The sequence below is a fragment of the Zavarzinella formosa DSM 19928 genome (assembly GCF_000255705.1).
Lineage (GTDB): Bacteria > Planctomycetota > Planctomycetia > Gemmatales > Gemmataceae > Zavarzinella > Zavarzinella formosa.
Genome location: NZ_JH636443.1, coordinates 750371 through 801233, shown reverse-complemented (window position 1 = coordinate 801233; position 50863 = coordinate 750371). Strand labels below are relative to the sequence as shown.

38 protein-coding genes are annotated in these 50863 nt (G+C 59.5%); 24 read left to right on the top strand and 14 right to left on the bottom strand.

The features are described 5' to 3' along the window. The first annotated feature begins 86 nt into the window (after positions 1-86). Both BGIM_RS0128840 and BGIM_RS52975 read left to right on the top strand, forming a co-directional pair. Entirely contained in the window at positions 87-1100 is a 1014-nt protein-coding gene (locus tag BGIM_RS0128840; RefSeq protein WP_020473162.1) for a type II secretion system F family protein, read from the top strand. Between the two features lie 181 nt (positions 1101-1281). Further along, positions 1282-1869 carry a YbjN domain-containing protein gene (locus tag BGIM_RS52975; protein ID WP_020473161.1) on the top strand — a complete coding sequence of 196 codons (588 nt, stop codon included), beginning with the start codon at positions 1282-1284 and terminating at the stop codon, positions 1867-1869. A gap of 403 nt (positions 1870-2272) precedes the next feature. Here the strand turns inward: BGIM_RS52975 and clpX are convergent, their stop codons facing one another. From clpX to BGIM_RS0128795, 6 genes are all read right to left on the bottom strand, one after another. Further along, positions 2273-3622 (bottom strand): ATP-dependent Clp protease ATP-binding subunit ClpX, encoded by a 1350-nt coding sequence (gene clpX, locus BGIM_RS0128825; protein WP_020473160.1) that lies wholly within the window; start codon positions 3620-3622, stop codon positions 2273-2275. Between the two features lie 175 nt (positions 3623-3797). Then, positions 3798-4163: an SHOCT domain-containing protein gene (locus tag BGIM_RS0128820; protein ID WP_157369488.1), complete on the bottom strand. Its 366-nt coding sequence runs from the start codon at positions 4161-4163 to the stop codon at positions 3798-3800. Positions 4164-4442: 279 nt separating this feature from the next. Then, positions 4443-4571 carry a hypothetical protein gene (locus BGIM_RS67870; protein WP_261339986.1) on the bottom strand — a complete coding sequence of 43 codons (129 nt, stop codon included), beginning with the start codon at positions 4569-4571 and terminating at the stop codon, positions 4443-4445. A 143-nt stretch (positions 4572-4714) separates the two neighbouring features. Continuing rightward, entirely contained in the window at positions 4715-5260 is a 546-nt protein-coding gene (locus BGIM_RS52970) for an HYExAFE family protein (protein WP_020473157.1), read from the bottom strand. Positions 5261-5429: 169 nt separating this feature from the next. Continuing rightward, positions 5430-6758 carry a histidine--tRNA ligase gene (gene hisS, locus BGIM_RS0128805; RefSeq protein ID WP_020473156.1) on the bottom strand — a complete coding sequence of 443 codons (1329 nt, stop codon included), beginning with the start codon at positions 6756-6758 and terminating at the stop codon, positions 5430-5432. Positions 6759-7135: 377 nt separating this feature from the next. Continuing rightward, positions 7136-8326 (bottom strand): site-2 protease family protein, encoded by a 1191-nt coding sequence (locus BGIM_RS0128795; RefSeq protein WP_020473154.1) that lies wholly within the window; start codon positions 8324-8326, stop codon positions 7136-7138. A 458-nt stretch (positions 8327-8784) separates the two neighbouring features. On the opposite strand from BGIM_RS0128795, the gene BGIM_RS62240 reads away from it, so the two are divergent. Then, entirely contained in the window at positions 8785-9354 is a 570-nt protein-coding gene (locus BGIM_RS62240) for a hypothetical protein (RefSeq protein ID WP_020473152.1), read from the top strand. Between the two features lie 130 nt (positions 9355-9484). Continuing rightward, positions 9485-9976 (top strand): hypothetical protein, encoded by a 492-nt coding sequence (locus BGIM_RS0128780; RefSeq protein WP_020473151.1) that lies wholly within the window; start codon positions 9485-9487, stop codon positions 9974-9976. A gap of 23 nt (positions 9977-9999) precedes the next feature. On the opposite strand, the gene BGIM_RS0128775 is transcribed toward BGIM_RS0128780, so the two are convergent. The 3 genes from BGIM_RS0128775 to BGIM_RS63400 are packed head-to-tail and all read right to left on the bottom strand — an operon-like array spanning position 10000 to position 12765. Beyond that, entirely contained in the window at positions 10000-11952 is a 1953-nt protein-coding gene (locus BGIM_RS0128775; protein ID WP_020473150.1) for a hypothetical protein, read from the bottom strand. Positions 11953-12007: 55 nt separating this feature from the next. After that, positions 12008-12454 (bottom strand): PIN domain-containing protein, encoded by a 447-nt coding sequence (locus tag BGIM_RS0128770; RefSeq protein WP_020473149.1) that lies wholly within the window; start codon positions 12452-12454, stop codon positions 12008-12010. After that, positions 12451-12765, bottom strand: a complete 315-nt coding sequence (locus BGIM_RS63400; RefSeq protein ID WP_202947320.1) for an antitoxin family protein — start codon at positions 12763-12765, stop codon at positions 12451-12453. Before BGIM_RS63400 ends, BGIM_RS0128770 begins: the two co-directional genes overlap by 4 nt. Positions 12766-12904: 139 nt before the next feature. Here BGIM_RS63400 and BGIM_RS0128760 point away from each other — a divergent pair, with 139 nt between their 5' ends. From BGIM_RS0128760 to BGIM_RS0128705, 10 genes are all read left to right on the top strand, one after another. Then, the gene (locus BGIM_RS0128760; RefSeq protein ID WP_020473147.1) at positions 12905-14335 is read left to right on the top strand and encodes a DUF1501 domain-containing protein; all 1431 of its coding nucleotides are present in this window, start codon (positions 12905-12907) and stop codon (positions 14333-14335) included. A 369-nt stretch (positions 14336-14704) separates the two neighbouring features. Then, entirely contained in the window at positions 14705-15601 is an 897-nt protein-coding gene (locus BGIM_RS52960; protein ID WP_020473146.1) for a DUF1559 family PulG-like putative transporter, read from the top strand. Between the two features lie 33 nt (positions 15602-15634). Next, complete coding sequence (locus BGIM_RS0128750) at positions 15635-16087, top strand: hypothetical protein (protein ID WP_020473145.1); 453 nt, start codon at positions 15635-15637, stop codon at positions 16085-16087. 56 nt (positions 16088-16143) lie between these two features. Then, positions 16144-17418, top strand: a complete 1275-nt coding sequence (locus BGIM_RS52955) for a DUF3299 domain-containing protein (protein ID WP_020473144.1) — start codon at positions 16144-16146, stop codon at positions 17416-17418. A gap of 223 nt (positions 17419-17641) precedes the next feature. Then, positions 17642-19585: a serine/threonine protein kinase gene (locus tag BGIM_RS58475; protein WP_020473143.1), complete on the top strand. Its 1944-nt coding sequence runs from the start codon at positions 17642-17644 to the stop codon at positions 19583-19585. 217 nt (positions 19586-19802) lie between these two features. Then, positions 19803-20792 (top strand): formylglycine-generating enzyme family protein, encoded by a 990-nt coding sequence (locus BGIM_RS0128730; protein WP_020473142.1) that lies wholly within the window; start codon positions 19803-19805, stop codon positions 20790-20792. 2 nt (positions 20793-20794) lie between these two features. Then, positions 20795-21685, top strand: coding sequence for a UbiA-like polyprenyltransferase (locus BGIM_RS0128725; protein ID WP_029630739.1), 891 nt, complete (start codon positions 20795-20797; stop codon positions 21683-21685). Between the two features lie 153 nt (positions 21686-21838). Next, positions 21839-23899 carry a HEAT repeat domain-containing protein gene (locus BGIM_RS0128720; protein WP_020473140.1) on the top strand — a complete coding sequence of 687 codons (2061 nt, stop codon included), beginning with the start codon at positions 21839-21841 and terminating at the stop codon, positions 23897-23899. Positions 23900-24186: 287 nt separating this feature from the next. Then, a complete protein-coding gene (locus tag BGIM_RS0128715) occupies positions 24187-25677 on the top strand; it encodes a hypothetical protein (protein ID WP_020473139.1) in 1491 nt (496 codons plus the stop codon). A 538-nt stretch (positions 25678-26215) separates the two neighbouring features. Beyond that, positions 26216-28789, top strand: coding sequence for a Calx-beta domain-containing protein (locus BGIM_RS0128705; protein ID WP_020473137.1), 2574 nt, complete (start codon positions 26216-26218; stop codon positions 28787-28789). 545 nt (positions 28790-29334) lie between these two features. Here the strand turns inward: BGIM_RS0128705 and BGIM_RS0128700 are convergent. Together BGIM_RS0128700 and BGIM_RS0128695 are read right to left on the bottom strand one after the other, a co-directional pair. Further along, positions 29335-30735: a hypothetical protein gene (locus tag BGIM_RS0128700; RefSeq protein WP_020473136.1), complete on the bottom strand. Its 1401-nt coding sequence runs from the start codon at positions 30733-30735 to the stop codon at positions 29335-29337. A gap of 118 nt (positions 30736-30853) precedes the next feature. Then, entirely contained in the window at positions 30854-32650 is a 1797-nt protein-coding gene (locus BGIM_RS0128695; protein WP_020473135.1) for a sigma-70 family RNA polymerase sigma factor, read from the bottom strand. 391 nt (positions 32651-33041) lie between these two features. Here BGIM_RS0128695 and BGIM_RS0128685 point away from each other — a divergent pair, with 391 nt between their 5' ends. Further along, entirely contained in the window at positions 33042-33314 is a 273-nt protein-coding gene (locus tag BGIM_RS0128685) for a hypothetical protein (protein ID WP_020473133.1), read from the top strand. A gap of 329 nt (positions 33315-33643) precedes the next feature. On the opposite strand, the gene BGIM_RS0128680 is transcribed toward BGIM_RS0128685, so the two are convergent. Then, the gene (locus tag BGIM_RS0128680; RefSeq protein WP_029630730.1) at positions 33644-34240 is read right to left on the bottom strand and encodes a hypothetical protein; all 597 of its coding nucleotides are present in this window, start codon (positions 34238-34240) and stop codon (positions 33644-33646) included. Between the two features lie 218 nt (positions 34241-34458). On the opposite strand from BGIM_RS0128680, the gene BGIM_RS0128675 reads away from it, so the two are divergent. Next, positions 34459-35148 carry a hypothetical protein gene (locus BGIM_RS0128675; protein WP_020473131.1) on the top strand — a complete coding sequence of 230 codons (690 nt, stop codon included), beginning with the start codon at positions 34459-34461 and terminating at the stop codon, positions 35146-35148. Positions 35149-35248: 100 nt separating this feature from the next. Then, positions 35249-35941 (top strand): hypothetical protein, encoded by a 693-nt coding sequence (locus BGIM_RS0128670; protein WP_020473130.1) that lies wholly within the window; start codon positions 35249-35251, stop codon positions 35939-35941. Between the two features lie 5 nt (positions 35942-35946). Here BGIM_RS0128670 and BGIM_RS52940 read toward each other — a convergent pair whose 3' ends face one another. Then, positions 35947-37230 carry a putative sugar nucleotidyl transferase gene (locus tag BGIM_RS52940; RefSeq protein ID WP_020473129.1) on the bottom strand — a complete coding sequence of 428 codons (1284 nt, stop codon included), beginning with the start codon at positions 37228-37230 and terminating at the stop codon, positions 35947-35949. A 78-nt stretch (positions 37231-37308) separates the two neighbouring features. On the opposite strand from BGIM_RS52940, the gene BGIM_RS52935 reads away from it, so the two are divergent. The 6 genes from BGIM_RS52935 to BGIM_RS52920 all read left to right on the top strand — a co-directional run bounded on the left by BGIM_RS52935 (position 37309) and on the right by BGIM_RS52920 (position 49065). Beyond that, entirely contained in the window at positions 37309-38466 is a 1158-nt protein-coding gene (locus BGIM_RS52935; protein ID WP_157369487.1) for a glycoside hydrolase family 18 protein, read from the top strand. A 1-nt stretch (position 38467) separates the two neighbouring features. Further along, complete coding sequence (locus BGIM_RS0128655; protein ID WP_020473127.1) at positions 38468-39847, top strand: alkaline phosphatase family protein; 1380 nt, start codon at positions 38468-38470, stop codon at positions 39845-39847. Between the two features lie 387 nt (positions 39848-40234). Further along, a complete protein-coding gene (locus BGIM_RS52930) occupies positions 40235-41254 on the top strand; it encodes a phosphorylase family protein (protein ID WP_202947319.1) in 1020 nt (339 codons plus the stop codon). Positions 41255-41699: 445 nt separating this feature from the next. Continuing rightward, a complete protein-coding gene (locus BGIM_RS58470) occupies positions 41700-43991 on the top strand; it encodes a M6 family metalloprotease domain-containing protein (protein ID WP_162136298.1) in 2292 nt (763 codons plus the stop codon). A gap of 1218 nt (positions 43992-45209) precedes the next feature. Then, complete coding sequence (locus BGIM_RS0128635) at positions 45210-46748, top strand: hypothetical protein (protein ID WP_157369486.1); 1539 nt, start codon at positions 45210-45212, stop codon at positions 46746-46748. 76 nt (positions 46749-46824) lie between these two features. Then, entirely contained in the window at positions 46825-49065 is a 2241-nt protein-coding gene (locus tag BGIM_RS52920; RefSeq protein ID WP_157369485.1) for a calcium-binding protein, read from the top strand. A gap of 326 nt (positions 49066-49391) precedes the next feature. Here the strand turns inward: BGIM_RS52920 and BGIM_RS63395 are convergent, their stop codons facing one another. Further along, entirely contained in the window at positions 49392-49556 is a 165-nt protein-coding gene (locus BGIM_RS63395) for a hypothetical protein (protein ID WP_157369484.1), read from the bottom strand. Here BGIM_RS63395 and BGIM_RS0128620 point away from each other — a divergent pair. Then, positions 49555-50826, top strand: a complete 1272-nt coding sequence (locus BGIM_RS0128620) for a lactonase family protein (RefSeq protein ID WP_040890470.1) — start codon at positions 49555-49557, stop codon at positions 50824-50826. The genes BGIM_RS63395 and BGIM_RS0128620 overlap by 2 nt on opposite strands. Positions 50827-50863: the final 37 nt, after the last annotated feature.

The window sequence follows — 50863 nt, the reverse complement described above, 5'->3', positions numbered from 1 at the left end:
CTGGCCTTCCCGCAACTAGCATAACGCCCCATTGGTCATTGGTCATTCCGGGTTCCGGGTTCCCCAAATGCCGCAGAAAGTTGAGCATGTTCACCCCCTACTCTCCGGCCGCGCTGGGCGCGTGGTGTGTCGCCATCAAGCACGGACATGGGGCGGGGCTGCCGTTGGCGCGGGTGTTTGAGACACTGGCCCGCAGCGGGCCGAGGCCGTTGCGGGCGGCGGCGGGGGACATTCAGGAAGCATTGAAACGAGGCTCGTCGTTCGACGATGCGGTGAAAAGGTTCGTGCCCGGCGCGCCGCCGGTGTTTCTGGCAATGGCGGTCGTCGCGGATCGCACCGGGCATGTTCCCGAAGTGTTTGGCGAACTGGAAACCTACTTCCGCGAACAGGAAAAACTGGAGCGGCAGTTTCGCGCCCAGGCGGCGTGGCCGGTGATTCAATTTGTATCGGCCATCGTGGTTCTCACGCTGGTGGTCATCGTCCTCGGGTTCATCGGCCCGCAGGCCGAGGCGATTTTTGGCGGCGGCCCAAAGCGAATGGTGTTCGCCATGCTAACCATCGGAGCGCTGGCGGCCGCGGGCTTTGGGGTGTTCAAATACCTGAAATCCTCGGCCGAACGGCAGGCGAAACTCGGGGCATTTCTGCTTCGGGTTCCCTCGCTGGGCGGCTGTCTCTCGGCGCTGGCGATGAGCCGGTTTTGTCTGGCGTTGAAACTGACGACGGACTCGACCATCCCCGTGGGGCAGGCGGTCAAACTTAGTTTGCAGGCAACCGGCTTTGAGGCATTCGCCTCGCAATCGAAGCGCATCGCCAAGATGATCACGGACGGCGCCGACCTGTCAACCGCCATCGGCTCCAATCCGATGTTCCCGAACGAATTTTTGGGATACCTCTCCATCGCCGAGGCCAGCGGGCAGATTCCGGAGGTGATGGCCCGGCAGGCCGAGCATTACCGGGAAGAAGCCTCCCGCCGGTTCACCCGGTTGACGAAGCAAATGAATTTTGGTTTGGCCGTGCTGGTGGGCTTGTGCCTGATCGCGGCCATCTTCATGGTGTTCGGCGCGTATGTGAACGCCTTGAACACGAACCTCGACGGGTGAACGGCCCCTCTTATCTATTGCAAGCGGCAAATGCGTGGCTCACACGCAGGTACAATCTTGACGGTAACTTTTTGGCGATTTTTGGAATGTTTTCAGCCAACGTTGCTGGAGGGGTTTGTGATCGCAAGGTAAAATACCATAAAGGATTGGCGTCGGCTCCCCCCTTACACGAGAACAACCCATGACCGGTCTCTTCTCGACCCTCATCGATTACATGGAAGAGGAAAACTGGAAGTACGAAATCCTGGAGGGGGAAACGATTCTTCGCTTCCACTTCAAGGGAACGTCCGGCCGGTTGCTCTGTTATGCCGAGGTGGATGAGGAAAAATTCTGGGTGATTTTTTATGCCTACATGCCGGTGAACACCCCCGGCGAAAAGATGGATGAGATGGCCGAGTTCATCTGCCGGGCCAACCGGGGGATGCGAATCGGCAACTTTGAACTGGATTACGACGACGGGGAAATTCGCTACAAGACGAGCATCGACGCCGAGGGGGGCGAGATGACTCACACGATGATCGACAACCTGTTGCGGGCGAACCTGTCGACGATCAACCGCTACTTCCCCGGCATCATGTCCGTGATCTACAGCGACCGCGAGGTGCTGGACCTGATCCGGGATATCGAAGTTCCCCCGGCCTCCAGCGACGCTCTGGACGAGGACGAAGACCAGACCGACGAGGATGACGACGAGGAAATTCCCTTCCTCCCCGATGCCGACGACGAAGAAGATGAGGACGATGGCGACGACCGGACGAAGCCCTCTTAAGTTTTTCGATTCGTTGGTTTTTCAGAAAAAAGAAAGAGCCCGGCAGGTCCGCCAATTGGCGAACCTGCCGGGCTCTTTGCGTTCAACTTGAGCAATGCCAGAGACAAATTCTTTTCGGTCCAACGGACCGATTAACATAGCCCAACCCGAAAGGGTTGGGTTTAAAAACCGCCAAGGTTTTTCGGTCTGAAGGACCGATTATCGGCTGGTGTTTGTCTTCGCGGCCCTCACGGACCTTGGGTGGATAATCGGTCCTTCAGACCGAGGTCTCTTCATGGCCATTGACCCAGCCCTTTCGGGCTGGGCCATGTTAATCGGTCCGTTGGACCGAAAAAACAAACCCCTCTGGCATCAACGCCACAGGGGTTTGAACACCGCTCTCATTCCTGACAGAAAACTCAACTCAGGCGCTTTTCTTTTCTTGCAACGCCAGCGCCGGGCCGGGGTTGGCGGGAACCGGGCCGGGGACGGTGGCCGGTTGGGGCTTGCGGTCAAACAGGGTCGAAAGCCCAAGGACCACTTCTTCAGTGACGATGTGTTTGCCCTTCGATTCCATGTCGGGCAGATCGAACATCACGTCGAGCATGATCTCTTCGACAATGCTTCGCAAGCCGCGGGCCCCGGTGTCGCGGGACAGGGCTTTGCGGGCGATCTCGCGGAGGGCGCCCGGCTCGAATTCCAGTTCGGCCCCTTCAATCTCGAACAACTTTTGGAACTGGCGAACCAAGGCGTTGCGCGGTTCCGTCAGGATGCTGATCATCGCCTCTTCGTTCAGCGGATCAAGCGGGGCCAGCACCGGCAGACGGCCGATGAATTCGGGGATCATGCCGAATTCCACCAAGTCGTCGCTGACCACGCGGGGCAGCAAGGCCGTGGTGTCTTCTTCAACAGTGGTGTTGGCGGTAAAGCCAATCGACTTCTTGCCCACCCGGCGGGAGATGGCTTCTTCCAGGCCAACGAACGTTCCCCCGCAGATGAAGAGGATGTTCGAGGTGTCCAGTTGGATGTACTGTTGTTCCGGGTGCTTGCGGCCCCCTTGCGGCGGCACATTGGCGACGGTGCCTTCGAGCATCTTCAAGAGGGCTTGCTGGACGCCCTCGCCGGACACGTCCCGCGTGATGCTGACGTTCTGGCTGGTCTTGGCGATCTTGTCGATTTCGTCGATGTAAATGATGCCCCGTTGGGCGGCTTCCACGTCGAAGTCGGCGGCGTGCAAGAGTTTCAGCAGGAGGTTTTCGACGTCCTCGCCGACGTAGCCCGCTTCGGTCAGCGTGGTGGCGTCGCCGATGGCGAAGGGAACATCCAGCACCTTGGCGAGCGTCTTGGCCAGCAGCGTTTTGCCGCTGCCGGTCGGCCCGATCAGGAGGATGTTGCTCTTTTCCACATCCACGTCGCCCCGGCCGTTGTCGTGCAACGCCAGGCGCTTGTAGTGGTTGTGGACGGCGACCGCGAGGACCTTTTTGGCCCGTTGCTGGCCGACGACATAGCCATCCAGTTTTTCCTTGATGGCCCGCGGGCTCAGGATTTCCTTGGTGGCTGATTTGCCCGTGTGCCGGCGCTTCTTCTCCTGATCGATGATCGAGGAGCAAAGCTCGATGCATTCGCCGCAAATGTAGACGTCGCCCGGTCCTTCGACCAAGGGGCCAACGTCGCGGTGGCTTTTGCGACAAAAGGAGCAATAAGCGTTTCGACTGCGGTTCGAGGTATTGGTCGGCTTGCGGCCGCCGGTCTCGCCCGTGCTATTCGTTGCCATTCCGTTGTTCCCCGGTTCGGTGGGGACCCGCTGGGACGGGTCCGGCTCCGCCGTGCAATCACCCCGTTGAATCAGGCGTCAGTCCATGACCCGGTGGAAAAACCGGGTGGCCCGATGGGGTTTTCGAGTGATTGTACGGCGGTCTGATCGTTTCGGCAAAACCCTTCCAACCAAATTAATCCGTTGGCCCGGAAGGGGGCTTCGGTTCGTCTTCAACCGGAATTGGCGTCGGCCCCGGTGTCGGCTCTGCGGTTTTGACGGTCTTCGTTTTTCCGGCGGCCCTCTCGGCCATCCGGCGAAGCACGCGATCGTATTCCTCCTTGCTCAGTTCACCCCGGTCGTACATCTCCCGGAACGAACCCAAATGACCCGTCGAATCGTCCGGGTCTTCCATCTGGCGTTTCCGCCACCGGTCAACCCGAGCCATGATAATCCCGCCAACCAGCAACACCCCGACCAAGGCCGCGGTGGCCATGATCAGGTTCTCTTCTTTCGTGAGCGCCCCGAACAAAAGGGCGTGCGACTGATGCAGCGTTGTCATCCGGTCACCCGTGATCTGACGGCCGAAGCGGTTTGGGCTATTGTGGGGAATTGCCCGAACGATCCGACCGTCCATCCGCAATCGATTATACCGTGCGGGATTTTTGTTGAAGTAAAAAGCGATCTGAACCGACAGCCCTTCAGAAGAGTTTTGTCCGCACAAGCGTCAACTCTTCGCCCGTATGCCCAAGACTCACACCCAACCCCGTCGATTTCCCCGGTTTTTGTAGATATTACAAGGAAAATGTCCCGGTTTTGGCAATGACGGCCTTTGCCTCGCTCAACCCTTTTTCGCCTCCGGCGGCACCGGCATATCCTTGTCCCTGTTCTTTCCCTTTTCGCCGCCGCCCCCGCACCCGGAGAGGAACAAACCCAACGCCGCCGCCGTCATCAGAATGGTACGCTTCAACGGATGTCTCCCGCCAACTTGATCTGTAGGGGAGATGATATGCGTCGGAAAGGATGAAGGATGAGGGATGAAGGATGAAAGGAAAACCAATAGCCGATTGTGAAATATCTTCGGCCAGCAGTAATTGGTTTTCCTTTCATCCCTCATCCTTCATCCTTCATCCTTTCTGCTTCTGGGTGTGTGAAACTCCGAAACGGCTGAACAAGCTCGCTGAATATGGCTGTCGGCAGGCCCACCGTCCGCCATCTCGGCGAACGGACGCGCATGTGTTGGCGATAGTCACCGGCCAGAACGGCCCGCACGAGATATCGGCTTCCCTTCCAGACCCACAGATCGGCCGTGTCATCGGCGAGTTCGACCGCTTCGGAGAGTTGATAGAGGAAAACGATCATCCCCCGGTAACCGGAGCCGAAACTGGTCTCCCAGCGTTCGAGGCAAGTGATGTCGTCTTGAGAAACCCAGTTTTGCCACACCTTGCGGGGTTTCTCGGGAGTCCCGCCGGGGAATTTGCGCCCCTTGATGTCGATCAGAAAACGCGGCCCCTCGGGGGAATAGACAATGAAATCAAGGCTTTTGATGGGATCGTCATCAATGGAAGTGCGACGGCTTTCATCGACCGCCACATAGCCAATCCGGCGATCCCGCAGATACGCCTCGAAGGCCGATTCGTAGTGGTTGGCTCTATCCATGCGAGGGAACTCGGAAAAGGCAACTTCACCCCCTAACCCCCTCTCCTGACAGAGAGGGGGGACCAAACCAACACAACAGGCTTCGACTTCTTCTCTCTTGCTCCCTCTCTCCGCTCCGGAGAGGGGGCCGGGGGGTGAGGTTGTTTTGGAACAACCCGGCACAGCCCGGTCATTCCGCAAGCATCTTCCGCACCACCGAAACCAACTCCCCCTCGGGAACCGTCAGCTCTTCCCGCTTCGCCAGATTCTTGATCTTCCAGACACCCTTGGCGAATTCGTCTCTACCCGCGATCAGGCCGACCTTGAAGCCACGGCGTTCGGCGTATTGGAATTGTTGGCCGAGCTTTTTGGCTTCGGGGTAAACTTCTGTGCCGATGCCGGCTTGCCGGAGGAGTTTGGCGATGCGTTGATAGTCGCCAAGGCGGGCCATGTCGAACATCAGCACCAGAACGGGGGCGGCTGTCGCTGATTTCGGCAGCAGGTTCATCACTTCCATCGCGGCCAGCAAACGGTCGAGGCCAAGCGAAGCGCCGACGCCGGGGAGCGATTGTTTCGTGTAACATCCGGCGAGGTTGTCGTACCGGCCGCCGGAGCAGACGCTGCCGAACTCCGGTTTGTCGAGCAGGAAGGTTTCGTACACCGTTCCGGTGTAGTAATCGAGGCCCCGGCAGATGGAGAGATCGACGCGCAATCGGCCTTCGGGAACGCCGGTCGTCGTGAACACGTCGACCATTTGCCGGAGGTTGGCGATGCCGGTTTTGGCCGAGGGGTTGTCCGCGAAACGCTTGTCCAGTTGGTCGAGAATCTCGGCGTTCGAGCCGGTGGTTTCCGCGAGGGCGATCACCTCGGCCGCCTGTTCCGCCGTCACGCCCGCCTCGGCGATCATCTCGGCGACCACCTTTTCCCGGCCAATCTTGGCCAGTTTGTCCAGCGACCGCAACAACACGGAGGTTTTGTCCGCGAGGTTGAGTTGCGTCAGCAGGCCGTTGAGAATGTTCCGGTTGTTGACGCGGATTTCAAACCGCTCGAAGCCGATGGCGGTCAGCAGGTCGTTGATGACCACGGCAATCTCGATGTCGGCGGCATTGGAAAGTGTGCCGATGGTGTCGAAATCACACTGCATGAACTCGCGGAATCGCCCCGCCTGCGGCGCCTCCCCCCGCCAGACCGTCCCCAAGTGGTAACGTTTGAACGGCAAGCCCAATTCGTTGGCGTGCTGGGCGACAAAACGGGCCAATGGCACCGTCAGGTCGAACCGCAGGGCCACATCGCGATCCCCGGCGTCCTTGAAGCGGTAAAGCTGCTTGTTGATCTCGGCCCCAGCTTCCACCTTGGCAAGCAGCACCTCGGTGAGTTCGATGGCCGGCGTGTCAATCGGGGCGAACCCGTGCGAGCGATACACCCGCCGGGCCGTCTCCATGAGGCTCTCGCGGGGAATCATCAACTCCGGCGGGTAATCACGAAACCCCCGCAACACTCTGGGCTCGACAATAGCCATGCTTGAAACTCGATCAATTCGGTGAGAAGGAAGACAAAAAGCGCTAACCACAAAGACGCAAAGATCACACAAAGTTTCGCAAAGAAAACCAAGACGGCAAGCAAAGTTCAATCAAGAAATCAAAAGACCAAAGTGAACACGAAAGACGAAAACCAACCACAAAGACGCGAAGATCACACAAAGTTTCACAAAGAAAGCCAAAACGACAAACCAAGTTCGATGAAGAAATCAGAAGACAAATCAAAGAGATTGAATGTTCGCTTCCGGCCGGTTTTCTTCTGTCTTCTTGATTGAACTTGGCTTCGTGTTTTGGTTTTCTTTGTGAAACTTTGTGTGATCTTCGCGTCTTTGTGGTTAGTGCTTTAAGTCTTCTCTTCTCACGGCCGGTTACGATACCGCGTGCTGACCCGTTCCATGAACCGGCGTTCCTCGGCCGTCAGGGAGTCTTTGCCCATGCGGCTGATTTTGTCCAGCAGGTCGTCGAGGCGGGTTTCGTCGGCGATTCGTTGTTCCGTCTCGCGTTGTTCCTTGCGGACCTTGCGGGCGAGCAGCCAGCGCTTGATCGGGCCGACTCGCTTCGGCTTCGGCGGGGCGTCTTCATCCGGGCCGAAGCCACCGTAGCCTTTGGAGAAGTCGTAGCCGAAGGCGCCGCGTTCTTCCATGCCGCTGGCGAGGATCATCAGTTGCTGGTAACAACTGAACACAATGAACACCGCCAGGGCGAACAGCATCGAATCATTGAACACAAACGCGAGGATCGTCAGCAACATGGCGGTCGCCATCCCGACGTAACAGGCCGTCTGGGTGGCCCGGTTGTAATCGTCGCTGCGATGCCAGAGGTAGCATTGCAGCATCCGCCCGGCGTCCATCGGGAAGGCCGGGAGCGCCATGTTGAACGCGATTAACAACAAATTCACCCAGAAGATCCGGGACAGCCACAACACCCACGCCGGGTAAGCCTCAAACTTCGGGTCTTCGATCTCGTAAAGTTTGTTGTCGTCGGAGACGGCATAACGAGCGCCGGCGGGGGTCTTGATGATCTTCAGGGCGAAGACAATCTCGTTGGTCCCTTTTTTCAGGTGGTAGGGAGGTTCTTCGTAGCCTGGCAGGCCCGACCCGCCGGTGCGGTAGTTGGTCAGTTCGGGGTAGTAAAGCTGCCGGCTCTGGAAGATGTTGACCGGCGGCAGGTAACTGGCGGCCATGATCGCCGCCCCGCTGACGAGACAAATCAGCACGTTGACCAGTGGCCCCCCCGCCACGGTGATGAAATTCGCCCGGACGGTGTGCGGCACGTTGCAATACGCCAGCCCGCCGAGGGGCCACATCAGGATTTCGTCGGCCTCGCCGTCAACGGACCGGGCCGCGAAGCAGTGGCCGAATTCGTGCAGCAGAATGCTCGCGAACAGAATCACGACCCAGATCAGCGCGAACTCGCCGATGTGCGAAGGATCTTGGTAATACGTCCGGCCGAGGATGCCGAGCGTGATGACGATGTACAGGATGTGCAGCTTGACCTGAATCCCGAACGCCCGGAAGAGCGGAATCGACCAATTGAACGGATCACGCATGGGCATCCACCCCAAGCCGAACTCGGGAAGCAAAACAAGTTGAGAGCAATGTTATGTTACCATGAAGAGCCAACGGGCGACAGTGGATGATCGGGGGAGAAAGAATTTCACCCCTCCCGGACAGGCCGAGCTTCCCAATAGCCCATCTGCTTGACATCTGTCAACACACGGTTAGGATGTTTTTGATGGGAAGACCAAGACACCCCAATCCGCATATCGAGCAAGCCATCCAGCACGCGGAGTCCATGAATTGGACCGTCGTTCTTTCCAATGGACACGCTTAGGGGCGTCTGTTTTGCCCGTGCAACAATCGTGGCGGTTGTGTCATCAGCGTTTGGTCAACGCCGAGAGTTCCTGAAAATCACGCCCGTCATATCCGCAAGAAAGTCGATTCTTGTCCGCAAAGTCGATTCTTGTCCGCACACCGGCGGGAATGGCGATGCCGGGGAGGCCGATCAATGAGCAGCACATCAACAAACGAACGCGAACACGATTTCGCCCTGATACTCACCGGGGTGCATGAACTGACCTCCGAGATTGAAAACGCCTTGTTTGAGGCGGGATGCGATGACGCCACCCTGAGTCTTCAATACGGCCTGATTTACATGGAATTTTCCCGGTCGGCCCCCTCTCTGAAGGACGCGATCCTGAGTGCGATCCGCGATGTGCGTCAGGCGGGAATCGGCGCGGACATTCTGCGGGTGGACGAGTGTGACTTAGTGACTCCTTCCGAGATTGCCCGGCGGATTGACAGAAGCCGTCAACTCATTCATCAATACATGACCGGCCAACGGGGTCCCGGCGGTTTTCCGGCGCCGGAATGTCATTTGATTGATGGCGCCCCGCTTTGGGGATGGTGCGCCGTCAGCGAATGGCTTGGCCAAAATGACATGATTCGGCCGGAGGAAACTCTCAAGGCCGAGATCGTCGCCACGATCAACAATGCGCTGGAGAACGCCCGGCAACGGGGTCGAAATCCGGAACTGGTTGCCGAGGTTTCAAAAGCAGTTGGCACCGGAATTTCGTGAGCGGGCAGACCTCTTTCACTTCCGTCCGCCCCGAGCATCTTGCCCACGGCCGGCGATTCGCCGGGCTTCCGCCTCTCGCCAAGAAAACAGGCTGACTCAACAAGAAACGCTCGCTTGAAAGGGAATCAGGATGCGCCGTTTCATTTCCGCCACATGGCTGCCAACGCTGGCATTCTCTTTGGCCGTTGGCGTCTTTTTCGTCATGGCTGCCCTGTATTCAAGTCAACTCGGCGAAAGAGGTCAATGGTGGCTGACAGGCATTTTCATGATGGTAACCGGAACACTGACACCGCCGATTTGGTGGCGAATTATTTACCATCGAAGGAAGACTCCCGGCCCCAAGGATGCGCCGTTTGCGGGCGCCACCATCGGGGGATTGCTTGGGCTTCTTTACACTCTGGGGGTCATGGCGGATGAAATCTGGGGGCCTTTTTTTGATGGCGAGGATCCAAGCCAGGAAATTCGCTTTGGGTTGCTCGTCATGCTTGCATTGGCCGGAATGACGATGAGCGTTTTCTTGGGATTTGGCGGGGCGGTTCTGGGGGCTGTCATCGGACGGACCATTCGGTTGCCACAACAACCCAACAAAAAGAAAGATCGGCCGACTCAATCCGCTCCTTGAACAAAGGTCGGCTTGAAAGAACCTCACTTCCCGTCTGCCCCGAGCATCTTGCCCACGTCGGTCAGCAGCTTTTGATATTCTTCGCCGATCATGGGATAGACCCGCAGGGCGGCCTTGTCTTCGTCCTCAGTGGCGGCGTCCACGAGTTTCATCAGATTCTCGTAGAAGCGTTCCAACACTTGTGGGCCGGTGGTGTAGAACTTTCGCAGGGTCACCAAGTCGTTGACGGCCTGACATTTGGCGATTGCTCTTTTGGCCTCGGCCAAGCCTTCCCGCATTTCCTTGGGTTGCTCCCATCTGGCCCACACGTCGTACACGAACTTGCGGGCGGCGGCGTGGTCGGCATCTTTCACCTCCCACTCCTTTTGGAGTTGGGCCAGCGCCTTTTCCAAGTCGGGTTTTGCGGTCGGTTCTTCGTCGCACAGTTTGATCGCCTCCTGATATTTGGCGATGGCCTGTTCGTAATCGGCCTTTTGAACCGCGAGTTTGGCGTCGAGCAGCAACCCTTCGATGGCCTTCCGCTTCGCCAGGGCGGCCGGGTTGTTTTCGACGCGGATCACATCTTTTAATCTCGCCAGATGGGCCGCCAGTTCTTTGCTCTTGGCTGTCAACGCCCGCAGGTCGGCCTCCCCGGCGTCGAACGCCCCGGCCGGGGCGTCTTTGCCGAGGCGTTCCCTCAACCGGGTCAGGTCGGCCCGCAGGGCGGCGGCTTCCTTCTCCGTCGCGGCGAAGGCCGCTTCGCCGTATTCGAGGGCCTTGGGCTTGTCCTTCTTTTGAAGGTCGGCCAGTTCATCAAAGGCGCGGGCCTGCACCACGCGGGCGCTGCGAATGCGGTCGGCCATGTCGCGGGAGCGGTCGAAGGCGTCGTTTTGGGCGTCGGCCCGCGGATCGAGGTTCACCTTCCGGGAGGCGACATGATTCGCATACACCTCCAGCGGAATGCGGGCGACCGGGGCGTCGTTGTAAGTGACCACCACAAAGGCCAGATTCTTTCGCGGTTCTTTGGAAACAAACACCCCGTCAACTAGCGGCATCTCTTCGCGGTCGCGGGAATTGTCAACCGGGAAGTCGATCTCGCCGATGCGCGCGCGGAGGGAATCTCCCCGCAATGGGTTTCCGGCCGCGTCCGTCAATTGAAGTTTCACCGTGGTTTCCGTCGTCCCGAGTTTCACGACCCGGTAGCCCACGGTCGAGCCATCTCGGGGCAGGCCGCCACGAAAACGGGCGTGCAGTTTGCAAATCACCGTGCCGCTTTTGGGCGTCTCCTGAACTTGCAGGAACATGCCTTCCACGCGCTGGCCCGTCAGGCCGGGGGCCGCTGGTTTGCCGTCCTTCCCCTTGGCCGGTTTCGTCGCCCGGCGACTTTCTCGCAGTTGGACGACGGCGAAGACATCTCCCTTTTTCACCCACGCATCGACCGGGGCCAGATCGCCGGCCTTGAGCGTCACCGGGATATTGCCAGCCGCCGCCGGATCGAAGGTGCCGACGAAGCCAAAATCCTCCCCGATGGCCCGCGCCGCCACCCGGCCGACAGATTGCCGATCCCCCTGAAGAATCGTGCGAATCAACGGTGTGGCCGTGCCGGTGTAACCGTCATGCTGTCGGAGGCCAAGCTCGTATTGGCCGTCCTTGATGTCGATGGCCACGAAATGCGTCTTCACGCCGTTGACCGTGTTGACTCCATCGAGGGCTTCCAACCCCTTGTCAAAAACAAGCTGCCAAAGCGGCTCTCGCTTCTCGACGGGCATCCCCGCCAGATCAACCACCTCAACGGTCGCCAACGGCCCAAGGGCGTTTTGCATCGTCTGCCGAAACTGCTTGGAAAGATCGGCCCGAAAGGCTGGCGTCAACGACGGATGATCGGCCGTGCGAATGACAATACGCAGGGCATAAGGCGTCTTGCCCTCGGGATCGACGGCGGCAAAGAGAGGAGTGGTTGCGAAAAAGGCCAACAGAAGGCCGATGGCTCGACGCATGGGTTCAATCCTTGAAGACGACGGGTATGGGCATCGTATCAGATCACCGCATGGCTCAGGGGGTGATGTTTTGCCAAAGGCCGGCGGGCACAAACCGGGAAATGTGCGAAAGATTCCCGGTGGCGACAATCAACGGCGATCCGAGTGTCAACGCCTGCGCCGCGAGAATCACATCACCGTCCAAAGCCTGTTGATGAGCCGTCGCCAATCCGGCATTACGAACTTGTGCCCAAAGTTCGGCCGCCAGACGCATCGCGGCGGTCGTGAGAGGCAGGTATTCGATTTGCTTCCCGAAAGTATCCAGATTCTTCAAGGCTGCCTGGCTTTGATTGCGAAGAAACTCCCGGCGAACCTCGTAGTCGGCAATTTCCGGGATGATGACCCGGCGACCCGATGCCAATATGGCGGCCAGCCAAGTTCGGATCGCCAATGGCTGCGCGGAACGATTGGGGTTGCAGAGGACTCCGAGCGGCCCGCTGTCCAGAACGACGTCATCACTCATCGTGCCGCCTCGTTCTCCGGCTTGGGATCAGGCATTCGGAAGCCGCTCAATCGGCGGGTTTCATTGATCGCCTCGACGATATCAAATTCCGGTTCCTGCGGGGCCGTGTCCATCACGGCCAACATCTCTTCTGGCGTTTTGCATGCGTCCAGCCGACGGGCATAGTCTTCTTCCTCCGGAGTGGGGGGACGCATTTTGAAGGGGGGCAATCTTGGGTAAACTTGCAATTGCACGGTTTGCCCTTCCGTCAGATCAAGCGGTACGGTGGGGCGAAGAACTCCGCCCTCGTACACGGCGAGAATCGTGGCCATGATGGAATTCTCCGGCGGGGATGATGATTGCGTCATGCTTATTGTACTCGGATGACACCGCTTCACCGCTGTGCGGTTGCCTTCCCGTCGGGTATAATTCAACTTCCCGCCGGTCGCCGGTTTTTCGGAGTATCCACGCATGAATCCGCTGTTCGATCCCTCACCCGTCACCCGGCGGGAAATGCTTCGCAAATCCGGCGTCGGCTTTGGCATGCTCGGGCTGGCGGCCGTCATGAATCAGGACGCTCGGGGGGCCGAGCCGTCGTTGAATCCGTTGCTGCCGAAGAAGCCGCATTTTCCGGCGAAGGCCAAGCGGGTGATCCACATCTTCGCCAACGGCGGGCCGAGCCATGTGGATACGTGGGACCACAAACCGGGTCTTGCCAAGTATGCCGGGAAAGCCCTTCCCAACCCGAACTTGCGGACCGAACGCAAGACCGGGGCGGCGTTGCCGACGTTTTACAAGTTTGAGAAGCGCGGCCAGTGCGGCCTCGAAGTCAGCGAACTGTTTGAACACACGGCCAAGCACATCGACGATATTTGCGTGATCCGCTCGATGCACGCGGATGTGCCGAACCATGAGCCGTCCCTGTTGTTGATGAACTGCGGCGACGCCCGGTTGATCCGGCCCAGCATGGGGTCGTGGCTCACCTACGGCCTCGGCAGCGAGAATCAAAACCTGCCGGGCTTCATCGCCATGTGCCCCGGCGGGTATCCGATTCAGGAAAGCCAGAACTGGCAGGCGGGCTTTTTGCCGGGTGTGTATCAGGGAACGTACATCGATACCCAGCACACGGCCGTCGAGAAGTTGGTCGAGAACGTCAAGAACAACTCCCTTGGCCACGCGGCCCAACGGAAGCAGCTTGATTTGTTGATGAAGCTCAACCAGAAGCATCAGGCCGAACGGCCCAACGATCCGCAATTGGAAGCCCGCATTCAGTCGTTTGAACTGGCCTACCGGATGCAGACGGAGGCGACCGACGCCTTCGACGTGTCCCGCGAGCCGAAGCACATTCTCGACGCCTACGGCCCCGGCACGCAGGCCCGGCAACTGCTCATCACCCGGCGGTTGATCGAACGCGGCGTGCGTTTCGTGCAGGTCTGGCACGGCGAAGGCCAGCCGTGGGACAATCACGACGACTTGGAAGTGAATCACCGCCGACTGGCTGGCCAGTGCGACAAAGCCATCGGAGCGCTCATCAGCGACCTGAAGCGGCTCGGGATGTTCGAGGAAACGCTCATCATCTGGGGGGGCGAATTCGGCCGCACCCCGGTGGTCGAGTTGCCGACCCCCGGTTCCAACGCGGGCAAGGTCAACGGCCGCGACCACAACCACCACGGCTTCTCCGTCTGGCTGGCGGGCGGCGGCGTGAAGGGGGGCCAGGCGGTCGGGGCCACGGATGAATTCGGCTTTCAGGCGGTGGAAAACAAAGTTCACGTCTACGATCTGCAAGCCACGATCCTGCGGCTCATGGGCTTCGACCACGAGAAATTCACCTACCGCTACGCCGGGCGGGATTTCCGGCTGACCGATGTGCATGGACAGGTGGTCAAGCAAGTGCTGGCATAAGAGAAGACACTTTTTGGCCGCGGATTCGGGCAAGAAGAAAACCGGATCAATTACCAAATCGAGATGAAAACAAGGCGGGATAGACAGACGCTCTAATTGATAATCCCGCTTTGTGTCTTGTTATCAACCATTTCAATGTCTTGTTATCAACCACTTTTTCTGCTTCTCCGAAGCCGTGTTCGATCTGTGTTCGATCCGCGCTAAAAAGGTCTTTTTCGTCCTTTCCCGGCCCTTGTTTTCCCGATCACGGGACACGTAGGATGCCGATGGGGAGAACGATCAGGGCAACGTCCTTAACACCCATCTTTCGTTCTGATTGTCATTCACTTTCTCCCCGTTGTTCACATCACATGTCCGGGGGTTCCACGAATGTCTTCGCATCGTCTCACGGCCCGCACGGGTCGCCGGGGTTTTACGCTTATTGAGTTGCTCGTTGTCATGGCCATCATCTCGATTCTCATCGGGATGTTGTTGCCGGCGGTTCAAAAGATCCGCGAGACGGCCAACCGCTTGTCCAGCGCCAACAACCTGAAACAACAAGGGCTGGCGCTGCATAACTTCAACGACACCAACGACCGGCTCCCGAGCAACGGAACCTACGGTTATTACGCCGTGCCGCAACCGCCGCCGAACACCAGCGCGTCGTGGTGCTACAAGATCCTCCCGTATCTGGAACAAGACAATCGATACGCGAACTACATGTCAAACATCAATTCGCCGATCAAGATGTTCCAAGATCCGGGCCGGGGAACCATCGGCTACGCCACCACCGGCAGCAGCGGCGGCCTTTCCGGCACTTACAACACTTACACGGGTCTCCCCGGCACGGCCATCGGGGCGACATCAGACTACGCGGGTAACTGGAATGTGCTGCCCGACAGCACCGACCGGCTTTCCCCTTATTCGGTGGCCACCATCCCCGACGGCACCTCCAACACGATCATGGCCGGGACCAAGTCCCTCAGCACGGACCAATACACCCCGCGCACCGGATCAAACTGGGATGAATCAATCGCCTTCGGCGGCTCCGGCGGCACGGGACGCGGCATCTTCTGGAGCGCCGGGTATTGGAACAACCAAGCCTGCACGATTCAAAAGGACGGCCCCGGCATCGACCGCTCGAACGCTTGGGGATCACCGTATGCGGGCGGTGCCCTGTTCCTGTTCTGCGACGGGTCCGTGCGGGTGATCCGGCACGGGGCCGACATGATTCAGTTCAGCTATCTGCTCACCCCCAACGGCGGCGAAGTCAACGGCAGCCTTTAACCCTTCCAACCGGACAAACCACGGACATCATCCATGCGAACAATATCAGCAAAGACTTTTGGTTTCGGCGTGTTGATCGGTTTGGGGTTGATGGCCCTCACCGGCTGCTCCGGCGGCGGCCGGACGGTGAAGGGGCAACTTCAGACCGGCGGGCAGCCCTATCGGGTGGCCGAGCGGGAACAGGCGTCGATTCTTCTTGTGAAAGAGGGCAACTCGACAACGGAAGGGATCACCGGCAAGATCGAGCCGGATGGCTCGTTTCACTTTCCCAAACCCGTCCCGGACGGACCATACAAGGTACTGGTTACCCACACCGGGGACTACACGGAATTCTTGAAGCAAAAGCCGGGTGCCCGGAAAGCCACCGGCCCGCCCGACAAACTCAAAGGGGCGTTCACCGAGCAAAAATCCCCCCTGCGAATCGACATCACCCGCTCGACTTCGTTAGTGGTCGATTTGCAGGCGAAGACGATCACGAAGAAGTGAGCATGCGGGGCGATCCGGTATAATATCCCCGTCACCCCGGCGGGGATTGTCTTGTCATGCGTCTTGCAACCGTCATCACTTTCGTCCTGTTCCTCCTTCCGGCCACCACTCGGGCCGGGGTTCATTATTCCGGTGAGAAGTTCAACGAACTCCCGGCAAACTGGCGGGGTTTTTTGCTCGATCATCGCAGCCTGCGGATGATCGGGGCGACGCCCGGCGCCGGGATTCCGATTCACATCCTCCGCGAACAATATCTGGCATTGGCCGAGAAACTGGAAACGCAAGCGAAGACCAAGCCGCTGACGGCCGATCAACTCGCCGATCTCGGGGCGATTTATCTCCGACTGAATCTTCCGGCGAAAGCCATCGACATCCTGCGACCGGCGGCCCGTCAGTACCCGGATCACTTCCGCATTCTCTCCAATCTCGGGACCGCCTGGCAAATGTCCGGCGACTTGGCCGGGGCCGACCGCTCGCTGGTGGAAGCCATCCGCGTCGCGCCGCCGGTGTGGAAGAAGTTTGAGGAAGCCCAGTTGAAACTCGTCCGGCTCCGGGTCCGCGAGGCGAAGAACCCGAATGCGGTTGACGACCTCTTCGGCGTGAAGTTCGCCGAGAAGATGCCGCCGGAGGAACGCAAGAAACTTCCGACCGATGATGTGGCACTTGTTCAACAATTGGCCCTCTGGCTTCCCGCCGATGGGCGGCTTCTCTGGCAACTCGGCGAACTGGCTAACGCGCATGGCGATGTCCGCACGACCGCGAGCATTCTGGAAGGTTGCGTCAGCGAGTTCGCCCTCGCGGCCCCGGAAGTGCGACTTCACCGCAAGCAGTACCGGGAAGCGGCCGACGCCATCGGCAAACTACCGGACGCCGAGCATGCCAAATTCCGGGGGGACATCGCCTTCAAGTCGACCCGCGCGTTACAGCGGGAATTCGACCTCACCACTCTGCCCGAGATTCGGCCCGACGGAACCAATTTGCTGCCGTGGCCGGTGCTAAACGAAACAACGATTGAAAAACCGTTCAAGCCAAACTTCTTGAAACACCTGCGCCAACTCGACGGCAAAAAGGTGGCCATCACCGGCTACATGCAACCCGTGAGCATGGACTTCGAGGTGAGCGGCTTCATGCTGGTGGAATACCCGGTTGGCTGCTGGTTCTGCGAAACCCCGGAACCATCGGGCATCGTCTTCGCCGACTTGGGCGAGGGGAAATCGACCACTGTGCGTCGAAACCGCGTGAAGATCACCGGGGTTCTGAAGCTGAATTCCTCTGACCCGGAAGATTTCCTGTACACAATTGTCGGAGCGAAGGTGAGCGACCCGGACTGAGGGAATGACGCAATGAGCGAAGGCGAGCCGGGTCGCGTGAGCGCCCGGAGATTGTCACACATCAAAAACTTGAGCAATTGAAGTGTGGCTGTCTCCGGGCGCTCACGCGACCCGGCTCGCCTTCGCTCATTGGTCATTCCCAAGCCGCCTCATTCCCCTCTCATCTTCTCCATTACGTTCCTGTCAAGTATCATGGCCGTAATCAACACGGAGGGGTGTCGCCATGCACGCCGGCAAGACGTTCGGCCCGTTTACCATCGAAAAGGAACTTGGTTCCGGGGCGATGGGGACGGTCTTTCGCGCCCGGCTGACGCAAGATGGCAAAGAGCAAAAGGTTGTCGCCCTCAAGGTGATCGCTTTTGGCCTTTCCGGCAACGAATCGGCCCTCGCCCGCTTTGAGCGCGAGGCCAACATCCTCAAGCAACTCAAGCACCCGAACATCGTCCGGTTGATGGCCACCGGGCGGTACAAGGGGACGCCGTTCTTTGCGATGGAATATGTCGAGGGGCAATCCCTCGACCGGGTGATGATCGACCGGCACTCCGCCGCCCCGGCGAGGCCGCCGTTTAGTTGGGAAGAAATCATCGACATGGGTCGGCCCCTGTGCGACGCTCTTCAACATGCCCACGACAAGGGAATCATCCACCGCGACTTGAAGCCCTCCAACCTGATGGTGACTCGCGAGGGGATTGTCAAACTCACGGACTTCGGCATCGCCAAGGATGTGGACGTGACCGCCCTCACCGGGGCGAACAACACCATCGGCACCGCCGCCTACATGTCCCCCGAGCAGTGCAAAGGGGAGAAGCATCTCACCGGCAAAAGCGACATTTATTCGCTTGGCATCGTCTTCTACGAATTGCTGACAGGCCGCAAGCCATTCACGGCCGAATCGTCCGTGGATATGTTCCTTTTGCATGTCAACGGCGCGTTCACCCGGCCGGCCCAGATCAACCCGGAAATCCCGGCGGCGCTCGACAACCTCATCTGCCAGATGATGGAAAAAAAGCCGGAGATGCGGCCCCGCGACGCCACCATGATTGGCCAGGTGTTGGAGGAGATCGCCGAGAAGGTGCGAACCCGGCAGAGCGTCGGCGGGGACGCGGCCAATGCCCGCGTGCCGGATCGTCGTCGCATCGGCAGTTCCGAGGAAGACATGGCGGCCGCCAAAGCCATCCGGGCCGGGGCGAAGAAGAAGAAACTGAAAAAGAAGAAGAGCCAGCCTGTTTACACAAAGGGCTGGTTCGTCGCCTTGGCGAGTCTGCTGTTCGTGGGGGCGTTCGCCTCGTTTTTCATTTTCGTGGTGTTCGCTCCGCCGAGCGAAAAGTCCATCATGGACCGCATTGAGAAGGCCGATACCCCGGAGAAAAAGACAGCCGCCATCGACGAATACCTGAAGCATTATGGAACCAAGAACACGGAGAACGTCGAGAAAGTCCGGTCGATGGAGCGGGACATCAAGGTGGCCGCCCGTGAGAAGGTGCTGATGAAACGGTACAGCCTTCCGAATTTGCGTGCCCGTGTCGAGGAGGGGGACGACAAGGAGGCCTACGAAAAGACGATGCTCGCCCTGACCTCCGAGAACTCCGGCGATCTCGGCGGCGCGAGAGCGAAATGGACCGAACTGGCGGATAAATACACCAAAGAAACCGACCCGGCCAAAAACCTCTGGGGCTGGCACGCCAAAAAGAAACTGGCCGATCTGCAATGGGTGGAGGCCCAGCCGAAGACGATCATCGCCAAGATCGACGACAAATTCCGATTGGATGACAAGGACATCGTCTTGGACAACGAAGACGAAGCCAAGGCGGCCGCCCCCCTTCGTCTCGAACAATTCGGCGACCCCACGCTGGCCCGTGATCGCTGGCAACAATTGCGGGATTTGCTCGCTTCGGATGCCGACCGCCGCCCTTGGTATCTGCTGGCCATCGGTCGATGCCACGAATTGGAACAAGCCAAGCAGCCCAAGGATTCGGCCGAACGGGCGCTGTTGATCGCCGGAAAGATCGCCCTCGCCAAACCCCTCTTGGTCGATGGAGTCCCCGCCAGACGCCGGGACGGCCGGAACATTCTCCGGGACGTCCGCGATTTGTACGCCGGTGAATCCGGCGAGATCGGCAAGATGGTAGCCGAGGCGAAGAAGCTGATTACGGAATCGACGCCGTAAGTGCAAATTCGACAGACATTTTGTGTGAGATTCTCAAGAGCCCCACTGCGTGACATCAAGAGCCCCACCGCGTGAGCGGTGGGGGTTCACCCACAGGAGGCCACCCCCACTGCTGACGCAGTAGGGCTCTTGATGTCAAGCCGTGTGGCTCTTGAGAATCATTGGCATATATTGCCGCTTGGCTGTGGGCTGGGTTTCCGTCAACGAATGTTGATCCATGAAGCAAATTCTCTCCATAATTCCCCTTCTCGTTCTGGCAGGTTGTCAGAAGTCTGACACCGTCGCGGATCGCCCGCCCGGTGATGCCCCGCCCGGCATGGTCTTTGTCCCCGGTGGCAAATTCCAAATGGGATCGGACGCCGACCCGAAGAAAAACGCGCCGTTGCATCCCGTTTACGTTTCCGGTTTCTACATGGACCGGACCGAGGTGACGAACGCTGAGTTTCAGAAGTTTGTTGATGCCACCGGCTTCAAAACCGTGGCCGAGAAGACGCCGACGGAGCAGGACTTTGGCGGCAAACCGGTGCCGCCGGGAGCCAAGCCGTTCAGCGTGTGTTTCAAACAATTGACAGGGGACGTGTTGTTGCAGGGACCGTGGGATGGAAAACCGTCCCCGCCGTGGTGGGTCATCGTCGCCGGAGCCGATTGGCGTCATCCGGAAGGGCCGGGCAGCGATATCAGCAAGCGGATGGATCATCCGGTCATCCATGTGGCTTGGCCGGATGCCGTCGCCTATTGCGATTGGGCGGGCAAACGTCTCCCCACCGAGGCCGAGTGGGAATGGGCGGCGCGCGGCGGCTTGGATCGTAACGAGTATTGTTGGGGCAACCAGCGGCAGGGGACCGACGGCAAATGGTATGCGAATAACTTCCAAGGCAAGTTCCCGACGCAGAACGACGCCCTCGACGGTTTCACGGGCACGGCCCCGGTCGCCAGTTATCCGGCGAACGGATACGGCCTGCACGACATGTCCGGTAATGCTTGGGAATGGTGTTCGGACTGGTACGACCCGGAGTATTACATCATCAGCCCCATGGAAAACCCAAAGGGACCGGACCAGCCCACCGGGGAACGGGTGCGTCGCGGCGGTTCGTTCCTGTGCGACGATTCGTATTGTCGCCGCTATCTCCCGGAGGCGAGGGACCACAACCCGCCCAGTGATGCCGCCAGCCACACGGGCTTCCGCTGCGTGAAGGATTTGAAGTGACGATGGTTGCGACCGTTCGCCGATTGCTGGAGATGATTCGCTTCAGCCACACCCTGTTCGCCCTGCCGTTCGCCCTCTTGAGCGCGACACTGGCTTGGAGCCGGGAGCCGTTTCGCTGGCTTGACCTCGTCGGGATTCTGGCGTGCATGGTCTTCGCCCGCTCGGCGGCGATGGCCTTCAACCGGCTGACGGATCGCAAGATCGACGCCGAGAATCCCCGCACGGCCAAACGACATTTGCCGGCCGGAACGCTGTCGGTGTCGTTGGTGGTGATGTTCACCATCGGCTGTTCGGCGGCCTTCGTCGCCTCCTGCGGGTTATTCGCTCTCCGCGAGCCGCCGAACTTCTGGCCGCTGTGGTTGTCCGGCCCCGTGCTGGTGTTCATCGGGGCGTATTCGCTCACCAAACGGTTCACGTTCCTCGCCCATTTCTGGCTCGGGGCCTCGCTGATGTTGGCCCCCCTCTCGGCGTGGATCGCCATTCGCAGCGTGGACGATCTGCTTACCCCGATGTGCATTGGTTTGGCTGTCTTCTTCTGGGTCGCCGGGTTCGACATCCTGTACGCCTGTCAGGACGCGGACTTCGACCGGCAGGCGAAACTGCACAGCGTCCCCGCGAAGTTCGGCATCCGCAACAGCCTGCGGATTGCCTTCGGCTGCCATCTGGTGATGCTCGTCCTGCTCGGCGTCCTGTTCGCGGTGACGCCGGAACTGGGGACGGTGTTCCTCGTGGGGATCATCGCCGTGGCCATGTTGCTGCTTTACGAACACTGGCTGGTGAAGCCGGACGATCTGACACGGGTGAACCAAGCGTTCTTTCAGGTGAACGCCATCGTGAGCGTCGGCTTGTTCGTGTTGGTATTATGGGAAGTGATCCACCCCGTCGGGCCGTGATGAGATTGGGCGGTTTTTGGCGAACGGGCCAATTTCCAACGATTTCCTCCGGGCCGGTGTTCAATCAGCGTGGCCTCTGGTATTCGGCAATCGCCCGTGGTATCCTAAACAACAGCCAATCATCAGATCGTTTGATCGCGGAAGGATTCTTCCATGTTCCCGCGTGTTCTCCTTTCAGTCGCGGCGTTGTCGTGCGGTCTACAACCGGTGTTTGCCCAGGCGAACCCGAAGGACAAGGACCGTCTGACCGTCGCGATTGAGAAGGGGCGCGCGCATCTTCAGAAACTGTACGACCCGAGGGGGCGCGGGCCGCAACGCAATGAAATGGAAGATCTGATGGCCTTCGCCGGTTTCCACGGCAACGGCCAGGCCTCCCTTTCCGGGATGGCAATGCTGGAAAGCGGCGTTCCGGCCAACGATCCCTCCGTGACAGCCATTGCCAACGGCCTTCGCCGCAACGCCTTGGGGATCACCAACACTTATGAAGTGTCCCTCATCATCATGTTTCTGGACCGGCTCGATGTCAAAACCGACGAGCCGCTGATCCAGTTCATGACCCTCCGGCTTCTCTCTGGCCAGTGTGCCGATGGCTCGTGGAGCTACGATTGCGGCGGGCTAATGCTTGACCCGGTGGAAATGCGGCAACTCGGCTCTGTGCTGGTGAAGGAAACGAAACTGGTCAGCGTGCCCGGCAAGGACGCGCCCAAGCCGCCGGTCAAGGCGCCTCGCGACGACATTGGTTTTGACCCGAAGATCCCCAACCCGAAGGACGGCAAGCCCGTCCCCAAGACGCCGAAACCTGCCGAACCGACCGACGGCCTCCATCCGGCCCTGCGCCGATATGCCAAACTCGTCAACGAAGGGCGGGGCAACCAGCAACCCGGCGGGTTGAACAATATCATGGGTCGGCCGGCTTCCGGCGACCACTCGAACACGCAATTTGCCACCGTGGGGATGTGGTGCGGCCGACGTCATGGCGTGGACACGGCCAACGCCTTCAAGTTGCTGGAGAAGCACTACCGCGAGTGTCAGGCGGCGGACGGCGGTTGGAGTTACACCGGTGCGTTCGGCGGTTCCACCCCAGCGATGACCTGCGCCGGGCTGATGGGGCTGGCGATGGGCTTCGGCTCCAAAACCGCGAAACTCGCCACCCCCGGCGGCGGCGGTGCCGGGGACAAACCGGGCGCAGATCCGGCCAATGACAAGATCATGGAAGCCGGACTGAAGTGCCTGGGGAATTATCTCTCTGCCGCAGCCGCCCAACCGGGGGACATGCCGGGGGGCCGGGGCCGCCGCCGGTTTCAGATGAACGAGCTTTCCCAGAATTATTACTTCATGTGGGCGCTGGAACGGGTGGGCATGATCTACAGCCTGCAAACCATCGGCAAAGTCGATTGGTACGAATGGGGTTCGGAAATCTTGGCGGATGCCCAGCAGGCGGACGGTTCGTGGACCGGCGGGAACTATCACGGGGCCACGCCGGAACTGGACACGGCCTTCGCCCTCTTGTTCCTCAACCGGGCCAATCTCGCCCAAGATTTGTCAAGCAGCCTCAAGGGGAAGGTCCGCGATCCCGGCACCTCCCGCCTCGTCGGCGGCGGGGATCTGGCCAAGCTCCTCGGGCCGGGGGCCAACTCCGGCAGCAGCGGCACGACAAAGAAGCCGAACCCCAGCCCGGCCACCCCGCCCGAGAACCCGAAGAACGAATCGAAGACGCCAACGCCGCCGATGCCGCCGACAGCCAACGAATTTGAGGGCAAGGTGCGAACATTGGTGCGGGCGCTGGTTGACGCGGACGCAACCGAACAGGGCAAACTCCTGGAGACTTACCGCGATGCCAAGGGGGGCGAATACACGGAAGCCCTCGCCCAGATTGCCACCCGACTCAGCGGCGATCCGCAGGCGAAAACCCGCACGGCCCTGGCCTCCCGGCTGACACGGATGAAGGCGACCACCCTGAATGAACTCCTGCGGGATCGCGATCAGGAACTTCGCCGGGCCGCCGCCGTCGCCTGCGGGGCCAAGGGGGATAAAACCCATTCGCCGGAACTGATCCGGTTGCTCGCAGACACGGACATCGGCGTCATCCAAGCCGCGCGAGGGGGGTTAAAGCAACTCTCCGGCCAGGACTTCGGCCCGGAAGTCAATGCCGGCCCCGCCGACAAGAGCCGCGCGGTTTTGGCTTGGCGGAAATGGTGGGACTCGCAGAAGTAAGATGACAAGGTGACAAGGTGTTTCCGTGTCACCTTGTCACCTTGTCACCTTGTCACGGCGGCAAGATGGCCGGTTGTGTCGTCTGGGCGCCCTCCGCAAGACACGGAATGACAGTTTTATCACATTATTTTTTCGCACATTGTCCGCTTCACATCTACCGTTTGCATTGAATATTGAACCGCAAAAAACATTGACACAAGTTTAGTGACCGCCCCCCGTCTCCCCGAACACCCTCCGGTGATTTGGCGGGGCTCACCGGCAATACGTTCGCATTTGGAGAATCGAAGATGTCCTGGCTCAACAACATGTTCTCGTCGAATTCCTCGTCCCGCACCCGCCGCCGGCAACAACCCCGGTTGGGGCTGGAGTGCTTTGAAGAACGCACCGTTCCCACAGCCTCGCAAATCACCGCCACCCTGTCCGGCGGCACGCTGACCCTCACCGCCCAAGACGCGGCCAGCGTCGAGGACGTGGCGCTGAGCGACACGACTAACGTTCCGGGGGCAATCACCGTGTCAGCCGCTTCGATGGGCACGACCTTCAAGTTTGGCGCCACGACCGGGACCACCTTCGATTTCGCCGGGGTGAAATCGATCAGCGTCTTCCTCAAGGGGGGCGCCGACTCGCTGAACGCCCAAGGGATTCACCTCAGCGGCAACCTCAGCATCAACGGTGGCGACGGGGGCAACAATATCACCCTGAGCAACAACACGTTCGTCGGCGGGACGGTCACCGTCACCAATGGCATCGGCGCGATGGGGGATCTCGATATCCTTGACGTCAACTCGACCCACATCGGCAAGAATCTGGTCATCAATCAAGGCACTGGCAAACAAACAACCGATACCGAGGTCTTCGGGACAACCTTCATCGGCGGTTACATCAGCGAGCTTGGATGTGCCGGACCCGACGACCTCTCGATTCAGACAACCAACATCGGTTCGTATCTCTCGCTTACCGGCGGGTTGGGCGACGACCAACTCTCCCTCACGACATCCAATGTCGGCTCGTATGTCAAAGCCGCGCTGGGTGATGGCAACAACATGGCCGTTATCTCCGGTTCTTCGGTGGGCGGCTCTGTCTCGGTCACCACGGGACTCGGCACCGACTCGTTTGAATTGACCAACACAACCGTGGGAACCACCGTGACCGCCTCGATGGGCGAGGGCAACGACAAGGTTCGCCTCCTCGACGCCAGCATTGGCGGCGCCACCAGCGTGGCTCTTGGCAACGGTGCGAACTCGCTCGACATCGACTCAAACGGCACGCCAGGCGACACGAGTACGACGGGTAGTTTCCTGATGGGCAATCTGACCGTCACCGGCGGGACGGGCATCGACATTGTCTCGCTCGGCAGTGACAAGCCGGTGATTGTCGGCGGGATGACAAGCATGGCGCTGGGCAACGAGCCGACGCCGACCACGCCGACCACCGGCGACACCGTCAACATCGACGACACGACCTTCCTCAACACCGTGAATCTTGACTTTGGCGCCGGCAATGCCATCGACCAGTTGCTGGTGGACATCAAGCCGGGCACGGCCGGTGTCCTGACGAAATTTGCCGACAAGCTGACGGTGACGATGGGCGGCGGCGACGACTTGGTCCGGCTCGGCGTGGCAATGTCCGCGAACAACGGTGTCTACTTCGGCGTGGCCCCGGCGATCGATGGCGGAACGGGCGATGACACAATTTTCAGGGGCAATGGCCTTATCGGCGGCACGACGTCCATCACGAATGTGACGAACTTCTTCAAGAACATCGAGCACGTATTCTGAGCGAAGACGGGCTAAACACTTAGCCGTTGTTGGTTGTTACTCTCCACCGTTCACCAAGAGCCCCACTGCGTCAGCGGTGGGGGTGGCTCTCGCTCTCCGGAAGCCACCCCCACCGCTGACGCAGTGGGGCTCTTGGAGTTCAACAACCAGCGTGAATGAGAAGCAAGAAAACCTGACATCCAATCCCGGCCATGTGCTTGGTTTCCGGCCAAATGTTTTTTGACACAACCCCCGACATTCAACAGCCGGGGGTTGCTTTTTGCCGACCCTTCACGGATGTTCGACGGGGCCTCAATCGGCCCTCGGATTTTGGTTGTTTGTCGCCTTCTTATCTTCCCGTATTTCCCCAATCATCGGGCCGGTCTTCACGGAACAATCGTAATAACACGAATTGTTGACATTCAAACAACTTGGTCTAGCTTTGGAAGCGGTCTTCTCCGCTCCGGACGAACTCGTGAGATGTCCGGGGAATTTCGCCTCCATCATGTCGCTTCGGCGTCAACGCCGCCGGGTGGCTTGCTTCAACACCGAGGGTTGCATGCGCCGTTGGATTCACTCTCTGCTCGCCGCTTCGTCACGCCCTGTTCGCCCTCACGCCAAGTCTCGTCTCGCTTTTCAACCGCTGGAAGACCGGACCGTTCCCGCCACCATTTCCGTCCTCGACTCGACCGGGTTTGAGGGGAAGACGGGCGACAATTCCATCGTCTTCCAAATCACCCTTTCGGAACCCTCCGACGACACGGTGAGCGTGGATTATGCCACGACGGACGGCACGGCCATCGCCGTCAGCGACTACACGGCGCTGACGGGAACCGCGACCTTTGCCCCCGGCGAGACCAGCCAGTTGGTAACGGTGGCCGTGACCGGTGACCGCGATATCGAACCGGATGAAACATTCGGCATCACACTGTCGAACCCGGTCAACGCCACCATCGACGACGGGGACGCCGTCATTACGATCACCAACGACGACTTCACCGACTTCGCCGCATCGCCGGCCGTGTGGGGCGCTTATCGGCAATACTTCAATGCCCCGGCCGATTCGGCCACCGGCGGCAGTTACATCGACGTGTTTTCGACCGCCAGCCCCGGCATCTCGGCCGGCGGCCCGCAGCCGAAGGAATATCGCGGCCTGTTCGAGTTCGCCCTCAACCCGGCGACCTCCGGCGGCGATTTCGGCGCGGCCGTTCTTACGTTCAATCAAACCTACGTCTATTCTTCCAGCCAGCCGGTTCAGGTGTATGGCTACAACGCGGACATGGCGATCACCACGGGCGACGGCGACTCGCCCGGCGTGCTGCTCGGCACGTTCGATCCTCTGGCGGCGAGCGGCGCCCGCTCCGTCACGCTCGACCGGGATGCTCTGGCCGGATTATTGGCGGCGTCCCCGAACGTTGGCCTGCGAATGGTCGCCACGCCGAACTCACAAGTGCGGATTGACACCTCGGCCGGGAACCTGCCCAAGCTGAATATCTTCCGCGATTCGGCCATCATCCCGCAAGCTAGTGTCGGCAACGCCACGGCCACGGAAGGGGATATCCCGGCGAGCGGGCCGGGGAACAATGTTCCCATGCCGTTCGTGATTTCGCTGTCGCAGGCGTCCACGATTCCGGTGACGGTGAATTACTCGCTCGTCGCCGGGACCGCCACCCTCGGCACGGACGTGGCGAACTTGTCGGCGGCGAGCGTCACCTTCGCCCCCGGTGAAACGCAGAAGACGGTTTACGCCACCATTCTGCCGGACAACAACCCGGAGGCGAACGAGACATTCACCCTCCGGCTCACCGGTGGATCGATGGTCACCCTCGGCCAGACGGACGGCCTTGGAACGATCATTGACAATGACTATGCCCCGACGGTCACGCCCGCCTATGTCGAGGCCGGGGCCGAATCCGTCTACCGGGCGAGGATCGCCGTCCAGCCTTCCTACAACCCGGTCGGCAACATCTCCGTGACATGGGATTTCGGCGACGGCACGACCGCCACCGGCAGCCCGCAGACGATGCTTCCCTCGGTGGATCACGTTTATGCGAACAGCGGAAACTACACCGCCCGCGTGACGATCACCGACGCGAATCGCGGGCAGGGAACGGTCACGCTGCCGGTGACCGTCAACGACATCGCGCCGTCGATCACCGGCGCCAGCCCGCCGACCATCGTGGCGAATTATCCGGCCGACTTCAACTTTAACATCACCGATGTCTCCCCGGCCGACACGGCGGCGGGCTTTGGCCTCGGCATCAACTGGGGCGACGGCACGCCGGTAGAATACGCCGCGACCCCCGTTTATGGCTCCTACACGGGCACGCACCGCTTCCCGGCTCCCGGCACTTATACGGTTCGCGGCACGGCCACCGACGATGCGCTTTCCACGACATGGACCAAAACGGTGACGGTGAGCCAGTACGGCATGGTCGGGATCAATCTGGTCGTCAACGGCACGTCCGGGAATGATGTCATCAACTTCACGCCGACCGGATCGTCGACGGTGACGCCGACCCTCAACGGGGTGTCGCTGGGGAATTACACCCTGACCACCGTGAACGGCGTCGCCGGAACGATCTTCGCCTATGGCGGGGCCGGTAACGACACGATTGAGGCCAAGTCGGCCGTCATCAACGGATCGACGGTTTACCTGCCCGCCGTCGCCTTCCACGGCGGGGACGGCAACGACACGCTGATCCAAACGGCGACCACCGGCGTTTCATCGGTTTTGGTCGGCGGGGCGGGGAACGACACCCTGTTGGGCGGCAACGGCTTCGACATTCTCGTCGGCGGTCTCGGTGTGGACAGCCTGAACGGGGGCGGCAACAGTGACATCCTGATCGGCAACAAGGTCACTTACGAAGACGACCTGACGGCCATGCGACTGCTGCGACTGGAATGGGGGTCGGGTGTCTCGCCGCAAACGAAGATGGATCATCTTCGCGGCGTGCTGTCAGGCGGCCAGAACCTCGGCTATTTCCTGACTGCCGCGACGATCACGGAAGACAACGTCATCGACGACCTGACGGGGGGCGCCGGGCAGGACTGGTTCCTCAGCCCGATCAGCGGCCCCGGCCTCGACCGCCGGCGCGATTACACCACCGGGGAATGGTACACGAATTTATGATTATTCGGATGTGATATATGGCGGGCGGAAAGAATGAGGCTGTCGGTGATTCAAAATAGCCGCCCTGCTCCAGTGAGGGGATATTTGAACCACCATTTCTTTCCGCCCGCTTGTGAGAAAGACTCCGCTCGGGGAACGACCGGAGCCTTTTTAGATTGCGTCTGGTCTTAACGCACAATCAACAACATTTGCAAATGATACCAAGAGCCCCACTGCGTCAGCGGTGGGGGTGGTCGTCACCCACTGAAAACACCCCCACCGCTCACGCAGTGGGGCTCTTGGTATCTCACATCAAACGTCCGTTGATTTTGCATCAACTAAACAAATGGCAGGCAAGAATCATCCGGAGTGTTTCTGCCTTTTCCGAGCCTGAAGCGTCAGTGGGGGCCACGCTTCAGGCGGAGCAAGCAACTGGCTCTCCCTAAAGCGTCACCTGACCCGTAAAGCGTGGCCCCTGCCAACGCTCAGGCTCGGAAAAGGCGCTCACCCGGCACGGGTGATGGCCCGGTCAAAAAATCCACAATTAATCGCAGTCCTTGCTTCGCTCAAACCTTCTTGCCGGTCGAGGCGCCGAAGATCAGCTTCATGCTGTCGGCATCAATCCCGAGGGAAACATCGGCCGTCGTCGTGGAGCCGGTTTGGAGAACCGGCGGCGGCGCGGTGTTGGTCGCGGGCGTGACGGGTTCCGGCGTCGGGGTTTTCACTGTTGCGTCGGCTTCGGGCACGGTTGAATCGGCCACCAGAACGTCGTCGCCGATCAGGGAGTAGTAGCTCCAAGCCGTGGCGTCGATGGGCGGCAGCGCCACACTGGCCGCGGGGGCGACCAATGTGGGCGGCGTCACCTCCGGTGTGGCGACCTCCTCCGGGCCGGCCTGATCGACCTTCGGGAGATCACCGGACATGGTGAACATGATCCCCGTCGGGACGACGGTTCCCGAATCGGCCGCGTGATCCGCCGAGACGTGGTCGTTGAGGTCAGTCGTCGCCGTGGGCGGTTCGGCGACGGCTGCCTCTTCAACCCTGCTCGTCGGTGTCGCGTCGCCGTCAGAGGGGATGCTTTGGTTGCTTTGCGTGGAGAGAACTTCAAAATGGCAAAAGAGCGGTTCTGCTTCCGGCATCGTGTTCGGATCGACGGGAGTGGCCGACTCGTTGCTTGCGGAGAAATCTTCGATCACGGTTTCTTCGCCCGGATCGCCCGTGACGGTGTTCGCCATGAGGTCCACTGTTCCGTCGTCGGGGGTTCCGCTCCAGGTCGTCGGTTGGAACAGGACGGTCGGCTTGAGGGCGCCATCAGTCGGCGTCGGGTCGGTTGTCCCGCCGGTGGTTGCCGCGTCATCGGCGGGTTCATCCCCCGCCGATGACACAAGTGTTTCATCCCCGGTTGTTCCATTGTCGGGGGTTCCGCTCAAAATCAGCGGCCGGAACATCACATTCGGCCGGACGGCCACATCACTCGTCACGGTTGCCTCGTCGGTCGGTGTCAAATCAGTTGGTGCGTCGTCGGTGGCGGCCAAATCGCTGGTGGCGGCCAAGTCACTAGCGGAAGCGTCTTCAACCGTCGTCCCGTCAGCGGCGGCCAATTCGCTGGTGGCGGCGTCTTCAACCGTTCCGTCAGCGATGGCCAAGTCGCTGGCGGAAGCGTCTTCAACTGTTCCATCGGTGGCGGATGTGTCATCCGTGGTCACATCGGCGGGAACCCCGCTCCAAAAAATGGGATGGCACATGATGCTCATGCCGTCGTCAGCGCCGGTTCCCCCGTCGAGCGAAGTCGTGATGAAATCAGCCGGCGTTGTGTCGTCGGCGGGTTCATCCCCCGCCGACGAGACGAGCGTTTCATCTCCCGTCACCTCGGTGGCGACCGGAGCCAAAATGGCCGGGAGCGTCCGTGAATTCAGTTCTTCGACACGGAGGGCAAATCGGCGGTTTCGGGAAGCGGGTGTTCGCACGTTCGGTTCCGGACTGGGGGGTTCTCGGCTGACCGGCGGGCACTTCTTCGCCGGACATGATTGAAATGCCGACCGGCGGCCGGATGCTCGCGAAGAAGTGGAAATTCAAAAAGTTTTTTCAGCCGGCGGTCGCGCGGTCGCTTTCGAGCAATTCCCGCAGGACCTGGATGCCGTGCGCGGCCCGCCGGGAGAGGGTGCCGCGCGGACAGCCGACGATCCGGGCGGCCTCTTGTTGGGACCAGCCCTCCAAATACCGCAATCGAACCGCCTCCTCCAGCGGGGCGGGAAGTTGCCGGATGGCCGCGTCCAGATTATCGTCAAAACTTTGAGCGTCCGGCGGATCGGCCAGCACCGGCTTGGCGACCTCGCGCTCATGCCGGATTCGCCGCGACTTGGCCCGAAGGAACGCCAGCGAGGCGTTTTTGGCCACGGTGCGCAGCCAGCCCGTCAGCGTGCCGGGGAAGCGCAACTCCCACTGGGCGAGCGTCAGAAACACAAATTGAGTGACATCCTCGGCATCGGCCTGATTGCCGACGATCCGCTGGCAGGATCTCGTCACGGCCGCCCCGTGGCGTTGCACCAAGGCGTCAAACGCCTCCGGGGACTTGCCTAACCGATGGGCCTCGAAGAGGGCCGAATCGCTGATTCGCTCCCCGGCGGGGGCAAGAAAAAGCGTCGCCGAGCCGCGAGCCGGCCGGGCGCCGGGATGATCCCGGAAGATGAGCGTGAGAATCTCCGGCGACCGCCCGGCCAGCGCCGGTCCCGCCGTGATGGTTGCGTGACTGGCCCCGGCGGTCAGTGTCACGGAACCATCGACCGAGATGCTTCCGTTGGCATCGTGGGCGGCCAGCGTGTAACGAACCTCCAACTTTTCGCCGGGTTGCGGAGAGCCGCTGATGCGAAACACCCCGGTGTCCGTGTCGAGGGGGCGTCCGCTCGCCTCTGGCTTGGGCGTGACGGACAAGTTTGAAGGGTCAACCGCATTGGAGACGGGAGGAACGTGGTTCCCGGAGGACGCCTCCGGCCCGAACGTGTCGTTCGAGACCATCGACTGCAGACCGGAAGCGCTTCCGCCGGAAGTCGGCTCGTCCGTCTTGTCGTAGCGGAGGGATACTTCGCCGTGGAAGAATGTCGGCGGTGTTTCCACGGCCGCATCCGACGCGGAAGGCTTCGCTTCGGAAGAGTCCGCATCGGAAGAATCAGCCGCCGGGGGAACTGCATCGTCCGCTGATGAAGCCGGGGCTTTCGGATCGGGAGCCGCCGCGTTGGCTGGCGGGGGAATCGACGCATCGGCCGGCGCGGGCGATTTGGTCGGCGGCGCGGTGTCCCCGGCGGCTTGAACCACCGGAATGACGCCCCCTTTGACGCCGAAGTCCGAAGGAAACGCCAGAAAGGTGACAGCGGCCGTTCCATCGGTCGTTGGCCCGGAGACTTGAGCCGCATTGGCTGGCGGGGAGGCGGCTTGTTCGCCCCCGGAGGCGGCCGGTTCCGGGGCGGGCGCGTTGAACGGCGTAAACTTGTAGGCTTCGATGCCGGGCGTTGTCGTGGCGGCCGGTTCCAGCGGTTCCACCGGATCAACGGCGCCATGAGCGTCGGCCGCCGAATCGACATGGGCTCCCGGCGGGGAATCCGCAACGTGTTCATCGACCGTCGAAACAGACGCGGACACCCCCGGCCGGATCATCGGCGACGGGGAAGAATCTGTTCCCGATAATGAGAATTGGAGAAGGCCCTCGCCTGCACCGGCGGCCAGCAAGAGACTGGCATCGGCCCCGGTGAGCGACGAGGGGCCGTACCGGTCTGACAATGAATTGAGCGTCAGTTTGGCGCGCAGGCCGACACGCCGCGTCGCGCGTTCCCCGGTAATGACCGTCCCCCCGGCCAGGAGGCGGCTCATCCATGTTTGATAAGTCATGTCCAAAAATCTCACACCCGATCGCCGACCCGGCCATTCCCTGGCTAGCCGCCGACCGGACCTTCACATCTTATCAAATGCCGACCGGGGCCGGTTTGCTCACCGGCGCGGAAGATTTTTTGAGATTCCTCGCGCGGAGCAAACCAGATCATCACTTCATTGCCAGCAATTCGACAGACGATTAGATGATGTTACAATCAATTTGCATTTGATTTTCGCGTTCCAAAAGCTAATTTTGCACGGCCAGCCGTCATTAATCGGAGTTCGTTGAGCGCTTTTGCGACAGGCCGGAACTCCCAAGAGCCGACCGATGCTGTCGTCATCCAAATTGCCAAGAACTTTTCCATAGAATGAGCGCCGACAGCCTTTCCCACTCGCAAAGGGTCTGCCCATGCCTGCCTCAACCCGCCGCAATTGGATTCTGCCCTCCGTCCTCTCGTTTGCACTCTTGGCCATCAGTCTGATCATGTGGCATTTCCGGGAAAAACCCCCGGAAATGGCCGATCCCTCTTTGTCGCCGCCGACCCTAGTCGTCTTTGAAAACATCATGGTCGAGCAATGCCTCGTCAACCAGTCCGAACCGGAGGGGCTGTCGATGATCCCAATGGCCAGCCCGGCTGACACTCAAGCCAAGACGTTCAAGGAACTCATCACGGGCAAATGATCCCGCCCCGTTTTCTTTTAGCCCCGTTCTCTCTTGAAGTTGCGCTTTTTGAGGTTTTGGTTTTCCAGAGGCATTCTTGGTCTCGGCGAGCCGAGCAGCGTCAGCTGCCGGGTGGCTTCCGGCGGGGAAGTCACCTCAACCACGGGTTTGAGTCAGGCTGAGTAAAGGGGAAGCGGTTCGGCCACGGCAAGCCACCCGGCTCCTTTACAGAGCTCGGCTCGCCAATACCGAGACAAAACCAACCATTTGAAAACCCAAAAGCGCAACCTCAAAATCTCTTCCCTCGCAACGGAAGGGCGCCAAAGGGGCTTGGCGGTTGCGGGGTGAATTCACGTCGGCTGGGCCAGATATTCCCGCACGGTGGCGGTCATTCGGGAGCCGTGGAGGGGGACCATCTCCGTGAACGACTTTCCGCGCAGGCCGCGAAGTTCGACAGAAACGTGGTCGGCGAAATCCCAATTCTCTTTCAGATACGCCTCGACGATTCGCTCGGGACTTTCGGAATCAATTTCGGTGGAAAGGGCGGGGAAGCGCATCTCCCATTCAACGGTAATCAGCCCGGATTGCAACGCGGGAAGGTTGAGCGGAAAGGCCGACCCTCGGGCCGGCCGCACATGCTCTGCCTCCTGCCAGTTCCCCGATCCCCGCGGCATCACCCGGACCCGCGTGCCGAGGACCGCGTTCGGCAAACTGCTGTTGTTCACCACGACCAGCGCCAGCCGAAAGTTCAGCCATTGCTCCTCGGCCGTCGCCGGGCCGACATCAATGTGGGAGGCATGTTCGACCAACTCAAACTGAAGCTGCGGCCGTTCGCGGTTCATTTTCACCAGCCAAAAGTACCCCGTGACCCCGACGGAAGCGGCCGATCCGAGAAAACTAACGATCGGAAGGATGGGCTGAAAATGCTGGCCCAGAGTGTCAAGCACGCCGCGCTCCGACTGTCGAAAAGGAGAATACGCGGGGGATGGATAACCGATCCGTCGAATGGGATCAATCTCAATTAACCAACAATCAAAAGGCAATTGCTGTTCTTGAAGTAATCGCCTCTGCAAACAATTTGATGTCTGTCTTGTCCGGACGGTTGGTTTGTCGAATCATGGTTCGCCAACAATCGCTTTCGGCGACTGTCGCGGGGAGATGTTAAATGAGCCAGATCGAAACCCCGGTCATCCGGTGCCGTTCGCTGCGGGTGACACTGGCATGGGCCATCATCGGGGCCGCCGCCGGGGTGGCGCTCATGCATGCCCCGCCCATTTACACTGGACAATCACATGACTGCTCTGATGTTGCGGAAGAGTGCGGCATATACTGCGGGCCAACTTTCTCAAACGGCCGTGTCTGGGTTTGCGGAGTGGAGGTGTATCACGAAAATTTTTATGGCACCCTTGATGATGCCCGGCCAGAGGTTGAGCAATGGCACCGTCGGGTGACGGCCATCTTCGCGGGGTTGGGCGCACTGACCGGAGTAATAATCGCCCGGCTGACATGGCTTGGCCGTCGGCTCCCCGGTCGGGCCGACTGGCGACTTGGGTTGGTCGCTGCTCTCGTGGTGTTCGGAGTTCTGGTCGCGGCCGGAATCCCCGGCAAGCAAGGACGATCCTTGTCAACTGAAGGATGGCGGTTGTTCAAACACTTCAACAATTCAATCATCCCCACCTCTTGGCTGACCGACTGGACCGTCGATCTCGGATTGGAGGCTTTGATGCTGGCCGTGGTGTCTCTCGTAGTCGGTTGGGCCGTCGCCGTTATCGGAATCCGGTTCCCAGCAGTTCGCCCGGATCAGGCGGCGGATTTCGCCGATGGCGTGGCCCTTGGAAGTGGGAAGATTCATTGACGAGATTGTTTCGTGCAAAAACAAGCGGCATCATTTGCATATGTTGATGCTTGTTTTGCGCTGGCGATCATTTTCGGCGACTGTTGCGGGGAGATGTCGAATGAGCCAGATCGAAACCCCGGCCATCCGGCGCCGTTCGCTGCGGGTGACGCTGGCGTGGGCCATCATCGGGGCGGCCGCCGGGGTGGCTCTCATGTATGCCCCGCCCGTGTTTGACGGCCACTCTCATGCTTCGTGGAATCCGAAGCTAGGAGTTGTTGGATACAGCGGGCGAGCCTTCTCGGACGGATATGTCCAAGTGTGCGGAGTGGATGTGTATCGCCATCATCGATATGACAACTTTGAAGAGACCCGGCCGGTGGTCGAGTGGTGGCGTCATCTGGTCACGGCCAGTTTGGCGGGGTTGGGCGCGCTGGCCGGGGCGATGGTCGCCCGGTTGACATGGTTGGGCCGTCGATCATCCGGGCGGGCCGACTGGCGGTTGGGGTTGGTCGTCGCCTTTGTGGTGTTTGGAGTTCTGGCAACGGCCGGAATCCCCGGCAAACAAGGGCGATCATTGTCAATTGAAGGATGGCGGTTGTTCCAAGAATTCAACAACTCATACATGCCCACTTCAATGCTGACCGACTGGACCGTCGATCTCGGACTGGAGGCTTTGATGCTGGCCGTGGTGTCTCTCGCGTTCGGTTGGGCCGTCGCCGCCATCGGAGTCCGGCTTCCGGCAGGTCGCCGACCGGATCAGGCGGCGGATTTCGCTGATGGCTTGGCCCCCGTAAGCGGGAAGGTTTGTTGACAGGATTATCCCGCTCTCCGAACCCGCCTCATCTCGGCCTCATGGACGGCCACTTTGCGCAGGTGGGCGGTGCGGTCGAACAACGAGGCGTACATCGCCTGATGGTATTCGGTGAACTCGTCCCCCCGGCGGGCGGTGACGCGGGCGGCGGCGGCGAAGAGGGCCGAGGGATCGGGGCAGTCCATGAGGCGGCCGTGTTCCACGGAGCAGAACGGCGGGACCAGTTTCGGCAACAGCGAACCGCTCGGGAGCAATTGGGCGAACGGGCCGATGTTGGAACCGGCGTTGAGCCGACAGCCGACGCCGGATTTGGCGTGGTCGCCGATGAACACGCCCACTCGTTGCAAGTCGCTGGAGACCATCTCGCCGTCCATCGGCACGGCAATCGGGGCATGGTCGTTTCGCAAGTCGCTGGCGTGCGTGCCCGCCCCGAGTTTCACCCATTCGCCGAGGTAACTGTGGCCGAGATAACCCTCGTGGGCCTTGTTGCTGTTCGCCAAGAGAATGCTGGAATTCACTTCGCCACCAACCCGGCAATTCGGCCCGATGGACGTGCCCGCCCGGATGTTCCCGTGAAACACTTCTGAACGCGGCCCGATGAAACACGGACCTTCCAGCCGGGTGAACGAGGCCACCACGGCATCCCGCCCGATGATGACCGGACCGTTGGTGGTGTCCGCGACCACGAAGGGATCGATCCGGGCCGTCGGGTCCACTCGCAATAAATCTGATGAACCAACAAGCGTCAGCGTGGAGGGTCGGCCTTCCAAATCGTCGTGAGGGGTGAGCAAAAAGTCCGCGTGCAGTTCGTCGCCGTTGAATTCGATCAAGTCCCACGGCCGGGCGATCAACCGGCCCCCGGCGGGCCGAGTCGGCAGGGTTTGTTTCCACTCGGCCAAACACTCGGCCAGCGTGTGCGGGGTGCAGTCGGCCAAGTCGCGAGGTTGCAGCACGGCATGGGCGATCTCGTCGCCGATCATCGCCAGACAGGACATTTCCTTGTTGGCCGGGGGCACAAACTTTCGCGGCGGCAGCCATCGGCTGTTCACCAGTGTGACGGCCCCGGTCAGGAGCCAATCGGAGACATTGACGGTCAAATGAGGATGATCGGCCGAGGTCACCCGGCTTAGTTGTGGCCGCACCAAGGCGGCCATCGAACTGGGGCGAAAGGCCCGGCGATGCTTTTCGTAAAGCGTGGTGGTGCCGCACAGCAGGTCAAAAACCGGCCGGGTGAGGGAAAGCGGTTCCAATCCGGAAACGCGACTGTCCTCAAATTCACACAGTCGCATCCATGCGTCCGGGGAGAAGGGTGGTTCGAGGTTGTAATATACCCCGAGAGCGTTCGTGGTGTACAGGGAGGTTTGCCGGTGCGTTGGTGTCTCCTGATGCTCTTTTTTCCCCTCCCCGCCGTCGCGGCCGACCCGGTGATTGTCGGTTATTTCACCGAGTGGGGCGTTTACGACCACCATTTCCAAATCGCGGACATCCCGGCCGCGAAACTGACGCACTTGAATTATGCCTTCGCCAAGGTTGAAAAGGGGGAAGTCGCCGTCACGGACAAGTTTGCCGCGTTGGAAAAGATCGACCCCCGCGACAAAGAGGCGAAGGGTAACTTCCAACAACTGAGGCAGTTAAAGAAAAAACACCCGCATTTGAAGACGCTGATCTCCGTCGGCGGCTGGACCCTCTCCGGGTCGTTTTCGGATACGGCCCTCACCGCCGAATCGCGGGCGACCTTCGCCGCCTCCTGCGTGCGTTTCATCCGCGAACACGGCTTCGACGGCGCGGACATCGACTGGGAATTCCCCGTCGCCGGGGGGCTCGCGGGGAACAAGAACCGCCCGGAGGACAAGAAGAATTACACGCTTCTGTTGGCCGAATTGCGTAAACAACTGGACGTCGCCGCCAAGACGGACAACACCAAATACCTGCTGACCATCGCCGCCCCGAGCGGGAGTGACACCATCGCCCACATGGATATTCCGGCGATGGCCGAACATCTCGACTGGTTCAACCTGATGGCCTACGATCTCGCCGGCGGTTGGGACACCCAAACCGGCCTCCTGGCTAACCTCTACCCGGTGGGCGACTACAAGCGAAGCGTGGCCGGTGCGGTGCAAGCATATTTGAAGGCGGGCGTCGCCCCGGAAAAGATCGTGCTGGGCGTCCCCTTCTACGGCCGGGGCTGGACGGTGGCGAAACCCTCAGCCAACGGGTTCGGCGAAAAAGTCGACCCTAAACAACCGAAGGGAACATGGGAACTCGGCATGTGGGACTACAAGGACCTCACCAAGAATGTCATCCCCAAGGGGAAGGTCTTCCGGGCCGAAAAAGGAAAGGCCCCGTGGCTGTACAACGCCGACAGCCGATTGTTCATCAGCTATGACGACACGGATTCGATGAAGGAAAAGGTCGGCTATGTGACCGCCCAAAAGCTGCGGGGAATGATGTGTTGGGAACTCTCGGGGGACGATCCGGCCAATTCCCTGCTGGAAGTGATCTCCGCCGGTTTGGGAAAGAAATAACGTGCTAGTCCTCATCAACGCCGTCGGCCTGACGCCGCGACTGCTCGAACACGCCCCCCGCCTGAAGGCCATCGCGGAGGCCGGTTGGTCCACGCCCGTGCGGGATGTGGTGCCGGCCGTCACCATGTCGGCCCAGGCCACCATCCTGACCGGCGAACCAGTGGACCGGCACGGCATCGTCGGCAACGGCTGGCTTTACAAGAACACGAATGAAATCCGCTTCTGGCAGCAGGCCAACGGCTTGTTGCAAATGGACCCGTTCTACGCCATCGCCCGGAAACGCGCGGCGGCGAGGAAACGAAAATTCAAATCCGCGAAGTTGTTCTGGTGGTTCAACCAAGGGGCCGAGGTTGACCTGAGCCTGACGCCGAAACCGCATTACGGCGTGGACGGCAACAAGGTCTTCGGCATCAGCGGAAACCCGGAGTTCTTCGCCACCAGCATGGAGGAACGGATTGGCAAGTTCCCGTTTCACACCTTCTGGGGACCAAAAGCCGGCCTTCCCTGCACGCAATGGATTGCCCGCGCGGCCGCTGAGACGGTGACCACTGAACTCCCCGATCTCACGATGGCCTACCTGCCGCATCTGGACTACGACCCACAGCGGTACGGCCCCTCCGCGTGCGACATGCCGAGGTTGGTGCGGCAACTCGACGACGCCTGCGCCCCACTGTTGGATGCCGCGAAAAACGCCGGGGCCGATGTGTGGGTGGTCAGCGAATACGGCCACTGCGACGTGAACATGCCGGTTTACCTCAACCGTACCCTTCGGGAACACGATTACCTGACGGTTCGGCACGGCCCCTTCGGTGAACAACTCGAACCCTTCCTGAGCCGGGCATTCGCGGTTGTCGATCACCAACTGGCCCATGTTTACATCCGCGATCCGCGAGACGTGAAGCCCGTCAAAGAACTGCTCGCCGGAGTGCCGGGCGTGGCCCGCATCTTCGAGGGAGAGGAACGGGCCGACATCCGCCTCAACCACACCCGCGCCGGGGATTTGGTGTTGCTCTCCGAACGGGAGTCGTGGTTCGCCTATCCCTTCTGGCTGGATGATCGCAACGCCCCGGATTATGCACGAGCTGTCGCCATCCATCACAAGCCGGGTTACGATCCCGCCGAGATGTTCTTCGACCCGAAACTCGCCTTCCCGATGCTGAGGATGGTCCGCAAGCTGATCCAAAAGAAACTCGGCTTCCGCACGATCTTCGACGTGGTTCCGCTGGACGCCAGCATCGTCAAAGGAAGCCACGGCCTCATCGCCGCCGACCCGCAAGACGGCCCGCTCTTGGTGGCCGACGGGCCGAAACCCTCGGGGAATTTGCTGCCGATGACGGCCATCCGGGATTTGATTTTGGCGAAGCTGGGCTTGGGGGAATGAAGGAAGACATATCCCGCACAAAGCCGCAAAGAAATTAGAGCGTTCGGAAAGAATGAGGCGGTCGGTGATGAGAGTACTCCGCACGCTCCGCGTGCGGATGGACTTGCTTGGTGGCCAGATGATGGAACGGGTCAAAGTCCCGCCCGCACGCGGAGCGTGCGGAGTACTCTCATCGCCGACCGCCTCATTCTTTCCGAACGTTCCAAAGAAAAAACTCAAAATAAAGATCTGCAATTCAAGGTGATTCTTTTTGAATTGCCCGCGGCTTTGCGAGGCATATTTCTTCTCACATTTCTCTTGGCTCAAACACTTCGCCGAAATGCAATTTTGCGATACCATCTGACATTAACACTTTCACTTGTCTCTTTTACTCGCAAGGAGCCGATCATGATTGCCGACCGGGAATGGGTGCGCCGAAATCTGGGTTTTGATCCCATCGCCCCCCCCGCGCCCGCCACGACGTTTGCGTTTGCCAAGGCGGCCCGCGAGATCAGCACGCCCGAGGATTTGCAGCGGGAGATCATCGATTTCGATTCCGAGGCCCCGGCCGGGCGGGAGTTCCTCTCCTTCACCACGGCCACCGGCCTCTCGCGGTTCACGGAGATCCCGTGGCCGGACGGGCTGGCCCCGAAAACCGGCCCCCGCCCCTCCGGAACCGGCGACGGCCCCCTGCCCCGCGCGGATGTGCTGGTGGTCACCTGGACCGTGGACGAAGGGCACGCCCTCAGCCGCGTGCTGACGCCGGGCAAGGATTCCCGCAACGATTATGTGCCTTACACCCACAACTTTGCCGCCATTTCCGCAAAGATGCGCAACGGCTGCCCGGCCCTGCAGGCCAACCGGCTCGGCGCGTTTTGGACGACCACCATCGACGGCAAAAAGGTCGTCATCTTCAAGTCCGACTCCCATCTCTCGCAGGACACCAAGAAACTGCCGACCGGCGGGGGAACACTCCCCAACGCGGATGTTTGGAACCAAATCATCGACGAAGTGAAGCCGAAACTCGTCCTCACCACCGGCACGGCCGGGGGCATCGGCCCCGACTGCGAAGTGGGGGATGTGGTGGTCAGCCCGGTCGTGCGGTTTGACGCCCTCAAGTGGCTCAAGAGCGCGTCGTTCCACCAGTCGGTTTTCACCAGCAGTCCGATGAAGGCCAAGTTTCTGGCCAAGGCCGAGAAACTCTTCGCGGCCAACGCCGGCCAGCTTCCCCGCGACAACACCCGGCCGCCGAAGATCATCCGCGCCACGGATGCCGCCTCGTCGGTGCTGACCACGGACTTTTTCGGTTTCGACACATCGGACAACCATTTCGGCCTCCAGGGCCTCGGCGATGTCTCCGAAATGGGCGACGCGGTTCTGGGCCTTGTCGCCAGCCAAATGACCGCCCCGCTGGCTGGCGGTCCGTAACGTCTCCGACCCGCAAATCAAAGCCGTCGGCACCCTCAAGGACCAATCCAAGCTCGCCGCCCAAATCTACAAAGGCTTCGGCCGCTGGAGTTCAGTTTGCAGCGCGATCGTCTGCTGGGCGCTAATCGCGGCGGAATAAAAGGGGATGAAATCTCCGTGAAGCCGCGACGCGGAGTCTTCGGAGCGGAGCGCGGACTTCCCGCAACAATTGCTGGCAACGACGGCAATCATTTGACTCAGGAAGTCCGCGCTCCGCTCCGAAGACTCCGCGTCGCGGCTTCACGGGGACTTTATTTATTGGCTGATTATCTTCTTGCCCCGACCTGTTGTGTGTTAATAAGCTGTGCCTGCCAATATCAGTCGCCGACGGGCTCGCAATCCACGGACGATGTCCGATCAAAAATATTATTTTCAATGTGTCTTATCTATTAACGAGACAAACAACATGCTTACGACTCAATCGCGTCCAAGGTTGGTTCCGCCCTCTCCGGAGGTGCTGTCACGGTTATACATGGATTTTGTCCGCTTGGGCAAGCCGCAGGGGCTGACGTTTCGGCGGTATCTCAAGACCATCGGATTCACCGATCCGGCGGCCAACACCGACGGCATGGACGACGGCACAAAACTGGTCGCGCATGTTGAGGCGGCGAGCGGACCGCAGTTGGTGGCGGTGCCGTCGCTGCCGGTGATCGGGGCGGTGCGAATCATCGTGTTGCTCGTCGATTTTGATGACAAACCGGGGACACGGCCGGCGCAACAGTTCCGTGATTTGCTCTTTTCCGAAGGGGTGTTTCCGACGGGGAGCTTGCGGGATTATTACCGCGAGGTCAGTTGCGGCAAGGTTGACGTGGATGGCACGGTGCATGGCTGGCTGCGGATGCCGAAACCTTATTCATTTTACACCAACAACGAATCGGGCATGGTGGCGGATTCTTATCCGAACAACGCGCAAAAGATGGCCGAGGATGCCGTCGAGGCGGCCATCCTGAACGATGTTGACTTCCCGCCCGAACTGGATGCCTTGCACAACGGAACGATCACGGGGTTGTTCATCGTTCATGCCGGCGTCGGCGCGGAGGAACTGGACCAAATCGCCGGGAAGGGCGAAATCTGGTCGCACAAGTGGAACCTGGCCAACCCGGTCACCGTCGGCACGGATTTGATTGCCTCCACTTATCTGACCGTGCCGGAAAATTGCCGGATGGGGGTTTGCGCCCATGAATTGGGGCATCTCGCGTTTCAATGGGAAGATTTTTACGACCCCAACGGCGACGATGACAACGAATTTTGGGAAGGCTCCGGTCAATGGGATTTGATGGCCGCCGGGTCGTGGAACGGCGCCCTCGGCACCCGGCCGGCGCATCCGGTGGGATTGCACAAGTTGCAACATGGCTGGGCGAAGGTGCGGGAGGTGACGGAAGGGGGCGTCGTCACCCTGCCGCCGTTTACGCCGACCGAATGCGTGGTCGCGCGGCTGCGCAGCCCCGCGTATACCCCGAGCCAGTTTTTGATTTTGGAAAACCGCAATCTGCGGGGCTTCGACAACGCGCTGCCGGGGCAGGGCTTGCTGGTCTGGCGGGTCGATCTCGACAAGGACCAGAACAGCCCCGGCAAACCGGCGTTGCAGTTGGTGCAGGCCGACGGATTGAGCGAACTCGAAAACGCCTTCCTGAACAACCAAGGCGACGCGGGCGATCCCTTCCCCGGCACGACCGGCCGGACCACCGCCGAGGATACCGGCCTCGTTTCCACGTCATTTCCGGGCCAGAGGCATTCCGGAATTCAACTCTCGAACATTCAACTCAACCCGGTGAGCGGCGAAGTCAGCCTGATGGTGACCATCACGCTCCCGGAGGCCATGCCGGAGGCCGCGCAGGCGAGTGTTCAACCCGTTTCGCCGCCGACGACCGAAGAAACGGCCCTGAAACGCCTGCTGGCGCAACCCAAGGTGACGGCCGCCGAACTTGAGCCATTCATGCGATTGGTGACGCCAACGCCGGCCGACCTGGAACGGCAGGTCGTCGCGGCCGCGATGGCGAACCCGGAGATGTTTCAAGAGATCGCCGCCGAGCCCCAAACCGCAACGGCTGGACGGCCCCGGTTGGGCAAGGGAAACGCGAAGGGCAAGGGGAAGCCCAAGCCAAAAGCCAAGCCCCTGGCCGCCACCGGGGCCGCCGCCGGGGCCGGGCTCATGGATTTTCTGCGTGAAACCCCCGCCGCCAGTTCGCCGGACTTCGACAGTTTTTGGTTCCGCGCCTACAAACGGCTCAACAACATCCAATGGGACCAACTCGGCTCCTTCACGGGAGTGCTGACACCATTACAACCCCTGGGCAACGGCAACTTCCTTTATGTGCCCGACCCGGACAATCCGCTGACGTTCACCCGCGCCAACGGTCAGGTGGCCACCCCCGGCAAAATGGTCACCGACGGCGGCTCCGTGCCCAGCCTGGCCCAACACATCCCGGATCTGGACCCGTTCACTTATTTGAAGGCTTATCTGGTTCATGATTGGGACTTTCTGATTCATCATTGCCGGTCGTTTCAACAAGTGCGGGATTTCCCCGAGGCCAATGAAACACTGGCCGAGGGAATCTTCACCCTGATGATGACCGGCGAGGTCCGCTCCGACTGGCGCAACGTGGCGCTGGTCTACACCGGCGTCATGTCCTTCGTGGGCCGAGCCGTCTGGGACAAAGTGTGGGACGCCCCGTCCTGCCATGTGAATCTGCCGTGAACATTGGCTGAAAGGCCGTGAAGCCGCGACGCGGAGTCTTCGGAGCAGAGCGAGGACTTCCCGCATGATGACCGATTACCAGTCACATCCCGAATATCTGGCGCGCTCGAAACGGTGCGGATCAGCCCGTGTGATGATGCGCCGAGGGGAATCATCGCCGATTAGATTCAAGAGTCGGGCGACGATGATCGAGCCGATGCCTGCCATCAGCGGCAAGTCTTTTCAAATCGTTTCCCATTCTCGAAATAACGCTGAAGCACAAACGTTTCACAATAGACAGTAACGGACGTTATTTGTGATATCTCGCCGTTATCTGGAATGTTCAGGATCACACCAAGATTTTCACGGACAGACTTCCGTTTCAATGAAAGGAATCATGAAGATTGCGTGTGCATTCAAGTTTTCGATAGGCGCAACCTGTCGAAATAGTTATATTCGCCATCGCACAAAAACCGTCATGTCATTGCATTGGGGGTTGACTTGCCCACTCGCAACAAAATTCATTCGATTAATTCTCCTCAGCATAAAGCGATCGCCGCACATCAAACAACATGGAAGATCTGTCTCGTTGTCTTGGCAAATTTATTTCTCAGCGTCGCGGCAAGCGCGTCCGAAAAACCAGTTATTCACGAGAAAATTCTCTTTGGGTTTGAAGAAGACAACGCTTCCAAAAATTGGGAAACCACGGAAGGCGGGGAAATCGATGTTGTAAGCGGTCCCGCCCAAAAATCGGACAGTAATGACAGCCCGTCAGGCAAGGCGCTTCATGTTCGGTTGCCAAAGAATGGAGTGTTGAAGGCAAAATCGTCAGTGATTCCGAACGAGTGGACAAACTATTCCGACATCTCCTTTTGGGTATATCGGGAGGTTGCTGTTGCCAAAAATCAGCAGAAGGTTGCGGCGGATATCCGATTGCGAGTCAAGGATGGGAAGGGATATTACTGGCGACAGATTGAAATTAATCATTCAGGATGGAAGCGGGTGAGTGTGCCCCTGAGATGGTTCCGACTTGGCGACAGCAGAGTGCCTGGCTGGGAGAATGTGAGTCATCTTGAAATAATCTTTAATGACCGAGCCGATTTGATAATCGATACGATTCTTGTGAGAAGCGAACGCAAATCAGGGCCGCTTGTGACGTCCGATGATCTGCAAGAAGTTGCCTTTCCCGGAGTTGCCGAGGGAAAAGTCCGCTCGGCGATCAATCCGGATATTTGGATTATGACAAACGAGCCGGATCTTGATCTGGCTGTTTTGACGAAGCATTTGCAATTAGTGGCCGCCCGAGTCACAAAAGATCTGAGTTTGCCAAAAATTCAGGAGGGGCGTTGTCCGGTCTTGGTGGTTTTTGCCAGTCGTCAGCAATTTCAGTCATATCCCGTTCATCTGGCCGTGAAGTTGAACGCCGAACCCATTCTGCCCAGGTCGGCGGGGTTCACGACGGATGCGATTGGAACCTCTTACTGGGATCCGATTGCCAGGGAAAAACGGCCTGCGTTCACCCATGAATTCGTGCATTCGCTTGTCGAGCGAACGCTTGGGATCAACTGCCGGGGAGACTGGCTCCATGAGGCTCTCGCCAATCACTATCAACTCCAATTTCATCCACAGCCAGGCCTGGCTGAGGTGGTGCGGGCCGGATTCAAGAAATCAGGAATTCCATTTTCACGCCTGTGCAATGGAATGATGGTTTCAAGCGAACACTATTGGCGACTGGCGACTCTGGGTGAAATGCTCCTGACTGATGAGAAGTACAAATCAAAGATCCCGGCGTTGCTGGCGGCGCTCTCCCAAGCCGAAACCACGGCTCTTCAACCACACCTGGAAAACATTCTCAAATGCACATGGGATGATCTGGAGCGAGATTGGAAGCTCCATTGCGCCAAGCAATACGACGCAGCCCCCGACGGCGTGCCGGCCAAGGACCGGCCGGTCCTTCCCCCCGATGTTGAAGTGCATGGCGTCGGATTATATCAACCCCGCTGGGATGGGTTTAGCCTCCGCGAAGTGATTGATTGGAAAACATTTGCCGAAGTGCTTCGCGAATCAACCAAAACCAAGAAAGGTCTTGCCTGGCGGATATGGAGCAGGCTGCCGGAGGAAGCCCGAAGCGTTCTGCAAGACGCGGACAAGTCAGCCGCCGTGGGGAAACGCTCCCTGCAAATAAACTCGGATCTTTTTAAGGAAATACTCAAGGATCGCCGGACGGTTAGTGACGGTTTCTTGCTTGTCTTGAACGATAAAACCTTTTACTCGCCCAAAGAAATCGAAGGTTTGGAAACTTCAAAACAAGTCCAAGAATTATTTTTAAAAGGACCGCTCCGAACCAAGCTCGACACCCGCCTGATGAATCGTCTGGTTCTGAAAACGGTTTGCCCAAAAGTGTTTCGCACGGAACCGGACGACCCGTCGGAAGTGGTTGTCGAAGTGAAAACGAACAAGCCAATCGTGCTTGTCCTCACCGCTTATCATAGTTGTAACTGGGTGGTCAAGCCAGGCCTGGATGCCAAGATCGCGTGGGTCATTGTCAGCGGCTATTACCAACAGCAAGTGTCGGGTGTCACATGTCCCGTGGCCACTGTCGGCCGGTATGAAAAATCCGGCGATTATTTTGCGGGTTCGTTAAGTGTTCATGACAAATCATCAAAAGATTTTGATTCATATCAAAAAAAGATTCGCGAATTGACGAGCCACGAAATCAGCAGTTTTCAGGGATATGAATCCTATGGCGGGGTTCCGATTAACGTCCCTCGAAAATAAATCTTTGCCAGTTCAGTTGTAATTTTCCGAAACCAGCGGCCAATCGCCGACTGCCCTGGAGTCGATTCGTCCTGTCATGACTAAGGACCGGATTTCGCCATCGGCGACTTTTCGTGATAATTTTTTTAACCCTCGAAGAAAGATCGTCATGTTCTCCAGCCAAAATCGCAAACGCAAGGCCTCTCATCGCGGACTCCTCATCGAAACACTCGGGCGGCGTGACACGCCTGGAGTGCTCGCTTCTTTTGGGGGGTTGACATATTCGGCTTTCCCCGGAGAAGCCAATTTGTTGAGTGTTTCCGGCTCCGGGGGTGGGTTTGTCTTCACAGATCCCGGCGCTTCAAGTCTTGTCGTGGACCCGTCAATATCCCTGTATGCAAGCGTATCCGGCAGCACAATCACATATTCCGGCCCGTCAGTATCGGCCATCAGCATCGAATTGGCTGACATGAGCGATTCGGCCGATGTGTCTGGCTTGTCCGGCTTGGTGATATGCGTGATTGATGGTGGCGACGGAACTGACAGCATTACCGGACACACGGGGATAGACTTGCTGTTTGGAAACGACGACGCCGACACCCTGGAAGGGGGCGACGGAAATGATGTGCTGGAAGGCGGCGAAGGGAATGATTCCTTGATTGGAGGGGACGGCGCGGATCAAATCGGGGAATGGGACACAGATTCTTTGCTTGAATACGGAGATGATTTCATTGACGCCGGATCGGGCAACGATTCGATTGCGGGAGGACACGGCGCAAATACTATTTACGCCGGATCGGGCGACGATATCGTAGGCTCATATGACTACGGCCCTGGCCCGGACAGTGAGTACATTGATGCCGGCGATGGAGCGGATTCGGTTTCCGGCGGCGGCGGCGAAGACACAATCATGGGCGGGGATGGAAGCGACACCATCTTGGGGGGCAATGATGACGACACGATCTCCGGGGGCGGAGACGACGATTTAATCGGTTTTGACCCCATGACTCTGACGATTGACGAAGAGGGCGATGATTCCATCAACGCCGGCTCCGGAAATGACACGATCCTTGCCGGGGAAGGCAATGATTCAATTGAATGCGGCGATGGAAATGACAGTGTTGGCCACATCGTCATTCCCGACCAAAATCCCGATTGTGACGAATTTGGCGAAGACACAATTCGCGGCGGCGACGGGGATGACACATTGTACGGCGGAATGGACAACGATGTTGTGTACGGAGGAGAGGGGGAAGACAGCATCAATGGCGGTGATGGCGACGACACCTTGTTTGCGGTCGATGACCCGGACGAAGACCCGATTGGCGGTGGCGGCGCCAACACTTCCATTGGCAAATTGATTATTGGCGGAGACGGGGGAGACAAAATTGTCGGATCGGTCGGGCCTGATGTTATCTTGGGGGGAGCAGGTGACGATGATATCAAATGCCTTGGCGAGGAAGACGTTGTTCATGCCGGCGGCGGCAATGATAGCATTGTCGGCGACTCTGGTGATGATTTGATCGACGGAGAAGCCGGATTGGACACCATTCATGGCGATAGTGGCGAAGACACTTTATCCGGCGGCGATGACGCCGATCGAATTGATGGCGAGGATGACAAAGATGTTATCACAGGCGACGGAGGCAATGACACCATCGAGGGCGGCACTGGCGACGATGACATCGAGGGGAACGAGGGCAACGACGATATTGACGGAGAAGCTGACAAAGATACTATTCGGGGCGGCTCAGGGGTGGATACGATCAAAGGCGGGATTAGCGATGACACTATATATGGCGAAGCCGATGCCGATAACATTGAAGGCGGGAATGGCCTTGATGTGATCTCTGGCGGCGGGGGCAAAGACACCATCTCCGGCGGCCCTGACGAAGATATTATTGATGGTGACGATGGAGATGACCAGATCGACGGGGGCACGGCAGCAGATGTCATTCATGGCAATGATGGAGACGATGACATTCTTGGTGGAGATGGTTCTGATGCGATTTATGGCGATGCAGACAACGATACTATTTTGAGTGGCGAAGGCTTGGATACGTTATACGGTGGCGATGGGTTCGACAACATAGCAGGCGAAGGCGGAGACGACCTCATTGATGGCGGAAGTGACGATGACACCTTAAATGGTGGCGCGCGTGATGATACCATCATGGGTGGTTTGGGAGCAGATTCAATTGACGGAGGCGATGACGATGATGTTTTATACGATTGGAGCGACGCGAGTATAGCCGACGGATTTCGTGATGTGCTTAACGGAGGTTCCGGTGCCGATTCTGTGTTTGGAGACATTTTACTCGATGTTCTGAACCCGTGAGATTGCGGTAGTCTTTGAAAATGCCTCCCTGTCGGTCTCGTTTTGGCCGACAGAATCCTTTGAATTGGCCGTTTATGCAACCCAAAGTTTGGTCAGTGGGGGCGGATTCTTCGGCTTGGAATCGACTTGGGCAGCCAGGATGCCAGCGATTGTCCGATCTGTTCCTTCGGCCTCGCATGGATCTCTGATATCTTGCCCCCCTCACATCCAGGCAGCATTCGCGGGGAGATCTCTGGGCCTCGCAAAATTGTGTTTTTCAGGAGTTGGATTCGAGAATAACGAACCTCCGCTCCGACGACTCCGCGTCACAGTTTCACGGTCTTCCTTCAACCTTCGCTTGCGTTGATGCCGTCGGCGTGCGGAAACGATAGAAATGTGTCGAAGCAGAAGTCCGTGTCGCTCTCGTTTGTTCCCGCCGGAAATGGTGGTTCGCCACCGCTCATGCCAGTCGCCCCGACCGTCCACCCTACCTGACAGGCTGTGTTCATCATGATTCCAATCGAGAGTTCCCGGCGTTCGTTTTTGAAAACCTCCGTCGCCCTGGCGGGGGCCGCTTCCTTGCTGGAACCCGCACCCGAGGCTCGCGCGGCCGAGGGCGCCGGGCCGTTGATGGCGTATGTCGGGACGTTTAGTTCCCCGCTCAAGGATGTGCTGGCCACTCAGGTGGATTTGCCCCCCGGCAACGGGCGAGGCATCCACATTTTTCAACTGAACCGCGAGACCGGGGCGATGACGGCCGCCGGTGTTCAGGAGATGGGAACCAGCCCGAGTTGTCTGGTGGCGAACAGTGCCGGAACCCGGTTGTATTCGGCCAACGAGACGGATCGCGTCGGGGCCGCCAAAGAGGGGACGGTCAGCGCTTTTTCCATCAACCCGGCCGACGGGAAGCTGGAACTGCTCAACACCGTTCCCTCGGGGGGCGCCGGTCCCACTTTCGTGAGCATTCATCCCTCCGGGAAGTTCGTGCTGGTGGCCAATTACTTTGGCGGCTCCGTCTCGGTGTTACCGATCCTGGCCGACGGCCGTTTGGGAACCGCCAGCGACATCAAGAACGACGCCGGCAAGATCGGCCCCACAAAGGCGGTCAACGCCCCGCCGGGCAGCTTCGCCTTCAGCGGCCACGACCGAACCCACGCGCATATGATTCAGGCCGACCCCGCCGGGAAGTTCGTGCTGCATGTCGATCTGGGGCTGGATAAAATCTTTGTTTGGAAATTTGACGATCAGAAGGGGACGCTAACCCCGGCCGAAACGCCTTTCGTCTCCCTGCCGCCGGGGGACGGGCCTCGGCATTTCCATTTCCATCCCAACGGCAAATGGTTTTACTCCATTCAGGAGGAAGGCTCCACCCTTGTGCTGTTCGACTATGAGGCCGAAACGGGCAAGTTGGCTTCCCGGCAGACGATCTCCACCCTGCCCCCCGGCTTTGCGGGAAGCAATTTCTGCTCCGGAATCATGGTCTCGGCCGACGGCCGGTTTGTCTATGCCGGCAATCGCCTGCACGACAGCATCGGCATCTTCTCGGTGGGCGAAAAAGGCGTCCTGAAATATGTCGGCGAGGAATGGACGCGCGGAAACTACCCCCGCAGCTTCTACTTCGACCCGACCGGCCAGTTCCTTTACAGTTGCAACCAACGGGCGGACCATGTCGCCGTTTTCCGCGTGGACCGCAAAACCGGCGGCCTCGCCTTCACCGGGCATTACACCCCGGTCGGCAACCCGTCGATGCTTGTGTTTCTGGAGTTGAAAAAACCGGGCTGAATATGAGGCTTGTCCATTTTGGGCCATTTTCAATGGC

Coding starts and splice junctions, on each gene's coding strand:
- BGIM_RS0128840 (WP_020473162.1), top strand. CDS start 87: ATGTTCACCCCCTACTCTCCGGCCGCGCTGGGCGCGTGGTGTGTCGCC.
- BGIM_RS52975 (WP_020473161.1), top strand. CDS start 1,282: ATGACCGGTCTCTTCTCGACCCTCATCGATTACATGGAAGAGGAAAAC.
- clpX (WP_020473160.1), bottom strand. CDS start 3,622: ATGGCAACGAATAGCACGGGCGAGACCGGCGGCCGCAAGCCGACCAAT.
- BGIM_RS0128820 (WP_157369488.1), bottom strand. CDS start 4,163: ATGACAACGCTGCATCAGTCGCACGCCCTTTTGTTCGGGGCGCTCACG.
- BGIM_RS52970 (WP_020473157.1), bottom strand. CDS start 5,260: ATGGATAGAGCCAACCACTACGAATCGGCCTTCGAGGCGTATCTGCGG.
- hisS (WP_020473156.1), bottom strand. CDS start 6,758: ATGGCTATTGTCGAGCCCAGAGTGTTGCGGGGGTTTCGTGATTACCCG.
- BGIM_RS0128795 (WP_020473154.1), bottom strand. CDS start 8,326: ATGCGTGATCCGTTCAATTGGTCGATTCCGCTCTTCCGGGCGTTCGGG.
- BGIM_RS62240 (WP_020473152.1), top strand. CDS start 8,785: ATGAGCAGCACATCAACAAACGAACGCGAACACGATTTCGCCCTGATA.
- BGIM_RS0128780 (WP_020473151.1), top strand. CDS start 9,485: ATGCGCCGTTTCATTTCCGCCACATGGCTGCCAACGCTGGCATTCTCT.
- BGIM_RS0128775 (WP_020473150.1), bottom strand. CDS start 11,952: ATGCGTCGAGCCATCGGCCTTCTGTTGGCCTTTTTCGCAACCACTCCT.
- BGIM_RS0128770 (WP_020473149.1), bottom strand. CDS start 12,454: ATGAGTGATGACGTCGTTCTGGACAGCGGGCCGCTCGGAGTCCTCTGC.
- BGIM_RS63400 (WP_202947320.1), bottom strand. CDS start 12,765: ATGGCCACGATTCTCGCCGTGTACGAGGGCGGAGTTCTTCGCCCCACC.
- BGIM_RS0128760 (WP_020473147.1), top strand. CDS start 12,905: ATGAATCCGCTGTTCGATCCCTCACCCGTCACCCGGCGGGAAATGCTT.
- BGIM_RS52960 (WP_020473146.1), top strand. CDS start 14,705: ATGTCTTCGCATCGTCTCACGGCCCGCACGGGTCGCCGGGGTTTTACG.
- BGIM_RS0128750 (WP_020473145.1), top strand. CDS start 15,635: ATGCGAACAATATCAGCAAAGACTTTTGGTTTCGGCGTGTTGATCGGT.
- BGIM_RS52955 (WP_020473144.1), top strand. CDS start 16,144: ATGCGTCTTGCAACCGTCATCACTTTCGTCCTGTTCCTCCTTCCGGCC.
- BGIM_RS58475 (WP_020473143.1), top strand. CDS start 17,642: ATGCACGCCGGCAAGACGTTCGGCCCGTTTACCATCGAAAAGGAACTT.
- BGIM_RS0128730 (WP_020473142.1), top strand. CDS start 19,803: ATGAAGCAAATTCTCTCCATAATTCCCCTTCTCGTTCTGGCAGGTTGT.
- BGIM_RS0128725 (WP_029630739.1), top strand. CDS start 20,795: ATGGTTGCGACCGTTCGCCGATTGCTGGAGATGATTCGCTTCAGCCAC.
- BGIM_RS0128720 (WP_020473140.1), top strand. CDS start 21,839: ATGTTCCCGCGTGTTCTCCTTTCAGTCGCGGCGTTGTCGTGCGGTCTA.
- BGIM_RS0128715 (WP_020473139.1), top strand. CDS start 24,187: ATGTCCTGGCTCAACAACATGTTCTCGTCGAATTCCTCGTCCCGCACC.
- BGIM_RS0128705 (WP_020473137.1), top strand. CDS start 26,216: ATGCGCCGTTGGATTCACTCTCTGCTCGCCGCTTCGTCACGCCCTGTT.
- BGIM_RS0128695 (WP_020473135.1), bottom strand. CDS start 32,650: ATGACTTATCAAACATGGATGAGCCGCCTCCTGGCCGGGGGGACGGTC.
- BGIM_RS0128685 (WP_020473133.1), top strand. CDS start 33,042: ATGCCTGCCTCAACCCGCCGCAATTGGATTCTGCCCTCCGTCCTCTCG.
- BGIM_RS0128675 (WP_020473131.1), top strand. CDS start 34,459: ATGAGCCAGATCGAAACCCCGGTCATCCGGTGCCGTTCGCTGCGGGTG.
- BGIM_RS0128670 (WP_020473130.1), top strand. CDS start 35,249: ATGAGCCAGATCGAAACCCCGGCCATCCGGCGCCGTTCGCTGCGGGTG.
- BGIM_RS52940 (WP_020473129.1), bottom strand. CDS start 37,230: ATGCGACTGTGTGAATTTGAGGACAGTCGCGTTTCCGGATTGGAACCG.
- BGIM_RS52930 (WP_202947319.1), top strand. CDS start 40,235: ATGATTGCCGACCGGGAATGGGTGCGCCGAAATCTGGGTTTTGATCCC.
- BGIM_RS58470 (WP_162136298.1), top strand. CDS start 41,700: ATGCTTACGACTCAATCGCGTCCAAGGTTGGTTCCGCCCTCTCCGGAG.
- BGIM_RS0128635 (WP_157369486.1), top strand. CDS start 45,210: ATGACAAACGAGCCGGATCTTGATCTGGCTGTTTTGACGAAGCATTTG.
- BGIM_RS52920 (WP_157369485.1), top strand. CDS start 46,825: ATGACTAAGGACCGGATTTCGCCATCGGCGACTTTTCGTGATAATTTT.
- BGIM_RS0128620 (WP_040890470.1), top strand. CDS start 49,555: ATGATTCCAATCGAGAGTTCCCGGCGTTCGTTTTTGAAAACCTCCGTC.
- BGIM_RS63395 (WP_157369484.1), bottom strand. CDS start 49,556: ATGATGAACACAGCCTGTCAGGTAGGGTGGACGGTCGGGGCGACTGGC.